Below are 57671 nucleotides of genomic sequence, written 5' to 3' on the forward strand. Positions count from 1 at the left end.
TCTTTATTCTTCATCTGATATTCTTCCAAGGAAGAATCCATCTATATCGCTTATCTTTCCGCGCCATAAAAGATCAGAATTAGCTGGCGTAGTTTTATTTTCTGCCATATATGTGGACATATTTTTTAAATGAATATATTCTGCATTACTTTGCTTGCTGTCAGCCGATTCCTCCGCCTGCTTCAAGGCTTCCTTCAATTGCTTAGCCACATCATTTTTTTCTGAAATGCTGTCTTTTAAATTGGAGAAATAAGATGCTGCTGAAATGATAGTCCCGGTGACCAGAGCACCTTTCACATGCAGTGTAATATCCGTGGAGAAATCATGATGATTAGCTGCTTGTACAAAGAATGACAAAATTTCATCTTTAGCCATTTTTAACCCTCCTAGTTACTTCGTTACGTCATCTTGTCGTACGATTGTTATTCCATTGCTGTTCGCAGCATCTTCCTCTTTTGACGTGTTGTCATTCATGAGCTGGTTCAATTTATTTTCCAATTCTTCGATTTTCTGTTTTAGATTCTCATTCTCATCTCGCAGGTTCTCATTAGCTTGATTGTTCTCGGTGCTTTGATCCTCTTGTTTATCCTGATTGTTGTTATCATTCTGATTGTCCTGGTTGTTGCTATCATCTTGCTTATCCTGATTGCTATTATCATTGTCCTGGTTGTTGTTATTATGCTGGTTACCAGAATTGTGGTTATCCTGTTGAATGTCTTGATTGTCCTTGTCATTCTGGTTAGTAACATTCTCGTTCTTTTCTTCCTGTTTTTCCGTGCTCTGTTCTTCGTCCGAACTCTTATCTTTTTTAAGTTTATCCTGCACCAAATTGATGGTCTGGTCTTTCATTTGCTTAGCTGATTCACCCAAGTCTTTTCCCTTCACTTTCGCTTTCGCTGATTGGAAGGTACCTGCGATTTTCTTCCCGATATTTGGACTAGTCAGTAGTCCGATTGAGGCTCCGGCTATACCGCCTGCAATTGTCCGATTCCAGGTATTATCTACCTTCCTTACTTTATCTGCTGCTTTAACTACTGCCTTATCTACAACTTTATCTTTCATGTCACTCATTTTCTATTCCTCCTTAGTTCGACATTTTTTGTTCTAATAGTTCCAGACGTTTCTGAAGCTGTTCGTTTTCCTCCTGCAGCCTTTTCGTATTGCTATCTGCTGCTTTTGAGGATAGATATGGATCTGATTCCCACCAGTCTAAGCCGATTTCTTTTGCTTTATCGACCGAAGCTACGATTAAACGTATCTTGATGGTAAGCAGTTCTACATCCGCTATCCCTACTGTGATGTCTCCGGCAATGACGACACCTTTATCCAGTACTTTTTCCAAAACATCGACCAAGTTACTAGTGTTGCTCTGAACGACCTGTTGATCTGCCATGATTTCACTTCTTTCCTGGTAAGAGATTTCCTAATGGGCCAAGGTCAATATTTAAATCTTCATCCTTCAAGTTAAAGATTAGTTTCAGTTCTTCCATCTTTAATTCCAAATTCATCAATGCCATGCCTAGATCCTCGATTTGCTGATCCGAAAGTGTTCCGCCTTCCACACGTCGGATAGCGTGGCGTTCAACGATCTGGCGAAGCAATTCAATCACTGTCATGACCAATTGCGCCAAACCATGCTCTGCATCATCAGGATCTAAATGGATTCGCCCGCTCTTCGGCTGCTGCACTTCCATATTCCAGCTCCTCCTTCTGTTTATCGAATGCTTCAGATGTCATGTCCATCCGTGTATTACCGGATTGATTTTGCACTAGCGTTTCAACAGAGGCAATCAGCACTCGCAAGTCCAAATAGACTAAGTCGACACCTGCAATTGAAATAATTAAATCTCCTTTTATCGCAACACCCTTATCGAGGATGACATCAAGTATATCTATTAAGGAAACATCCTTGTTTCTGTCAATCGTTTCACGTGTATTCATCTTGTGCCTCCATCTAATAGACGAAATGATAAGCTGGCCAAGGTCCAGTTGCTTCGAATTTCCATCCGGACGAAGCACTTTCTTCATTTTTCTGTTGAACAAGATTTAAGAATGCTTCTACTTGGTCCGCTTGGATAAGATAGACACTGTTCCAGCTCATTTCCAGATCACGACCTGTGACGTCCTTGCTCCAGGCGGTCTTTATTTTCTCTTCTGAAGCAACCTCAGTTAGTTCCGCATGTATCTGTTCACAGAATTGATTCTTCTCTTTTTCTAATTCACCCTCGACAAGCTGATCGATTTTCCGCTTTTCAAAGAACTTACGGCCGGGAGACAAACTCTCTAACTCCTGCATCTTTTCTTTAATACTGGGGCTGTGCTGCAGGACGTGCTCACGGAGGGGTTCATCATCACAGTAGATTTTCAGATTCCATTCCTCACTGCCCTTAATTCTGATAAATAGGCTTTGTATTGTATCTGCTTGTTCACGCAGCTTTTCTTCCAGACTGTCCTGAGTTAGGTAAATCGTACAGAACTTCATCGGAATCAGCGTATACTTCTTTTGTAGAGAAAGCAGCACTTCATGATGGTGCATCGCACTTTCCTGAAGCCATTCAAGATCGTCTTTCATTCTAGACTCCAATGCTTCCCCTTCATACGCTTCTGCATCCACTTCCGTATAAATAGCTGCAATGTCCCCGTATGTCGCAATCGCTGCATTATGTTCTTTATCAATGCCAGCAAAAGGAGAAAATGGCGTTTTATCCAGCTCATAAACAGGTACAATACCGTATAAATAAATATAACTTTCCTTCTGTCCCATGTTCCTTACTCCTTATCTTCTTCTTCAGCAAGCTTTTCCCACTCATCCAGTTCACGCTGCTTGGCAACTTCATAGCGCAGCAGAAGTTCCTGTTCCTTTTCTTTGTATGCCTCTTCCGAGATTTCCTCCAATTCATACAGCATCTGCAGCTGAATCAGTTTCTGCTGTATAGCAGAGATATCGAAGTACTCCTTGTCAGCTTCATCCTTGATCTTCTGCCCGATTTTTATCAGTAGTTTGATGGGTGCAGAGACCAGAAAAGGCATCATGACGTCTTTTCAACCTGTAAACGAATATTGATAAAATTATACGCTGGCCATGGGCCGGAATATTTGAAATCCACTTTTTCTTCCCATTTGTCATGGAGCTCGTTGACTGCTTCATCAAACTGGGATTCTTTTTCCTTGTCCAGTAAAAACGCACTGTTAAGCAGCATCTTCTCACTGATTGGCTCATTTGCTTTTGCTGCTGTAGCGAGCTTCTGAAGCGGCATTAGAATCTCTTCTTCGATTTGCCGGCGCTTGTCAGTAAAGAACTTCTGGGTTAGTTCACCAAGCTTCATTCGATCATAGTATCCAGCTTCCTTGGATTTCTTGCTTACGGCTTCTTTCAGTCTGACGATAGCAGAATCTTTATGAATTTCCTCCTCCAGCCATTCCTGTTTGCCGATCACTTTCAATCCTAGCTCGATTTTATTGCGTATCTCTGGAAATAGTTCTGTGAACTGAGGTTCGAGTTTCTTCAGTATCACCTTGGCATCTTCATCTGTTTTAAAAACATTGCCGAAACTGACCGGGATCATCTCTTCCTGTTTCTCCATGACGGAGGAAAGGATAGATTGGTGGGCCATTAGATTATCCTTAGTAGGATGATAAATCTTCTGCGGAACTCTAGCCGCTACAAATGCCATATCCCCATGAGTAATCATATATGTGCTTCCGGAAACCCCATCAAATTCCACATCTCCAAAGCTCGGCTGAACCGGTTTCTGCACCGCGCAAAATACATACGTTCCATCCATTGCTGCTGCCTCCTTTATTATTGATCCACTGCACTCCTGTAACGTGTACTTTGTCTTGAATAAGATTCAATTTCTGCATCTTTATTCAGTGTGACGCTATACACACCAAGCATCTCGTCCTTCGCATACTTCTTCATATAATCCCGCTCTTCAAATACTTCGATAATGACAGCCCATCCGTCTGCACTATCTTCACCCTGTCTCGGTTCCACTGCTGTAATCTTATGGGGCGGTGCGATATATTCTTCGAAGAAGCTGCTCACTTTTTTCATGATATCTGTAATGCTCATATTTCCCCTCCTTTCAGTAAATTATGAAAGAGGAAACAGGCTTAAAGCCTGCTCTCCTCATACACTGAATAAGGAATTGCTTCGTTCATTCTTTTGTTCCGGCAATCCTTCGTTCTGTACCTCATCACGTAAGAGGCCGACCGCTTCGGCATATCGCAACCATGTATCTACACTGGCGATTACGACTCTAGCCTCAATTGTTAAAATTTCAATTCCTACTACAGAGACCCGTACAAACGCGTCAATTACAATCCCTTTATCTAAAATGCGGTCAATTACGTCCGCTAAGCCGGAACTATCTGTACTTTTTTGAACTGCCATGTTAAACACTCCTTCTTATTTTTTCTTCACATCGCTCATCTTTTTAACTGATGCCGGTCCTTTCACATCTCGGTAGCTCTTTAATTCCTCAACATGTTTAATTTGTGAAATCGACTTAACTTGCGGGCCTTTGCTGTCAGAACTACGGTCACCCTCTACCTTGTCCTTCATCTGCGTTGCAGTGTCTTGGAGTTCATCCTTCCAACCAAGCAATTTCGTCCGCAGCTTATCAGCCGATTGCTGAGCTTTTTCGTGTACATTAGTACTTTTGTTTTCCTTGATATGTTCAAGGTTCGAAGCGGCAGTTTCCGCTTTTTCCCCTACCTTATTTGATAAAGATGCTTCTATCTGATCCTTTGCTATCTGCCCAACTTTTTTTTGAAGGTTTTTTTTCTTTTCCTTTGGAATAGCTTTTTTGAGGACACCGGTTACGAGCCTCGTTGCTGTTTTGGCTACTTTTGGTTTAACGATTGCTCACCTCCTGTGCGTCTAAAGGGTACATTCCCAGAAGTAATCCCTTTTATAGCAAAAAAATTGTGAATGAAGATATTGGCATCATTGGCAAGAAAAAATACAAAAACCGCGCTATCTGATGCGATAGCGCGGTTGCAGCATTTCTTATACTTAAAAATATTGTTAATCGTTGTTTCCTTATAAAATGGTATAGTTTTTAGTTGACTTTTTTATTTCTATAATGATTGCCTTACCTTATGTTCAGCACATAATCATGTGCAGTTATTCCATAAACACTTTTAAAATGCTTATTCAAATGAGCCAGGTCAACGAACCCGCAAGCAGCAACTGCTTCATATATATCTTTGTGTTTCTCTATTATTTGCTTTGCTTGCTGTACCTTGCTATTTAAGAAATACTGGTACGGTGAAATTCCCGTGTGATTGTTAAACAATCTAATAAATTTGTATTTTGAAAGCTGTAATTCATCACATATTTCATCCAGTTTAAGTACACCTTGTAAGTTGCTATGAATTATATCCTTGGCTTTCATAATTAATGTGTTGTCTTTCCTGCAGCTTGTATCCAGATCAGTCCGAGCAAGAGTATCTGTAAGCGAAACTGCCAGTTCACTGCAAAACGCTTCCTCTTTTTCATTTAATATGGCATGAGATAGGTTCAATACCTTCTGTTTAAGTCCAGCATTGTATACGATTGGATCTGCAAAACGAATCAAATCCTTTTGCCCTGTAATTTCCTGAAGCAACTCAGGCTCCAAGTACAGCATCACATATTCAAGGCCAGTCTCATCGTGTGCCATACCGTCATGTGTCTGTTCTTGGTTAAAGAGCATCACGCCATTTGGATAAGACAATTGCTTGTGACCATCCAAATTATATTGTTGTATACCGCGCAACGTGACACCCATTGCATACTCTCTATGCGCATGTTTCTTATATGTGAATTCTTTCATACTGGCCGACAATGCAGTGATACCCGCCGACTTCTTATAGATGAACTTTTCCATTTTCGTCACCTCTGGCTTTTTAAATCCATATCATGCAGGCTGCATAGAGCAAAAAAGCTGCCATAAGTATATTTACTACTTTAGTATGTTTCTGCAGGAATCCCTTAAAGATTGTTCCAAAAAGAACCCATCCAATGAAAGCCAGGAAACCAATGATCGTTATAACAGCAACAAAGATCAGTATCACTGTACTTTCCGTATAGTTTTTCATAACGAAACTCGGAATGACAGTTAGTGTAAAAATAATTACCTTCGGATTCAAAAACTGCATAAAGAAACCAGATAGGAATGTGCCATTCAGTTGACTGCTCTTTTTTGAACTGTCTGACTTATATATTTGATAAGCAAGGTATATCATGTACAGACTTCCGATTATTTGCAATATAACTAGTATTTTCGGTAACACAGTTACAAGCACTGCATTCAGTATAGCAGATAGAAATAATAGCAACCCAAACGCGAGAGTCGCTCCATACGTATAGTGCATCGCTTTTCTCGTACCGAATTGATTCACTGTTGATAAGATAACGATATTAGTAGGTCCGGGTGTGAATGTAACGATAAAGCAGTAAATCAGAAAAGAAGTGATATTCATGCTGACTCTCCTTTACAGTGGTCTTACATGAATATAAACCGAAGTAACTGCTGTTATATAGTACATTATTGCAAGTGTTGGAGCAGTACAAACGTAAAACCACTCAACTAAAGAAAAGTTAAGCAAGCAAAAAAGCCACCATAAAACTGGTGGCTTCAACCGTTTCAAGAAGGTATATTTGTATTCTTGGATTCTACGTAACGAGCAGCTGATGTACCGGCAGTTTTGCCAAATACTGCGCCGGACATGAGACCTGAACCTCCAGGATAATTTTCATAGAAAATGCCGCCTACCGTTTCTCCTGCAGCAAATAACCCTGAAATCGGTTCACTGTTCTCATTTAACACTTCACTGCTTGTGTTTACAAGCACGCCTCCGAACGAGAAGGTAATCCCGCATGTAACAGGAAAGGCATAGAAAGGTCTCTGTTCAATTGGTAATGCCCAGTTCGTTTTCGGCGGTGTAATGCCTTGTGTAGATTTGCCATCTTTAACAGTGGGGTTGTAATAGCCTTCTTCGACCGCATCGTTATACTCGGCTATTGTGTTTAAGAATGCTTCCTTATTCACCGGAAGCTTCTCGACTAATTCTTCAAGTGTGTCAGCTTTAAAATAACTGGCTTCTTCCAGGTTATACTCCTTGCGTAACATTGGACGGACTTGCTGGTCATAAATTTGATAAGCGACATGACCAGGCTGCTTCAGAATTTCCCGGCCATATTTAGCGTAAGTATAATTTCTGAAGTCAGCACCTTCATCGACAAATCGTTCTCCTTCTTTATTAAGCATGATGCTTAATGGATAGGAATGTTTTTTGAAGATATCACCTGGCTTTGTGAAATCCCCTACCTTTGGTGCGTTATAGTCTGTCCCGATGGAGTGGCAGCCAGACCATTCCCCGTACTTTTGAGCGCCTAGAGCTAATGCCATCGTCAATCCGTCACCTGTATTATATTCCGTGCCGCGTACAATCGCCGCTTCCCATTCTTCCCCTATCTGTTCAGAGCGCATTTCTTTATTGGCCTCAAAGCTTCCGCATGCCAATACAGCACTAGAGGCAGATACCTCAATCGTTTGATCGTTTTGCACCACTACAATAGAAGAGATCTTACCGTTCTCCGTTTTTAATTCAATTGCCCTCGAGCCGTACCAAATATCCACTCCCAGCTCTTCAGCTCTGGCAAACAACGTCATCATCAGCCCCATGCCAATGTTGTGTGTCTTAACAGGTAACCCGCCCCAGAAGTGGAATTGTCCCTCTTTTTCAAATGATTGATTACTATAATTCAATTCGAATTCCACACCGTTCTTTTTCATCCAAGAAATAGTCTGATAGGATTCGTTGACCAGGTGGTTCGCTAATGCTGGTGTGCTTTTTCCGCCAGTTACTCGCATGAGGTCTTCATAATAATCTTTTGTGCTGTATTCGGGCATGACAATCTTGTCAGCTTCTTCATCGGATAGGCGGGGGATGAGTTTTCTTATGTCATTGATATCGTTGTAAGCAAAACGGATTGCTCCATCCGTAAAGTATGAATTTCCGCCCCGCTTTTGTTCGGTTCCTCTCTCAAGAACCAATACTGTCATTCCTGCTTCACGTGCTGCGATGGCAGCACATAAAGCAGCGTTACCAGCACCGACAACAACTACATCGTAGCTTGATTGATTCGACATAACTTTTTCCTCCCTATTTCATATCATTAAGATGATTTGGAAATCCGGTCAGTTTTTTTAGCTTGATTCCTTCTTTTGAAAAATTTAAAGATTAGCGGGTACAGCAAAGACGCTACGGTGAGTGCGAATAAAACGATACTGACTCCAGAGGAGAAGAAAATATCTAAGCTGCCATCTGATGACAATAGGGCCTTCCGGAAGTTTTGCTCCATTTCTCCTCCTACAATCAAAGCAAGTACAAGCGGAGCCAATGGGAAGTCCATCACTTTCAGGAATAAACCAAAAAACCCAAAAATAAGCAATAAGAAAAAGTCGATTGTAGAGTAACTCAAAGTATAGGTCCCGATGAATGCCAGGAGCACAATGATTGGGTAAAGTACTTTGGCCGGGGTATCAAGAATCTTCACAAGCAAGCCGACCAAAAGAATATTGATGATGATTAGCGCAATATTACCGATAAACATACTATTGACCAAAGCCCAAGCTGTTTCCGGCTGTTGCTCAAATAACAGCGGGCCAGGTCTCAGTCCAAGCATAATAAGAGCTCCGAGCATAACAGCGGTCGTTCCTGATCCCGGGATACCCATGGTTAGGAGGGGAATCATTGCGCCCACTGAAGCAGCGTTATTAGCCGATTCTGGTGCAGCTAGACCTTCAGGTGCACCTTCCCCGAATTCTTCCGGTTTCTTGGAGATCTGCTTTTCGGTCGTGTAACTGATCATGGATGCAATCGATCCGCCAGCGCCAGGGAGAACGCCAATCAGGAAACCGATGGGACCGCTCCTCAGAATCGGCCATTTCGATCTCTTCCATTGCTCCTTTGTAAACCAGACCTTACCGACCTTTTTCTTTTCTTTTTTCTCTTGATCGATAGTCAGCAAATTATAAAGTACTTCACCAATGGCATATACCCCAATTATGACTATCAAGAAATCGATACCTTCACTTAAATGGGGGATATCCATCGTGAAACGATAAACACCTGTTTGCGTATCAATCCCTACAGTACTCAAAGTAAGACCAAGCATCATAGCGAGAAAGCCTTTGACCATTTTGCCAATGGATAACGCGACGATAGCTGACAGTGTCAACAGCATTAATAAGAAATATTCCGCCGGGCCAAACTCCAAGGCGAAGTTGGCCAAGGGTTCAGCCAGAAAGATGAATCCGACAACAGCAATAAGACCGCCTATGAACGACGCAACCGCTGATATGGCCAGTGCTTCGCCAGCTTGCCCTTTCTTAGCCATTGGGTAGCCATCGAATGTTGCAGCAATAGCGGAACCATCCCCTGGAGTATTAATAAGGATCGAACTTCGTGATCCACCATACATCGCTCCATAATAAATAGCAGCCATCAATATAATCGCACTGACCGGTTCCATTCCGAATGTAACGGGAATCAATACGGCAACTGCTGTCGCCGGACCAAGACCTGGCAGCATCCCGACAATCGTACCTAAGAAACCGCCTATGATAATCCATAAGATGTTCATTGGTTCCAAGGAAATAAAGAGTCCTTCCATAAAACTGCTTCCGTCCATCTCATCACCTCCTAAGGTAAACTGACTCCAAGTAAAACGCTGAATGCGTACCATGATAAAAAGGAAAAGGCAACAGTGACAATGATGTTAACAAGCCATTTTTTGATGCCGTTAATATAAAACAGAAGACCTCCTAAATAAAGGATGGTGGAATAAAGGAAACCGATGCGATCGAATACAAAGGCGTAAATGACTCCCAGCAAAATCGTAAAGCCTATCAACTTCGGTGTTCTTCCAGAAAGCATCTGTTTGATATATTTGTTTTCTTTATCAAGTTTCTTAAGCTCCTGGAACAGATAGATAATGCTGAAGATCAGCATTATGATGCTTAATCCTGCTGGAAAGTATATGGGCGCATTGGGATTTCCTAAGCTTGCCTTTGGTAAGTTAAAGGAAGCAATTAGAAATACAGCGCTAAATAGAATAAAGAAGATAGGAACACTTAATTTGATCGCTTTCATTTAAAAATCACCTCTTTTGTTCCTATTTAATCAAGCCAGAGTCTTCTATCAGCGTCTTATACAAGTTGTGCTGTTCATCCATAAAAGCTTTCGTCTCTTCACTATTTTTATAGAATCCTTCCCAATCATTATTTTCCAAGACCTCTTGCCATTCTTCGGTTTCAACCATTTCGCTTAGCTTTTCATCCCAATAAGCAATTTCTTCTTCCGTCATATCCGGAGGTCCCATGATTCCTCTCCAGTGAGGGAATACAAGGTCTATCCCTTGATCAGTCCAAGTTGGAACATCTTCAATTCCTTCCACCGGTTTATCAGAGGATACTGCCAGAATATTGAGTTTGTCAGCAAGATACTGATCCTTCACTTCAGATAACGATGTAGTGACTGCATCGACGTGACCGCCAAGCAGCGCAGTTACTACATCACCGCCGCCTTCATATACGAGGAAATTCAGCTGTGAAGGATCAATGCCAAATTCACTCGCTGCCTGCACAAGCGATAAATGGTCATCATTCCCTAGTCCCGGACCTACACCGATTTTGATGGAAGCAGGATCCTCTTTGATCGCCTCCAGCAATTCTTTAGAGGATTCATATTCAGAATCGGGAGGAACGGCGAGGGATTGCCATTCAGTTGCCAAGGTTGCAATTGGTGTGAAACCCTCATAAGTCATTTCACTTTGGCCAAGAAGATTGTTTGTCAGTACTAAGCTTGAGTTGATTGCCAGGGAATGAGAGTCTTTGGATTCTAAGTATTTCCACCCTACTTCTCCGCCTCCGCCTGGCTTATTTACCACATTGATATTTTCTTCAACCAGACTTTGTCCTGATAAGACATTTTCAACCGAACGTGCTGTTAAATCCCAACCACCACCTGGTGAAGCTGGCGCTACAATTTCAAGATTTTTAGAAGGATATTCATCACTTGAGGAAGCGCCGCTCGAACAGGCTGTCATAAAAAGAAGCAGAAACAAAATAGCAATCATGCCGAACTTTCTCATATAAGCACCCCTTATTATTTTTGTCCTACACCTTGGTTCCAAGATGAATGACTGAGTGAATTCATCTTAGCTCGTAGAATAATTAATGTAAACGTTTACAAAATTAAATGCTTTAAGTACATAAAGAACGTTTTGTTCATTAAGTTCACGGCATTTTCTTTACGAACGCCAGGTTTATTTTGAGTCTGACTGATCATCCAAGTAATATCGCCGTTCAGGCCGACCGACGATTCCGTATACTTGTTCAACTTTCACTTCATCAGTGCCGACCAAATATTCCAAGTATCTCCGTGCAGTTGTTCTTGAAGCGCCTATTTTTTCTCCTGCTTTTTCAGAAGTTATCCCATCATGCTCTTGCTCTAAAAGCTTTTTGATTTTCTCAAGTGTCCGAAAGTCAATTCCTGTGGGAAGAAGAGCGACGGATTGCTCAGGTTGATGTATTCCGAATACTTGCTCCAGGATCTCTTTATTAACCTCAGAAGTCGATTGAAGCATTTCCCTTTTCTTGAGATAGCGGGATAAGGAGTCTTTAAATTGTTCTATTGTGACCGGCTTGATTAGATAATCTTGGACCCCGTAGGCCAATGCTCCTTCTAGAAAGGCTTTATCAGTGGCTGCTGTAATAAGGATGATGTCCACACGAGGATGTAACTGCCTGATTTGGGGCAATAGTTCTGTGCCAAGCTGGTCAGGCATATAAACATCAAGCAGTAATAAATCGACAGCATGGGTTTTAAGCAGCTGTAAGGTCTCTTTTGCATTACCTGCTTTCCCTACTAACTTGAGGTTTTGCATTTTGGCTAAGAACTCTTCATGAATTTGCGCTACACGAAAATCGTCTTCTGCAATGATAACATGACACATTAACGACCCCTCCCAAATCTTTTATCCTTATCCTTAGGCAGAATAACGGTAAAAATTGTACCTTCATGCTCATAGCTATCCATCTCAATATTCCCTTGAAGCACTTCTACTTCTTCTGTGACATGGGCTAATCCGTAGCCCCGATTATTCCCTTTTAAGGAAAAGCCTTTTTGAAAGATTTGCTGCTCCGTACCTTTTTCAACACCATTTCCATTGTCTGCTATTTCAAAAACGATGTCCCGCCCTAAGTCGGTAACGAAAAATGAGACAATCTTTTCTTCTTTATCCATAACAGCATCAAATGCATTATTTATGAGGTTGCCTAAGATAATTATAAGTGGCGTCAGACGGATATGATCCGGTAATGGCTCGAGAGAACTGCCTTCTTCAATCTTAAAGTTAATTTTCTTCTCAGAGGCTTTCGCCAATTTACCTAGTATTATGGCTTGCACCTTCTCATCACGGATATTTCTAAAAAACATTTCTGTTACTTGTTGTTGAGCTTGTGTTTCTTCCTGAATCATTTTGATCGCTTCTTGAAGTTTCCCTAATTGAATCATCCCTAAAATGACATATAGTTTGCTTGTAAATTCATGAGCTTGAGCTCTAAGATCCTCCGTATACTGTCTAACTTCAGACAGGGCATCAATCATCTTCTTAATCTCGGTTTTGTCCCTAAAACTAATAACTGTACCGATTACGTTATCTTTCATGCGCATCGGCCTTGTGTTAACAATCAGATTCTTATCTTTCAATTGCAGCTCTTTATTTACAATTGTTTCTTTAGAAACGACCATTTCAAGGAATTGGGTAGAAGCTATGACTTCATATACCGTTTGACCTTCTGCATGATCAGGAAGGTCCAATAACTCTTGGGCTGAAACATTAATCATTGTTATGATTCCTTTTTGATCAATCGCAACAATTCCTTCTTTGACGGATTGGAGAACAGCATCTCTCTCTTGGTATAGGGTTGAAATTTCATACGGTTCAAGCCCTAATGTATCTTTGCGAATACTTCGGGCCAGAAAGAAGCTGCCTGCAATTCCTAAGACAAATACAGCACTTGAGGCCGCGATGATTTTCTTTATATCAGCTGTGATTTCATTATGTATGTCATTCATTTGGAACTCCGTTATAACTGCACCTTCCAATTTCTTGTAATTCCCATAGTCGACTAATATAGGTGAAATTCCTTTGAGGATCTCATCATTGCCTTCCCCCGTGTGAAGGATGTAGTTGCTGCCAAACACGACGGCTCGGTAGTAATCCGTTGGTGCTACAGGTGAGCCTGCGCCTGAAATCCCCATCGTTTCTCCGTTTCGGGACACTACTTTAATGGTGGAAGCACCTACTTCTTCTCGGATCTGTTCCGAAACATAATTAATATCTTGCGGGTCTCTATTCTGAATAAATGTTTCTTGGACTACCGGCATGTAAGAAACGGTTTTGGCCGTCTGCAATGCCATGTTCTCAGCTTTTTCCACATCTTCATTCGATTCCATATAGGCAACCATGAAAGTGACGAGGCTTAAAACGAGGAGCAAGAGAAAAATAACTAATCCTAAAATTTTCACCTGTAACGATACTCGCAGAAGATTTCTCATTGTTACCTCCATTGAATGTAATCGTATTACTCTCTTACATCGCGTTTTTTTGTAAGGGCTTTCAATCCTATATTAGCAACTTTACAAAAAATCAACAATTTAAACTTGACAATACAAAATTTGTTTAAGCTTATGTAAGTAAAATTCAAAAACATCCACTTAAAAAAGTATGAGTGATTGAAAGTTTTTTCCCTGTAAGACTATGGATTAACTGCTTTAAAGTGAGACAACCACACGAAGGCTGCGGCTTTGAGCGCAATTATATTCTCAATTTATCTAAGATAAAAAATCCGAACGGATGCAAATTTGCACCCGTTCGGATTTTTTGTTTAACTTAAACTCTCTGACCCAGCCGCCAACTATTTTCCAGCTAAACCATGATTTCTTCTCGTCGCCAAGCTCACCACAATCATGACTACACAATTAACAACCAAAGCAATGATCCCTGTGTTCACATCATTCCATGATTGAGATAGAGATGGGATTAAATCCACTAATGTAGTTTGACTTGTTGTGATATAAGCCACAACAGCTAGTCCGGCAATGATACCTGCTGCTGCTCCATACTTATTAATGAAGTTCCGCTTCCATAAGCTGGAGAATAGTGACGGAGCGAGCTGTGTCATTAGGCTATAACCCATCAATATGATATTTGATAAGGTTGCTCCACCATGCAGTGTGAAGTAGACTGCCAATAAAGAAACAACCGGAACAAACAGTCTCGCCAATTTTCCTATTGTTTTGTCACTTGTCTTAGGCGCAAACACTTGATAGATATTTTTCGCGAGTAGCGTAGCTGTGTTCATGATCAGTAAGGAACCTGGTACCAATGCTGTCAGCAAGCCCGCGCCACCGATGATGCCTATCACCCACGGGTCGAATGTCTCAATCGATAATCGTAACAAGGAGAGATCCACATCTTCTCCCTCCAGCCCGGGTACAGTCAAAATTGCAGCTGTTCCGACGAAAAAGACGAATAAGAGCATAAGCGTATAAAGCGGACTGATGATCGCATTTTTTCGGAAGACTTTTTCGTTTTTCGCAGTATATGTGGAACTGAACACTTGCGGCCACATATAGAAACCTAGCACAAGCAGCAAGACAGTAGATATGACCCAAGTCATACTGTAACCTTCATCCGGGAACTTGAGAAAATCAGGGTTTGCTGCATGGACTGCCTCGAACATAGGCTGGAATCCGCCATAATAATGTAAGGGCAGATATATTCCAAGGAAACAAATGACGACTACCATAACAATATCCTTGATCGCAGCTGTCCATGCAGATCCATGCACACCCGATAGCATTACATATATTGTTAAGCTGATGGCGCCAATCCAAACTGCAGTTTGCATAGAAATAGCGCCATATGATGCCTGTGAAACGATGATTCCCAAGCCTTTGAGCTGTACGACAATGACAGGTAGCATACCAATCACCCCGACTAGTGCAACAAGTACACCTAGATACGGGCTGTTGAATTTACTGACAAAGAAATCGGATTGTGACACAAGTTTGTGTTCCTTAGCGTATCGCCATATGATCGGCAAGAGCCAATAAGACACCACGTACGACAAGCCAATATACATGAGCACATATAATGCAGGTGCTCCTTTACCATAAGCCCAGCCGCTTCCGCCAAGGAAGGAGAATGTTGTATAAATTTCACCTGCCATAAGGAGGAAAACGAAGATACCGCTGAACCCTCTGCCTCCGACTGTCCATTGCTCCAGATCCATGTCTTTTCCTTTGGTGGATCTGATTCCTAAAAAGACTGCTAACAGCAAAAATACCGATATAATAATAAGTGCAATATTCATTTTTTCTCATCCTCTTTATTCCGTGGATCTAGTTTGTACATGATAGCCAAGGTTGCTGAAGTAAGAACAGTCCATAGAACCACCCAAAACATCACGAATGGCATGCCAAGTACAAAAGGTTCCACTCTATTTGCAAATGGGAGGAATCCTAGCATCCCGATGAAAGGAATGACAGTGAGAAAATATAAACGTTTCATTTTTGATTTCACCATCCAAATTTGTTTTGCATTACTTTTCTCCTGAAAAGCACATGATGATATCATAATCCTTCTTCTCTTGATAAGCAAAATTAATTTAGAAAAGACACAAGAGGATGAGACATAAATAAAATTTTAGTTCTTAAAACGAAAAATACTCTTGAGCGCCGCTCCGGCAGAATACTCCGCTTTCCGCGGGCACGGCCTCAGCCTCCTCTACATTGTCTAGCTACAAAGACCAGAAACTACGATATATGTAATAGCCCTGCAGGGTAACAAACACCCTTTCAGCCTCTTACATATCTCTACGTTTCTAAACGGTCTTCTCCGCTTTTCGTTTGAGAAACACCACGCTGCGGGGTCTTCAGCTCGCGCTGTTCCCGCTGGAGTCTACGTATTCCGCCTACGCTAATCCTTTATCCCAATCAAAGGTATGTCATAGCTAAAAAAACAAATAAAAAATCCGAACTTATGCAATTTCTATTAAGAGAAATTCGCATTACAGTTCGGATTTTTATTTAGCTGAAACACTTTTGCCCCAGCCTTATATAATCGAGATTCACTATATCAAACAAATATATCCATAATCAATACGCCGCCGAATGCAACAAACGATAGAATCGTTTCGAGGACGGTCCATGTTCGGAATGTTTCTTTGACGGTAAGTCCGAGGTATTCCTTGACCATCCAGAATCCTGCGTCATTCACGTGGGAGAACATGAGGGAACCGGCTCCTGTTGCGATAACAAGAAGCTCTAGATTTACGCCTGACATGTGCTCGATGATTGGAGATACAATTCCTGCTGCTGTTGTCAGTGCAACTGTAGCGGAACCTGTTGCAATTCGGATCAGGCCGGCAACGATGAATGCGAGTACGATTGGAGAAAGAGATAAATGCTCAGACATTTGTGCAATTGTATCACCAACCCCACTGTCGATAAGCACCTGCTTGAACCCTCCGCCAGCACCAATAATCAAAATAATGGAACCAACCGGAAGAATGCATTCCTCCGTCATTTTTTTCAAGCGATCCTTATTCATACCTTGACGGAAGCCAAGGAAGTAGTAAGCCGCAAATACAGCAATCAATAAGGCTACTAACGGACTTCCGATAAAGACAAGCAGTTTCTCTGCTAAACTAGGAAGCGACAGATATGGCCCAATTGCTGATAGAATCATTAATATAACTGGCAGCAGGATAACAAAGAAGCTAATACCTGTGCCTGGCTTGCTTTCCGGCTCGGTGATTTTAATGAGGTTAGGCTCACCTTGTGGAATAACACGCTTATGCACCCACTTGGCAAATACCGGTCCGCCAAGAATACCTGCTGGGATAGCGATAACAAGGGAGTACAACAATACCATCCCAAGATCTGCTTCGAAAATACTGATAGCCGCAAGAGCACCAGGATGCGGCGGCACAAGTCCGTGCACAATAGAAAGACCGGCGATGACCGGCAAAGCGATCAGCAAAATATTCTGCTTTGTCGTCTTATAGATACTGATAACAAGCGGAAGAACTATCAGAATACCTACCTCAAAAAATACTGGAATTCCGATAATGAAACCGGCTATAAACATTGCCCATGGCAATCTTTTCGGCCCAAATATCTTTACAAAGAAGTCTGCCACCTGATTACCAGCACCGGAATCTGCCATCATCTTACCGAGTATGGTACCCAGCGCCAAAATACCGACGAGATGCCCGAGCACGCCGCCGACACCCGTTTCATACGCTCCGACAATCTGATCAAATGACAAACCTGCTGTAATCGCAAGGAATAGACTGGCGACGGTCAAGCTGATAAAAGCATGCCACTTGAATAATGTGACACCAATAATGACGATTACAATCGATAACAACGTCATGAGTAAAAGATAGATCTCCATCTCTCGATTTCCCCTCTCTCTATTTAAGCGCTTTCAAACCTATAGGCGGAAGTTGCTGCGTTAGCGCAGCATCCTCCGCTGGAAATCAGCGATTCGTTCATATTCTGTCTGGAAGCTTCTTGATAGCTGAATATAGATACTCATGAGTTCCTGATACACTTCAACACATTCCGGGTCTGGAGTATGATGATGTGTCCTGCCAATCATGTCATTCACGACATCAAAGGAATCGATATCTCCTAAGCTGTATAATCCGAGAACAGCTGCACCTAAGCAGGAGCTTTCATAACTTTCCGGAATATGAACTTCCTGGTCGAAAATATCCGCCATCATTTGTCTCCACAATTCAGACCGCGCAAATCCACCTGTTGCTTGGATCCTTTTCGGTTTACCGGTCAATTCTGTTAAAGCAAGCAGTACAGAGTACAGATTTAAAAGTACACCTTCCAGCACTGCCCGGATCATATGCTCCTTTTTATGATGCAGACCAAGACCGAAGAATGAGCCGCGTGCATTGGCATCCCAAAGCGGAGCCCGCTCTCCAGCCAGATACGGATGGAATAGCAAGCCGTCTGATCCCGGTTTCACCGTAGAAGCGATTTTTGTCAGCACTTGGTATGGATCAATACCAAGTCTAGCCGCCGTTTCTGTCTCAGCAGCTCCGAGCTCATCCCGCACCCAGCGCAGCACGACGCCCCCGTTATTCACGGGACCGCCGATGACCCAATGATTCTCCGTCAAGGCATAACAGAAAATACGGCCCTTCGGATCAGTCGTTGGCTTGTCCGTTACAGCACGGATTGCACCGCTTGTTCCGATTGTGACAGCTACTACACCTTCATCGACTGCGCCTACACCTAAATTCGATAGGACACCATCACTGGCACCGATGATAAACGGTGTTTGCCGCAGTACTCCAAGCAGTTCAGCCATTTGCTCTGTGAGACCAATGAATTGATACGTCGTCGAAACAGGCTCAGATAACTTATCTTCCGTAACCCCAGCTACCTGCAATGCTTCCTTATCCCAAGCAAGCTCTTCTAAATTGAACATCCCAGTTGCAGATGCGATAGAATAATCGATCTTATAACTGCCGAACAGCTTGAAAAAGACATACTCTTTAATCGAAATGAATTTAGCCGCTTGTTCAAATGTAGCTGGATGTTCTTCCTTAAGCCAGCGTAATTTTGACAGAGGAGCCATCGGATGGATTGGTGTGCCGGTGCGCAAGTAGATGCTATGGCTATCCGTCTCTTCTTTGATCTTTTCCGTCCATTTCGTCGCTCGGTTATCTGCCCATGTAATGCATGCTGTCAACGGTTTATTGTCTGCATCCACTGCAATTACACTATGCATCGCCGAACTGAAGGAGATGCAGCGGATTGCTGCTTTGTCCACACCGCTAACTTGGATCGTATCCCGGATTGCTGTGACAACAGCTTGATAGATGACTTCCGGGTCTTGTTCTGCTGTTTCAGCTGTCGGCGAATGCAAAGGATATTCGATACCTTCCTTTGCAATCACCTCGCCTTTGGTCGTGAACAGGACTGCCTTCGTACTTGTGGTGCCCATGTCCACACCGATCATATAGGAAGCTGCCAACGTCTTCTCCTCCCTTTTCTTTAGCGTTTCACCACTGCATGTCCACCGAATTCATTTCGCAGTGCTGCGACTACTTTTCCAGAGAAAGTATCTTCGTCCAAAGAACGATAACGCATCATAAGTGACATTGCGATAACAGGTGTCGCTGCTTGTAACTCCAGTGCCGTCTCAACCGTCCATTTTCCTTCACCGGAAGAATGCATCACACCGCGAATCGCATCAAGTTTCGGATCCTTGCTGAAAGCAGATTCTACTAGTTCCATCAGCCAAGAACGGACAACAGATCCGTTGTTCCACATTTTCGCTACTTGTTCATAGTCGAAGTCGTAATCACTTTTCTCCAATACTTCAAAGCCTTCTGCAATTGCCTGCATCATGCCATATTCGATTCCATTGTGGACCATTTTCAGGAAGTGGCCGCTGCCGCTTTTACCAGCATAGTGATAGCCATTTTCTACACTAATCGCTTGGAAGATTGGCTCAATTGTTTTAAATACTTCTGCATCGCCGCCGATCATTGTGCACACGCCGTTACGAGCGCCGTCAGTTCCGCCGCTTGTGCCAACGTCGAAGAAATGAACGCCTGTTTCAGCGAAGATTTTGGATCGTTCCACGGATTGCTTGTAGTTGGAGTTACCGCCATCCATCAGGATGTCTCCCTCGGATAGGTAGCCTTTTAATTCCTCCAGCACTTTATCAGTAATCTCACCAGCCGGTACCATTGACCAGACGATTTTAGGGCTTGGCAGTTGTTCTACCAATTCTTTTATAGAACTAGCAGCTGATCCTTTAGATTCAGCAAATTTAGTACGTGCTTCTTCACTTACATCAAAAGCTACAACATCGAAGTTGTTATCTAATAAATTCAAACCAAGATTGAATCCCATTTTTCCAAGACCGATTAATCCAATATTCATGATAAGTTAGCTCCTTCAAAATAATTTTCTATTTATGATACCATAATACGAAAATAATTTTCATATAGCAACCGCTTTCAATGAATTTGTGCTATACTGCTTATACAATTAGGACGAAAGGCAGCTGATTTTCTTGGCACAACAAGGTTTAATGGGGATCCGCTCCCACTATCCACGGCTGAGTGAAAAAGAGAAAAAAATAGCAGATTTTATTTTGGAACACCCGGAAAAAATTGTTCACCAGACTATCAGCCAAGTAGCAGATCAGCTCGAAGTAGCGGATGCTACTGTATCTCGTTTTTGTAAACGAATCGGATATAAAGGCTTTCAAGCATTGAAAATTGCATTAGCACCAGAAATCATCGCTCCCAATAAGATGCTGCACGAAGACGTAAATGATACGGACGAAGCAAAAATGGTTGCAGAAAAGATTTTTCAATCCAATATTAGGACATTGGAAAATACATTGCAGGTTCTGGAAAAAACAGAGCTGGAGCAAGCTGTCACTTTGCTACTAGAGGCAAGAAGAGTGGAGTTTTATGGGTTTGGCGGATCAAATATGGTCGCAATGGATGCATACCATAAGTTTGTTCGTTCTGGTGTGCCGGCTTTTGCGTTTCCTGATGCCCATTTACAGCTCATGTCTGCCTCCCAACTGACAGATCAAGACGTCGCTTTTATCTTTTCCCATTCAGGCGCCAGCAAGGATGCGTATCAGCTGCTTCAAACCGTCAAGAAGACAAGGGCGAAAACGATCGCCATCACCGGTTTTCCAAAATCCCCTATCGGCCAGCAGGTGGACGTTGCCTTGCATACTAGCTCGGAGGAAACCGATTATCGTTCCGAAGCGCTTGCGTCGCGGATTGCACAGCTGAGTATTATTGATGCCCTTTATGTGACAGTCATTATGCGGCAGAAAGAAAAAGCCCAAACTTCCGTTGAAAAGGTACGGAATGCTATCGCCGCAACAAAAATGTGACCCGCCAGAAGCTGACGGGTCACTTAGCATTTATATTTACTGTTGTAATTTCGAACTTATCAAAACGATGTCTTGCAAAGGAATATTCGAAGGCAATACCGGTATTGAGATAAGCAACCTGCTCAATCACAAGTACAGGCTCATTTTCGGATAGTCCCAGTTCCTCCATGTCTTGCGCTGTTGCTTGCTCCGCTCTGATTCGTCGGCGCGATCCCGCTATTTTCAAGCCAAGTTCTTTTTCCATGTATGCATAAACCGAGTTATGCAAGATGGTCGGAGTAATACCTGGAATGAGCGGAGTCGGCATATACGTTTCCTCGATTACATGGGGATTATCATCGACACAGCGTACACGGATGTGATGATAGACAGGCGTATCTTCCGAAATGGCTAAATACGATGCCACTTCAGCTGTTGGGGCAATCATGTCAAACAATAGAAGTTTTGAGGTGACTTGCTTTTCCTTCATTAAGCTAGTGAAGCCGAGTGTTTCATTCGTCCCTACGTGAATATAGTCCGATTGGAAGGAAGACTGTACAATGAATGTTCCATGTCCGCGTTTTCTAAAAACGATTCCTTCCGATGCGAGTACATCAAGCGCACGCTTAATTGTCATCCTGCTGCAGGAAAATTCTTCGACAAGGCTATGCTCATCTGGTAACGGCTGGTCCAGAGGGTAGAATCCTGATTCGATACGATGTCTGATTTCTTCTGATATCACTTGATATTTCATAGTGTTCCTCCTCTGCTGCCGATCTGTTTGTTGTTAGCTTATCAAAATACTGGAATTGCAGCAATCTGCCAATGAAAAGGACGGCCATATTGGCCGCCACTATTAAAAACCGTGTCGCTGTACGACTTGTTTCATCCATTCGCCGCTTTTCTTAATAGTACGTTCCCCGTCCTTTTCCAGGTTAACCGACACGAAACCGTAGCGGTTTTTATAAGCATTCGTCCACGACCAATTATCCATGAATGTCCACAAATGATAACCCTTTACATTCGCACCTTCATTTAAGGCCTTGTGCACCCAGCGTAAATGATCCTTAATGAAATCGATTCGATAATCATCCTGAATGATTCCTTCAGCATCGCGAAACTTCTCTTCCCCTTCGACACCCATACCATTTTCAGATATGAAACAAGGGATGTTTCCATAGTTATCACGCAAGTTGACAAGTATATCGTATATTCCTTTTTCGTAGATTTCCCAGCCTCGATGCACATTCATCTTCCGGCCAGGCATCTCATAGGAATCAAAGAATCTATCAGGCATGAACGGTGCATCTGGGTGGACAGTATGTTCCTTTGCCTTCACACGCCGCGGCTGATAGTAGTTCACTCCGAGCAAATCGACCGTATTCTCACGAATGACCTTCAAATCGTCTTCCGTATAAACTGGCATATAGCCCTCATTTCGAAGTATGTCTACCAATTTATGCGGAAATTCACCTTTCACAGATGGATCTAGGAAGGAACGATTGAAGAAAGCATCTGCAATCCGGGAAGCTTCCACATCAGCTGGATCACTGCTTCGTGGATACGATGGTGTCAGGTTTAAAATGATACCAATCTCACCATCTTGTCCTTGTTCCCGATATGCCTGAATCGCAAGGGAACTTGAGAGCTGCGTATGATATCCAACTTGTACAGCACGCCTGAAATCTACGACATTTGGATAATGAAAGTCATACAAATAACCGCCTTCTACTGGCACGATCGGCTCGTTATGTGTGAACCACTTTTTCACTTTATCGCCGAACAGACGGAAGCATGCTGCCGCATAATCTCGATAGGCATCGACGACCTCCCTGCTTTCCCAGCCGCCTTTTTCCTGCATCACCATCGGCATATCAAAATGGAATAGATTTACGAATGGCTCGATATCGTTATCAAGTAATTCATCAATTACGTCCTGATAAAATGCTGCCGCTTTTTCATTGATTGCTCCTGTTCCTTCTGGAATCAGTCTTGACCAGGAAATCGAGAATCGAAAGGAGTTGTGGCCGACTTGCTTCATTAAAGCAATGTCTTCTTTGTAACGATAGTAGAATCCAGATGTATCGGCAGGACCGATACCGTTATGAAAACGGTTCGGTTCCTGCTCATACCAATAATCCCATATGTTCTGCGTCTTACCGTCTACATCCGCAGCACCTTCCATCTGGGGCGCCGATGAGGAAGAACCCCACCAGAAATTATCAGGAAATTGATAGTTACCTTGCTGTTGTTTTAGTTCTGTTACTTCCATATCAAATCTTCTCCTTTGGTACTTTTATGTCAGCTGCTGCATTTTTCTGCTCCGCTTCACGCTCCTGTTTGATATTCATTCTGTCGATGAATTTAAGGAATGGGAACCAAATGACGAATACGATCAAGACGTTAACAAGCTGCAGCAGTGAGCCGGCAATCGAGTTGGTTGCCAGGAATCCGCTTATGAAAATCGGAACGGTCCATGGAATTGTTACCCCAGTCGGCGGCGGCACAAGACCAATAGCCATTGCTACATAGCTGACGACTGTTACGACCATTGGCGCGATGATCCACGGCAGCAGAATCAGCGGGTTCATTACGATCGGCAGTCCGAAAATAACCGGCTCGTTAACGTTGAAGATACCTGGTCCGATTCCTAGCTTACCGACCTGTTTCATCTGCTTGCTCCGCATGAACAGAAGGATTGCCACCAGCACAGCCAGCGTCATACCCGTACCTCCAGCTCCAACAAGATAGACCTCGATAAACTGTTTATTGATGATATGCGGTAATTCTCCTGTAGTTGTATAAGCTTGCAGGTTTTCCAAAGACAATGTATTCCAGATTGGATCCATCACCGAGTTGATAATGATTTGTCCGTGAAGACCAAAGAACCAAAGGATTTGGATGAAGAATACGGCAATCAATGTAGCCGTAAGCCCTCCGCCAAGTCCGACAAGCGGCGCCTGCACTGTGTTGAAGATGACATCATGTAAATTTGTGTTGAAGCCTTGTGTCACAATGATATTAAGTATTAAGAATACGGTTAGCGTAACAACCGCCGGGATGAGGGCAGCGAATGATTTCGATACAGCTGGCGGTACACCTGCCGGCATCTTAATGACAATTTTCTTCTGTGTAATAAAACGATAAATCTCACCCGAAAGGAATGCGACAATCATACCGAGGAACATACCCTTTGCTCCAAGACGATCGACAGCAAGCACATTACTTACTACTTCACCGCTTTCCGTCGAAACGACATATGGTGTCAGCAGTAGAAATGCGGTCAATGCTACAGCTCCGCCGAAAATAGCTTCCACACCATAGCTTTTCGCCAAGTAGTACCCTATACCAAACACAACAAAGACAGACGCGATATTCATTGTGGCATTCGGCGCTGGTCCAAGCGATTCCTGGATTCCAGCTACCAGTGATTCACTCATCACATTGTCCAGGAAGGGCAAATTGGCCAATACGACCATGATCGAACCGAAAATCGTCAATGGGAACGCCAGCATGAAGGCGTCCCGCAGTACACCGAGATAGCGATTGTTATTCAGCTTACCGGCAATCGGAATCAAAAACTTACTAAACTTATCGAACATTGCCTGCTTCCTCCTTTAGCTCTTCAGCTCTTGGAAAATTGGTATCATTTCTTTGACCATTTCCTTCATCGTCAATGTAGACATAAAATGGTCCTCTGCATGAAGGAACAAAAGAGAAAGTTCCTGCTGCTGGCCTGCTGCTTCCTGCTGTACCAGCTGGAAATGGACCTTGTGCACAAGTGACAGATCCTCCTCAGCGTCTGTCAGCATTTCATTGACTTTCTCTATGTCACCCTCACGATAAAGCCGAAGCGCTTGCAGAACTTTACTTCTGGCATTACCGCTATGCAGGATCATCTGAAAACAAACCTGCTCCTCAGTCAGCTCTTCCAATTTCAGCTCGCTCATGATGTAGCTCCAATCAGTCCAAGCGCCTGTTTATACGCTTTCTCTCCGTCAGCCATACCATATGCCATCATGTCGATTACTTCGACCTTGATACCATATTTCTCCGCTTCAGCCGCAAGTTCTCCTTTGAGAAAGCTCATTTGCGGCCCGATTAATACAACATCAGCATCAGCCATATCTTTTTTTGCCTGATCCTGACCGACTGCCCAAATCTTTGCTTCTTCTCCAATCGAATCTGCAAACGCTTGCATTTTTGTGACTAAAAGACTCGTACTCATACCGGAACTGCATGCTAAAAGGATTCTGTTCATTGGATAACACTCCTTGATTTTATTAAAAGCGCTTTCATTTGTATTATATAACTTATTTTCCATTTGTCTAGACATTTAATTATAAATGTTTATACTTTTATCGAAATTAATCATCTATTTGTTTGGCAATAGGAATAGGCTTCTAATGCCTAAATATGTTAAACTAGCTTTATCTTTTTAGGGACGGTATAGCTGCTTTTGAATCAGATGAAAGTAGTTTTCTTATAATCGCAGTCTATTAACACCACCCCCTTAACCGTCCAGCATATTATGACTAATAGGAGTATTGGTATATGGCTGTTATTGAAAGCGCGGAACAATTTGTTACACATTTACACACATGGCATAAAACAATAAAAACACGCGACCGAGCTCAATCAGCTAAGCTGCGCGAGGAAGCATATGCCGCTTTGCATGCAGGTGAATTTATAGACGAGCTATGGGATCGTTTTTTGCTGCTAGATGCGCGGTTTGATTTTCTAAAGGGAGATATTGATCTTTGCGAGGAAAAGCTGCAAAGATTGAATCCGGATGAGCTGAATGATTACCAGTCTTTTTTCTATTACAGTTTTCTGGCAATCGTGAAGTACAGCAGAAAAGAATACTTTACGGCTATCAATCTATTGGAAAAAGCAGAATTACATATGCATGCAATTGAGGATGAAGAAGAGCATGCCGGCTTGCATTATAATAAAGCGATGCAATTCTATTATTTGGACATCAATGCCTTGTCCAGTTTTCATTTGGAACAGGCTATATCCATCTACGCGAAAAATCCACAATACGAATTAAAGGTAGCCAATTGCAAATCCCTCCAAGGATTAAACCAAATCGATCTGCGGGAATTCGATAAGGCAGAGAACAATCTCCTCGAAGCCCTCTCCATTGCTGAAAAACTCGGACAGGAAGATATGGTTGTTGCTTGCGGATTCAATATCGGTCTCATGTACCACAAACAGCAGGCCGATGAGAAAGGTATCCCATACCTGATGAAGACCGTTACCTATTCGGAACATCCCTTGTATGTACAAGCACTGTTCACGCTGACTCGTTCCCTCTATATCCTTGGAAAATCTGAACAAGCGCAAGCCTATTACAAAACTGGCATGCGTGTATGTGAAGAAAAGGGCAATCTAGAGTATCGCTGGCAGTTCGCCATTCTTTGGGCGAAATATGTCGATCGTGACACAATGGATTATGTATACGATTCAGCTATCACTTATTTCAAAGAGAACGGACTGTTCTACCTGATGCGCCGATATGCCCGCGATTATTCTCAATTCTTGTGGGAAGCCCAGCAAATCGAGAAATTCCATTACTATCATAAGTTGGCATTGTCGAATGACTTTCAATAGAAAAACAGCCCAAATAAAAATCCGAACGATGCAAAATCAAATGAGAAATTTGCATCGTTCGGATTTTTTATTCGAATTACGCGTAAGGATCCCGCTCCGGCAGAATACTTCGCTTTCCGCGGGCACAGCCTCAGCCTCCTCGCGGAAAACCACCGCTGTGGGGTCTTCGACTTGTGCTTTTCCCGCAGGAGTCTTCGCATTCTGCCTGCGCTGTTTAAGTCTCCCATATGAAAGAGATATTAGTAACTACTAAATAGCGATGGAAATACACGGAGACTCCTTAACATGCGATACGTAAAAAGTAGCACACATCAAAACCAGCAAAAAAATTATTTATCTTTAATCGCGAACTAGCTGATTATAACCAAGCCCCGCTTCTTTATTATTTCTATCAACCTTCCGCCAAAACAGCGTATCTAATCAATTCGCCATCCACTTCTGCCAGCAAGATAGATCCGTTCTCGTTTATAGAATAAATGGATGTCCCAACAGGTAAATGAGTGGCAGTTCCATCTTCAAAAGATATGCCATCAGTGGAAGACTTTTTGATCTGACCAACCTTTTCCTTCTTGGTGACGTCTTCCTCATCCAGCCAATCCATACCTGTTTGATAGACAGTTCCATTATGCTGAAGTATATCTGCATCCTCTTCCATTAAGAGAATTTCCTCAGCAGTTGGATTACCGATAGTAACAACTTCTTCTTCACTGCAAGCAAATAAGAATACCAGACAAAATAGCAATATCGTATAATGCATGATCTTCATCACTACATACTCCTCTGCTTAAGATGCCCAATGATATGGCTGTACCAGGTAGGAAGGCAACTTTGTTTGTTTATTTCCTTTTGCCGAATTAATCTGCATCTGCGTCAAGAACATACTAGTAGACAGATTTGCTCCTTCCAGATTCGCATCACGCAAATCTGCGCCGATAAAGTCGACAGCCCGTAAATCGGTATCTTTCAGGTCAGCTGCAATCAGATAGGCTCCTCTAAAATCTGCTGCCCTGAGGTCTTTCCCTTTTGCATTTTTTCCTATCCAATCTGCACCTCTATAGTCCAATACTCGGTTGCCAGGTATGGAGTTTGTTATAGAACTTCGGATGTGACTGCTCGTCTTGGAGAGCAGCTCATTCACAGGCATTCGGAGCTCCATTATATCCAAATCTAACAAGCTGCCAGCATCGAGATTTGTTAAACTTTCCAATTCCTTTAGCTGAAGTGTGAGTTCTTTATGCAGATCCTGCGGCACTTGGTAAGACAACGCCTCTGTAACATAGGCTAGCATCTCATACAGCTGGACCATCACTGGGAAGACAGAGAACATTTTTTCGGCGACTTGCTTGCTTTCTCTCCAATCCTGTCCATTGAACGTGGTTTGAGAGACTTGTTGACCGGCACCAAAGCAATCAAAAACAGTACATCCCTTATAGCCCTTCCCTCTCAGCTCACTATGGATCTGACAACGAAAATCAGACTCCAGGTTAGGACATGGAACACCTGCGGGTTTGTCTATAGCAAAGTCGCTGGATGCCACAATATGAAGTGCTGTACAGCATAAGCCAAAGCAGTTTGCACAATCTGCTTGCAAACCCTTTCTATACTCCCTGGCAGTAAGGATATCGATTTGAAAAGACATTAGCACTCTTCCTTTTCGTAAATTACTTTTCTTCTCTTCCCCTCGTCATCAAATCCAGCAGCAGCTGAAACCTCTGCAGCATATCCGTCAAATCAAGCTGCAATGCCTCATTGATCTGATTAATCCGATAATTTACCGTATTCGGATGAACAAAGAGTGCTGCTGCAGTAGGTTTGATCTTACAGTTATGAAGCAGATATATTTCAAGGGTTTTCAAGAGTTCCTTCTTATCGTTCGGATCAAGCTTTCGAATCTTTTTCAAATGTTCACTTTCATAGCCTAGCTCGTCATTTTTGTCAGCTATGGCCTGCAGATACCGGTATACATGCAATTCTTTGTAATAAAGAGAGACTGGACGATGGGTCAGCCTGCTGGCATGAATCACCTCTTTTGCTTGATTTGCGCTTTTCAGCAAGTCGAGAGGATTTTGATAGATACCGCCGACGCCGCACAGGACAGTTGTATCTCTATCCTTCACATAATCACGGATACGCTGGATGACTTCCCTAGCTAATGCTTCGATTGGTGCATCAGCTCGCTTTCCGCCGAGTACAATGAGCAGTATGTCGTCCTGTGTGAGCACATGGTGCAGTTTATCCTCAAGCTGTAAGGATGTCTGGGCAACCTGCTGGAGATCGTAAAGGAGCTTATCGTCCTTAGTTATCAGTTCAACAGCCGCAACAGCAAAATGTTCGGGTAGCTTCACGCAGAATTCCTTTGCTCCCCACTCCAAATCAGTAGCGGATTTATATAATTTATTAAAAATATTCTGATAAAGTTGATCCTCTTTTTCCTCTTGCTTCAGCTTCGACTTCTGAATGTCATAAATAAGTCTGCCAATGTGAAAGGAAATATCATATAGAAAACTAAATCCTTCAACAGGCAAAGGTTCCTCCATCTGCTGAATCCAAATGTAGCCCATGATGCGGCCCTCATGCTTTGCACTTACTACAATCCTTGTATTCAAGCCTATATCCGGCATTGCTTCTACTACAAAAGGACGCTCATATGTTTTCAGCTTGTTAACGACGCCTGCATCTATGAAAGTTTCATAAATCGGCAACGTCCACTTCTTCGTGAAAATCGTCTGCTGGTTCGCTTCATCAAAATGTTGGATGTAATGCGAATTATACGCAAGCAACGTATAGTCGGCACTCTCAACAATCACTGGCCGCTCCAGCTCGAAGCTAAGCAAATCGATAACAGCATCCAAGTCATTTATGGATAATACCCGATCGAATAACTCCATAGCTCATACCCCTAAGCATTTTCTTTTATCATAACCGAGTCAGAATAGATTGCCTAGTCGTGAATATGCATCCTTTCTCCCGTTTATTTAAGAGAGAAAGCGTTATCTTCCTACCTATCGGAAAATACCTACACAAATACCTACATAATTCTTTTTTCCTACCGATAAAAGACAAGAAAACAGAACTAGAATAGAGGGAATCAACTTTTTATGGAAGAAACTAAAAGAAGAGGTAATTTCTTCACACGCAAAATACTTCGAAAAATTCTTTATCCAATTATCACGATGTTCATACTTTCCGGTTTGATTACTGCCTACTTGAGCTATGAATTTAGTCGGGAGACAATGCTTGAGAGTCAGACAAATACAATGCGCGATCAGACCATACTACAGTTGGATAGTATCTATAACTTATTCCTAGATAACATTGAATCAACTGTAAATAGCGTTAGTGCAATGGATTCAATCAGAAACTATGATCCAGAGCGCCTTGAGCGTACATTAGAAAGTAGCACAAAACAAAATCCAAATGTAGAGAAGATTTTTTATCAGCCAATTAATGGAGACATGGTGCAATATCCGGATGCAGATTTAGGAAAGGATTTTGATCCTACTACACGCCTGTGGTACAAACTAGGTATGGAGCTGGAAGAAAACCCTGGATATACAGATCCGTATATCTCCAAAGGTTCCGGAGAACTTGTAGTCAACGCTGTAAAACCTGTTTTTGATACAGATAACCAACTAAAGGGTCTTGTCGTTGTTGAATTCAATCTCTCCAGACTTACTGACTTAACTAAAGATGTAAAAGTTGGTAAGACAGGATATGCAGTTGTGTTTGATAAAAATGGTCAATTTTTATCACACCCGGATAAAGAGCATCTTGCAACAGATGCTTCTAAAGAAGACTTCTGGAAAAAAATACAGAAGGCCGGCTCCTCAGGAATAGTAAATTATGAGTTCGAAAATGAAAATCGTGCTATGGCTTTTACAACAAATGATCGCACCGGCTGGACAATCTCCGCAATTGTTCCAACACAGGAATTTAGTGATGATGCAAAAGGGATAATTCCACCTTTACTAATTACTGTCTTAATTGTTTTGGCAGTCGCACTGCTGGTCACTTTCTTTGTTGTAAACTCCGTTATTAAACCTATCAAGACGCTTCGAGATAAAATGAAACAAGTCGAAGATGGCGATTTAACAGTTCAGATGAACAATAAATCCGCAGACGAGATGGGCGATCTATCAAGCAGCTTCAATAATATGATTGGTAACATTCATGGCATGATGCAGCATAACACTGCTATCTCATCTAATGTTCAGTCCGCATCGCAGGCACTGGCGGCGAATGCAGAAGAAAATGCAGCCACTTCCGCAGAAGTAGCGGCGACTATGGAAGAAATTTCTGCTGGTACGACGAGTCTGGCTGAAATCATGGAACGCAATACTGTTGCGACAGAAGCGTTATCTGAGAATATCAAACTTGTGAATGCGCACAACCAGCAAGTATATGAAGAAGCGCTGGAAATGACGGAATCGGCTAAAGTCGGTGGTTCACAGATGCAGCAATTGATTGAGCAATCAAAAGACGCCATCGAAGCAACGAGCAAGATAGAACAAGCTGTACAGAACCTGCAGCAAAAATCCGCTAATATCAGCGGTATCGTTAATACGATTACAGATATTGCCGGACAAACGAACCTGCTGGCTCTGAATGCTGCAATTGAAGCAGCACGTGCTGGGGAGAGCGGCAAAGGTTTTGCTGTTGTGGCAGATGAAGTTCGTAAGCTAGCAGAACAGACAGAACATGCACTTCGCGATATCGGTTCTATCGTACAGGAAATCCAATCTGAAACGGCTGAAACAGCGGCCTTCGCTACAAAGACTGGCGACGTTGTCCGCGGACAAGAAACAGCCGTAAATAATACAAAAGAAATCTTTATCCAAATCCAGCAGGCAATTGCATATAACATGGAATTGACTGCAAGGACGAAGGAAGAAATGAAACTCATGATGGAAAGAGAAGCTACTCTAGCGACCAATACGGGCGAAATTGCCGCAATAAGCCAGCAGACAGCAGCCGGTACAGAAGAAATTACGGCATCTGTAGCAGACCAAACCCATAGCATGGATCAATTGAAAGAGTTAGCTGAAAAGCTTGAGCAGGATGCCAATACATTACAAGAGCAACTGCAGCAATTTAAATTAGATTAACAAAAACCCGCTTTCCATTTGGAAAGCGGATTTTTTCTATACAAAGGCTGGCAACGGATCAGAAAATATGGCACTATCCTGCTTCATTTCCGCATCTGTTAGTAAGCACGCATCCAAACTCCTTGTTATTTCTTCTTTATCTAAACCAATACCAATAAAAACTAACTCCGTCATTCTATCTCCATACTCTGGGTGCCATCTAGCGGCTAGTTCCTCGTCCTCGGCTCGTATAGCTTCCTGTTCTTCCGGCGAATACGTGCTGATCCACGGTCCCGCAGCCTCGATTGCCAGCGATTGGCCAGCCTGCGATAATAAGCCGCTTGTATCCGGGCGAGATGCGAGCCAGAAAAAGCCTTTAGCCCGCACTACTTCACTTGGCCATTTCTCCAGCCACTTCATCCAACGCTCTGGATGGAACGGCCGTTGCCTTCGATAGGCAAAAGATGAAATTCCATACTCCTCAGTTTCCGGTATATGCTCACTGTTCAGCTCTTTGATCCAGCCGGCAGATTGGCTGGCTTTTTCAAAGGAGAATTTCTTCGTATCCAAGATACAACCTGGATCTGCTTTCCCATACTCCGTTTGATGGATGTCCGCTTCTGGGTTCAGTGTATGCATCAAGCTGTACAACCGCTGCAGTTCTTCCTGATCCAGCTGATCTGCTTTATTAAGCAAAATTACATCTGCAAATTCGATTTGGTCGAGCAGTAGATCAGAAATTTCCCGTTCGTCTTCTTCAACGGCCTGCTGCTGTCGATCCAATAATGACTCTCCTGATTGATAATCATGCCAAAAGCTCCCCGCATCTACAACCGTAACCATCGTATCCAGCCGGCATTTGGCAGACAAGTCAATTCCGAGTACATCCTCTTGATACGTAAAGCTTTGTGCTACCGGAATCGGCTCAGAAATCCCAGTGGACTCCACGATGATATAGTCGATATCCAAATCTGCCAGCTTGTCGATTTCAATGATTAAGTCTTCTCGGAGCGTACAGCAGATACACCCATTTTCTAGCTGGATTAGCTTCTCATCGGTGCGCTTCAACCCGTCCTGCTCGACCAAATCAGCATCTATATTAATTTCACTCATATCATTCACGAGCACGCCTATTTTCAGGTGCCGCGTATTAGCAAGCAAATGATTGAGAAGAGTAGTCTTGCCTGCTCCAAGGTAACCGCTCAAGACGGTTACCGGTATTCTTTGATCCACCGCTTACCAGCTCGCTTTCCGCACACCAGGCACTTGCCCTTTATGAGCATACTCACGGAATTTAATCCGGCTCATGCCGAATTGCCGCATATAGCCGCGCGGACGTCCGGTAATTTCACAGCGGTTTTTCAATCGTGTCGGAGAAGAATCACGAGGTAATTTCTGTAATGCTTCGTAATCTCCTTTTTCTTTCAATTCCCTGCGCAGTTCTGCGTATTTCATCACCATTTCCTGTCTTTTCTTCTCTTTAGCGATTTTCGATTTCTTTGCCATTATTTTTTCCTCCTACTTAGTGTGCTGTTTGGATATTCCAGCGAAAAGGATCTGCCAGCTGTGACCAATCTTCTGTCAGCTCTGATTCCGTCAGCAGGCAGCTGTCTAGTTCCTCAGTTATTGCTTGCTGATCTAAATCTGTTCCGATGAACACAAGCTGCGTTTTTCTGTCTCCATATTCGGGATGCCACTCTTGATTGATGGTTGGATTTTCCCTTCGGATGAACTCCTGCCGTTCTTCTTCCAAGGAAGCAACCCAATAAGATACTGGTTCGATATTCGCTGCTGGTCCAGCTTGTGAAAGCAGTAGAGCGAATTGATTACGCGTCGCACACCAAGTGATCCCTTTGGATCGAATGATGTTATCTGGCATCGTTTCTACGAATTGCATAAAGCGTTCTGAGTGAAAAGGATGCTGCCGGACATATGTGAATGATCCGATGCCATATTCTTCGGTTTCAGGCGTGTGCTGTTCAGGCCCATTCTCCAGTTCTTTCAGCCAGCCCGCAGACGAGCTCACTTTCTCAAAGTCAAACAACTGGGTAGACAATATTTCCTTAGGATTCACTTGTGTTGCTTCAATGATTTTTGCCTCCGGCTGTAACAAACGCAGCACATGCTTCAATTCACGCAAGGCCTTTTCTTCCACAAGATCACATTTATTCAGGATCAGCACATTACAAAATTCAATCTGATCAAGCAATAGGTCTGCAATTTCTCGTTCATCATTCTCAGCAACCTCCTGCTGTCTATCCAACAAACTCTCCCCGGAGCCGAAATCATGCCAAAACCGGTTCGCATCCACTACTGTCACCATCGTGTCCAAAGTCGTAAAGTCTGACAGATTAATATTCAACTGCTCATCGATATACGTAAATGTCTGCGCAACAGGTACAGGTTCGCTAATGCCGCTTGATTCAATGAGAATATAGTCAAAGCTGCCATTCTTCGCCAGCTTCTCTACTTCGACCAGTAAATCATCCCGCAGTGTGCAGCAAATACAGCCATTGGACATTTCAACCAACTGTTCATCTACTCGTGATAAAGTACCTTCGTTTTCTACCAATCCTGCATCGATATTAATTTCGCTCATGTCGTTGACAATGACCGCAACCTTCAAGCCTTCACGATTGTGCAGAATATGATTTAGCAGCGTTGTTTTCCCTGCTCCCAGGTACCCACTTAAAACTGTTACAGGTATTTTCTTGTTCATTTCATTCCTCCTAATTGTAATTGTTACGATTTGAAAATAACGAAATTTTTTTCGAACTTTACGCGCCCTTTGTAAGAAAATCGTCTATATCACCAAGACAATAAGCAAAACCAGTCCGCAGTTCTTCTTCATCCAGCTCTCTTCCTATAAAAACCAGTTCATTCTGCTTTTCTTCTCCTTGCTTCCACTCTCTGTCGGTTGTACTTGCAAACAGCATATGCACGCCTTGGAAAAGCACTCGTCTGCTCTGCCCTTTCACATGGAGAATACCTTTATAGCGGAATAAGCTTTCACCTTTCACTTGAACCAAATAAGAGAACCACATATCCAAACGCTTCGGGTCGATCTGCCGCTTATCCTTCAGCACGATTGCTTGAATGTCATCATGATGGTGGTGATGGTGATCCAGAATGTCAGGACGAACACTCAATTTTTGATCAAGCGAAAAACTGAATACATCAAGCAATTTAAATAATGGAACAGAACTGTTTTGTGTGAAGAAAACTTCCGCTTCTGGATTCATTCCCTGCATGCGTGTTGATAGTAGTTTCAGCTCTTCTTCTGAAACAAGATCTTGTTTATTTATGATAATTTTATCTGCAAAAGCAATCTGCTCCCGAGCAACTGCGTGAGCATTCAATTGTCTGTCGGTATGTAAAGCGTCCACGACTGTACACACACTATCCAGCTCAAACCAGTACCGCATAACATCGTCCATCAAGAAAGTCTGAATAACAGGCGCAGGATTTGCCAAGCCTGTCGTCTCAATGATCACGCGCTGAAGCTCGGTTCCATCTTTATGCGCACGAACGAGCATGTCTTTGAGTATTCTAATTAAATCACCACGTACATTGCAGCAAATGCAGCCATTATTTATTTCAACTATTTCTTCCTTCGTTTCCTCGACAAACTTTCCATCGATTCCTGTTTCACCAAATTCATTGATGATAACGGCCGTGTTACTACTTCGCACGTCACGAAGAATGCGGTTCAATAACGTTGTCTTCCCCGCTCCTAAAAATCCCGTCAAAATAGTGACTGGAATCTTATTTGTTCTATTAGACATTATTCACCTCTCAAACCTAATTCGTAATTGTTACGATTTAAATCATACATGATGAGGCACAGCTTGTAAAGTCTGTATCCTAAAAATTGTCTGGGAGATAACTTTACAAAGTGTTTGTTAGATTGATGAAGAGTCTGTAAAATTGGTTTCAATATATCCTGCATCGGGTATAATCTGGGTGAAACACCGAAAAGGAGAGATGTAACATGCGTAACAAACTAGAAGAGACACCAAAGGTAATTCATTGCAAAGATGATGCTGAGTTCAGAGACTGGCTGACAAGATTAAGTGACCCAGAGAACGAAGAAGAGTTAGACGGCTAACCCCTTCTCCTCTATCTTCCTTCTTTTTTTATTTCCCCATATATAAAAAGCGTGCCTGTGATGGCACGCTTTTCTTCGTTTTTGGACGAGTTTTGCTTGGTGGACTGTCTAGCTGCGAAAGCCAGGAACTGCGTCGGAAGCAATTAAACCCTGCGTAAGAAAAATCACCTTACTCCGGGCTTTTTCGCTTATCCTTACGTTTCTAAACGGTCTTTTACGCTTTTCGATGGTGTCTAGCTACGGAAATCAGAAACTGCGCTGTAAGCAATGAATCCCTGGGTGAGGAATTCACCCACTCCGGGCTCCCTTACTTATTCCTACGTTTCTAACCGGTCTTTTACGCTTTTCTGTGTTGTCTAGCTACGGAAACCAGAAACTGCGGCCTAAGCGATGAATCCTACGTAAGGAAAATACACCTTACTCCGGGCTCCCTCACTTATTCCTCCGTTTCTAAACGATTTCCTTCGCTTTTCGTTAATACATCTCACTAACAGTCTTCGCCAGCATATGAAGCTGCAAATAATCCGGGCCGCCGGCTTTGGAGTCGGTTCCTGACATTTTGAAGCCGCCGAATGGGTGGTAGCCTACGATGGCGCCGGTGCAGTTGCGGTTGAAGTACAGGTTGCCGACGTGGAATCGTGCTTTAGCATATTCGATGTGGGCTCTGTTTTTTGTAATGACTGCGCCAGTTAGGCCGTACTCGGTGTTATTGGCAACGTCGATTGCTTCCTCGAAGCTGGATACTTTAGAGAAGCCAAGGACTGGTCCGAAGATTTCTTCCTGCATGATGCGGGATGTCGGTGACAACTCAGAGAAGATGGTCGGCTGGATGAAGAAGCCTTTACTGTCATCACTGGAACCGCCGCTTACGAGCTTACCTTCCTGTTTGCCGACTTCGATATATTCGGTAATCTTATCAAACGAATCTTGATCAATGACTGGTCCCATGTACACATCTGCACTTTCTGGTGCTGCAGTAATACGGGATTCTGTAATTTCAATAACGCGCTGAAGCACAGCGTCGTATACCTTCTCATGAACAACAGCACGAGAGCCAGCCGAGCATTTTTGTCCGGCAAAGCCGAATGCGGAAACTGCGATTGCATCTGCTGCAAGTTCGATATCAGCATCTTCATCAACAACGATTGTATCCTTCCCGCCCATTTCTGCAATAACACGTTTTAGATGCTGCTGTCCTGGCTGTACCTTGGCTGCTTTTTCGAAAATACGTGTGCCGACATCACGTGAGCCTGTAAACGTAATGATGCTTGTTTTCGGATGCTCAACAAGATAATCGCCTACTTCGGCGCCGCTTCCTGGTACGAAGTTAATAACGCCTTTTGGAACTCCAGCTTCCTCTAGCACTTCAACGAACTGAGCAGCGATGACAGGTGTTGCACTTGCCGGCTTGAGAACAACCGTGTTACCTGTCACTAGCGGCGCAACAGTTGTACCAGCCATGATAGCAAACAAGAAGTTCCATGGTGAAATAACGACAGTTACGCCCGTTGCTGTGTAGATGTAGCGGTTTGCTTCACCTTCACGTGACATGACAGCTTTACCAGGGGCAAGCTCTATCATCTGACGTGCATAATATTCCATGAAATCAATTGCTTCTGCTGTATCCGCGTCTGCTTCCTTCCATGGCTTACCTGCTTCCTTAACGAGAAGCGCTGAGAAATAATGCTTTTTGCGACGAACTATCGCTGCTGCGCGCATCAGTATATGTGCACGTTCCTCAGGCTTCGTATAACGCCATGTTTCAAAAGCTGTTGCCGCTGCCTCGATGGCACGTTCCGCATGCTCCTGAGAAGCTTTGGAAACCTCGCCGACTACTTCTTCTTTGTTCGCTGGATTGATAGAGACGATTTTCTCATCGGTCGTCACTTTTTCACCGTCAATCACAAGCGGGTACGATTCTCCCATCACCTTCTGTACCTGCTCCAGCGCTTTATGAAAAGCCTGCTGCTCTTTTTCCTCTGTAAAATCGGTGAACGGTTCATGTTTATAAGGTGTCGTCATGATCAATCGCTCCTTTTCCTTTATTTTTGGGTCATACCTTTGAATGCGAATGCAATATTCGCCGGTCGCTCTGCCAGCCTGCGCATGAAATAGCCATACCAATCATCACCATAAGGCAAGTAAATCCTGACCTTATAGCCTTGCTTGACCAGCTCCTGCTGCAGCTGCTGACGCATGCCGTATAGCATTTGAAACTCAAATTTGTCTTTCCCTATCCCTTTTTCTAGAGCATAATGTTTAACAAAGGACACCATCCGATCATCATGCGTCGCAATCGCTGAATAGCTGCCGCTGTCCAGCTGCTTTGCAATCAGCTTACGATAATTCGCATCTACATCCCGTTTTTCTGGGAAAGCGACAGATTTCGGTTCTTTGTATGCCCCTTTGACTAAACGAATGAACGGCTGCAAATGTTGCAGTCTGTCAAGATCATCACTACTGCGGTAAAGATACGCCTGTATGACGGTACTAACATTCTGATAGTCTGCTTTCAGCTCATGGAACAAATCCAGTGTCTTTTGACAGCGTTCTGAATCCTCCATATCGATTGTCACCATCACATCCAGACGATCAGCAGCCGTCAGGATGCGACGAAGATTCAAACGGACAAGTTCTTCACTGATATCAAGTCCCAATGACGTCAATTTTAAGGATACTTGTGCATCCAGATTTGCAGACTTAATCAGCTCAAGAGCTTCAACTGCTTCACCAGCTCGTTTTACAGCTGTTTGCGGATCAGCAACGTATTCACCAAGATGATCGACTGTCACACTCATCCCTGTTTGATTCAATTGCTGGATAAACGGAACTGCTTGATCGAAGGACACACCTCCGACGATTTTTCCTTTGACCATTCGAATGCCATATAAATTAGCCAGTTTATTCAACGGCTGATTTTTTGATAAATACAAGAAAAAATTGCGAGATAAAGCTTCCAACTGTGACACCTCCCAATCCACTTGCACATGTGCTATACCTTTATTGTAGAAATCTATTGAAGGGCTTTCAATATGCAGAAAAGACAAACAATTTCAGAGTTTTTGTGTAAAATACACAAAAATAGTCATGTGAGGAAAGTTACATTTTAGGATGGGCTGGTTTACTAGAGGGTACTTTTGGAAAAAGGCACTTAATTGCCGATCCCATCCGATAATTACTATATAAATACTGGAGGGCTTCTTGTGAAAAAGCGTAAATGGATTTGGATCGGAGGAGCAATCCTCATTATCGGAATTGCCATAGGAGGATATCTAATGGAAAAACAGACGCTGCGCAAACTTGCCCAAGACGACAATCTGCTTATAGGCTCCTCGATTCGTTATGATCCGCTGCTGGAGGATGATACATATCAAAGACTTGCCACCACCGAATTCTCCAGCTGGACTATCGAGAACGAGATGAAGATGGATGCGATGCAGCCAGAGCAAGGAGCCTTCAATTTTGTAAAAGTAGATGAGATGGTGCAAATGGCAGAGGAGCATGACATCAAGCTCCGGGGACATGTGCTTGTTTGGGGAGAAGCACTCCCAGAATGGGTATCCCAACAGGTTGTAGATCGCGCCTCAGCAGAGCAAGTACTCAAAACCCATATTCAGGAGCTTGTTACGCACTACAAGGGCAGCATCGACACATTTGATGTTGTCAACGAAGCGTGGAATGATGATGGCACTTTACGGGATACGATTTGGCTCCGCACGATTGGACCTGATTATATCCCCCTCGCCTTCCAGTGGGCCCGCGAGGCCAATCCAGATGCCAAGCTCTATTACAATGACTATGGTAATGAAATGTCCAACGCCAAGTCAGAAGCAATGCTGGAAGCCTTGAGCAATTGGAAGAAAGACGGCATTCCAATTGACGGTATTGGCATGCAAACGCATGTAGATGCAGCTGACCCTCGCTTTTCAAAGAATCGCATACAGGAATGGTTTACCCGCATAGAAGATGCAGGCTTCGATATCGCCGTCACAGAAATGGATGTGAAGCTGCAGAATCTGAATAATGGGGATGCAAAAAATGTCCAAGCTGAACGATTCGGTGACGTGATGGAAGTTTGTCTGGATACTCCTGCCTGTGGAGAGTTCACCGTATGGGGCATATCCGATAATCACAGCTGGGTTACCGAGCAGGAATCCCCTAATGGCAAACCGCTACTTTTCGATGAAAACGGACAGCCGAAGAAGGCCTATAACACACTGAAACGAAAACTATTATTCTAAGCAAGGAAGTGATACATCTTGCAAACTTCAGAAATCATTTGGCTAATCGCTTCCACAGTCGTTTTGCTCGTTCTTTATGCTTTAGCACGAAAGCATTTAGCTGCTAAATATTTGCTGCTGGCAGCCTTTCTAGCTATTAACCTCGTTTACTTGATTTGGCGGACAGCATTCACCCTGCCGACGATAGGCATACTCAGTCTGATACTCGGTATTTTTCTGCTCGTGACCGAATGGGCTGGTTATTTACAATCCGTTGTCTTTACCATTCTCTCCTGGAAACCGTTCCAACGGAAAACAATTCCGCTTTCGGAATTCCAAGAGCTGCCGACTGTAGATGTGTATATTGCCACCTACAATGAACCTGCTGACCTCTTAAAGCGAACAATCGCTGCGAGTCAGATGATGACTTATCCTAAGGAAAAGCTCAAAATTTACGTCTGTGATGACGGCAGACGAGCAGAAATCCGCCAGCTGGCTGAATCAATGGACGCGTATTATATTGATCGTCCCGATAACAAACATCAGAAAGCCGGAAACTTGAACCACGCTATGACAAAAACAGACGGCGAAATCATCGTCACGATGGATGCAGACATGGTGCCACGCGCCAATTTCCTTGAGCGAACGCTTGGCTACTTTACCGACGAAAAAGTATCATTCATCCAGGCACCTCAAGTGTTTTACAATGCAGATGCGTTTCAGTACAATCTTTTCTTCGAGGATAATATTACGAATGAACAAGACTTCTTCATGCGCCGCTTGGAAGAAGGTAAGGATCGCTTCAATGCAACGATGTATGTCGGAAGTAATGCCTTGTTCCGCCGCAGTGCATTAGAGGAAATCGGCGGATTCGCAACAGGCGTCATTACCGAAGATATGGCAACAGGTATGCTTCTCCAGACAAATGGGCAAAAAACGGTCTTTGTTAATGAAACTTTAGCTGTTGGCTTGTCCCCTGAGACGTATGCCGATCTCTTGAAACAGCGTGACCGCTGGTGTCGCGGAAATATCCAAGTTATCCGGAAATGGAATCCGCTCACAATCAAAGGTCTTAGCTTCATGCAGCGTTTATTGTACATGGACGGTATTCATTACTGGTTCTTCGGTATCTATAAGATGGTTTATTTGCTGGCACCTTTGTTGTTCCTGCTATTCTCCATTTATAGTCTGCAAACTGATTTCTCGACTCTATTATTGTTCTGGCTGCCGGCGTTCCTATCATCACAGCTTGCTTTTCGCCGAATGGCAGATAATAAACGTACGACGATCTGGAGTCACATTTATGAAGTGGCACTTGCCCCATACATGGCTGTATCGGTACTTACGGAACTATTCTTCCGAAAATCGATTAAATTCAATGTCACCCGCAAAGGTATATTGAATAATCGCCGTCATTTCCTCTGGCGGACAAGCACACCATATGTCATTCTGCTCGCAATGAGCATCATCAGCATGATCATGATCGGAATCGACCTTTATACACCAATACAGCTTTACGATAGTGTCGATATGCTTTATATCAATATTTTCTGGGTGCTGTATAATGCTGTTGCACTCGTCATGGCTTTGATCATTTCGGTGGAACGACCACGATTTCGTGAAGCGGAACGCTTTGACGTGACACTTGACGCAGAACTACAAGACAGCGTGACTGACAGGACACACCCAGTGCGAATCATCGACTTAAGCGAATACGGCGCTCGTTTGGAACTGCTTGATACGAAAGCTGCTGACCTGCTGTCTGCTGGAAGTACACTGATACTATCGGCAGGTTCACTCCAAGGCTTGAAGCTCCACAAGCACTGGGTGTCCCAGCAAGGAAAGAGCTACTATGCCGGCGTATCCTTCGAGGATGTAACCAAAGAGCAGTACCGTGCCCTTGTTAAAATTCTATTCGTCGATGCACCTGACATCTATTCCAGCCGGGAGTATGTAAATTCAACATTATGGAATGCAACTTCCCGCTTCTTCCGCCAAACACGAGCTGAACCGAAACAATCCGAGCGGCAGAGCATCAGGGAAACTATCTCGGTACCAGGCGTCCTTTATTTTGCGGATAAAGGTAAAGTGGAAACCACTCTAGTCGATTACAGTCTGAGCGGCTGCCAAGTCGAATTGAGAAAACCAATTAAACCAGGTCAAGTTCTGCGTCTGCACGCTGATCATAACAGCTTCCGCGAAAGTGATGTCCGTGTCCAATGGGTGCAAAAGCGCGGACGCAAATATTTGGCAGGGTTGAGGTTCCTGACAGAGACAGCTGATTCAGATACTGCATGATTTTTTAAAAGATGGTTTTACTTGAATACAATAAGTGGATTAAAATACCCCCTCCAATAAGGAGGGGGTATTAACATTGTTTAATTATATGGTTGAGTTAGCGGGCTTTAAGATAGAAATCCTTCATTTCGTGTTGCTCTTGTCGATAACTTCTTACGTAGCCACATTTACAAGAATCTGTAATTGTGTCAATCTTATGCCGCCCTCGCATTTTGCATACGAGTTTGTAGAAAAACTTGATACTTACACCCGCTTTCTAGTATATGGTAATATTATACGCTTTTTGTCCTGATTTTCAAGTAAAATACTCCAACTTTAGTAATGGATTCTTTTGAAAGCCCTTTATTTAAGTGAATACGCGCTATATTACGTGACTTGCCGACTATAAAATATATTCGAAAAGAACATAACTTTTATGTATCTATTTCAATAATTTTTTTTGTGTTCAACGCTTACATTTAGTAATAACGTCATGCTTTTCCGTTTTCCCTTTCATTTATCTTAGAGAAAAAAGCAGAAGGATATACATATCCCTCTGCTTCTCTTATTATCCCTTTATATACGCATAGAGCTCCTGCGTTTCTGTTTCTGCTCCAAACGCACGTGTTGCACCCCATACCTTATCCACTTCTGCTCCATTGATCTCCGCATCTATATCATGGAAAATCCGATGTACATATCGGAGGCTGTTCAGATCTGCGCTGTCTGTTGCAATTCGCATGAATGCTTCTGCGTTCCACATGTCGTTAACAGCTTCCGATGGGGCGAAGCCTTCTGTTCGAAGCCTTTCGACATCCTCCTGCAGCTGCTGCCATTCCTCTGATTGAGCCAGGTAGCCGATATCTACATTATCGATATGCCCCCAGCCGGTCAGATCATTCAAATACGCATGCTGGTCACTAATAATTTGTTTGACTAGTTCTTCGTTCTGATAAGCTATTTGTTCATCATAGGGCTCGTATGTGAACGTAGAAAGGAAGTCCTTCGTAACGCCAGATAGTTCCTCCAGCTGAGAAGCTCCTTCTCCTTTTTCTACTGGTTTCAGTTCTTTGTCTTTCGCTTCAGTTGGCATTTGTGATTGAACCGGCGGTACTCTTTCTTCACTGTTTGCCGTATCGTTTTCTTCCTGAGATAGGAAGAAGTAGATGCCAGTACCGACTATCGCAAGTACACAAATACATATTAAAGTAATGAAAAATGCCTTCACTGCCTTCCACTCCTCTGCTAGAATGAATTTCCAGTTTAAGATTGCTAGAATCCATTATAGCAATAATTCCCAGCAGATTCTGTCGAAAGACAAAAAAAATAGGACGCTACTGCATCCTATTCTCATTCTTCGTCATCCATCACTTGATAGGCTTCATTAAATAGAATCAGCTGACTATCTACCAGCTCTTCCTGATCGCCACGCGTCACATAATGATAGACGCCGTTTTCATCCTGTTCTCTTGCTTTGCTATTATCTCGCAGCATGACATCGAGTATTCCGCGAATTCGTCGCTTGATAGGTCCGTCGAAAATCGGGAAAAGGATTTCCACCCGCTTCTCCATATTCCTCGTCATCATGTCAGCCGAGGAAAGCTGTATCTTTTCCTCTCCATTATGATGGAAATAATAGATTCGCGTATGCTCTAAATATCGCCCGACAATACTCCGTACACGTATATTTTCACTGACGCCCTTTATCCCAGGACGCAGGCAGCAGATACCACGGATAATTAAGTCTATCTGAATCCCGGCAATAGATGCTTCATATAATTTCTGAATAATAGGCTTATCCGTAATTGAGTTCATTTTCATAATGATTCGCCCGTTACCATGACGCTTATGTAAGCGAATTTCCTCATCAATCATTGAGATGATATCAGAACGGATATCAAATGGAGCTACCGAAAGATGATGGAAGGTTGGCTTCTCTGTGTAGCCGCTCAGATAATTGAAAAAATTCGTTGCATCGATTCCGAACTTTCGCTTGGAGGTGAACAGCCCCATATCTGTATACAGCTTGGCCGTCTGATCATTATAGTTCCCTGTTCCAAGATGAACAAAGCGCTCGATCCGGGTATGCTTCTTTCGCACAACAAGCGTGATTTTACTATGTGTCTTCAAATGGGTCATGCCATAAATAACATGACAGCCGGACTTTTCTAGTTCCTTTGCCCACTGCACATTATTCTCTTCGTCAAAGCGCGCTTTTAGCTCGAACAGAACGGTAACTTGCTTTCCTTTTTCCGCTGCCCGCTTTAATGCATCGATGATAGGGGAATCGCCGCTCACCCGGTAGAGCGTCTGCTTGATCGCCAGCACATCGGGATCATCTGCTGCTTTCGAAACGAAATCAACAATAGGCTCGAATGATTCATATGGATGGTGCAGGAAAATATCTCGATCATTGGTGGCATCGAATAAATTCTCATCTGTCCCAATTTCAGCAGGCGGCTGCGGGATGAGCGTCTCATAGACAAGGTGCTCCCGTTTTGCTGCAACAAGCTTGTAGAACTGCATCATTCTTGTCATATCAATCGGCCCATCGATCTCATAGACATCCTTCCGGTGAATATCCAATGTCTCTGTCAGGAAGGTGACCATCTTATAATCATATTCCTGTTTCGGAATTTCCAGCCGGATAGCTGCTCCCCATTTACGTTTCTTGAGTTCTTTCTCAATTTCTTTCAATAAATCACGTGCACCTTCTTCATGGATAGTCATGTCGGCATTACGTGTGATCCGGAAGACAGTGACAGACTTGATCTGATAGCCACGGAATAATTTATAACTATAGTGACTGATGATGTCTTCCAGCAAAACGAAATGGAGTTCATCTTCCTTTGTGTCCTCTAACTGGATAAAACGGTCCAGGACAGCTGGCACTTGTACGATCGCTGTCTTTTGCTGAGCGGATTCATCCAATTCATGCTCGTCCAACAAGGATACAGCCAGATTAAGACTTTTGTTCAAAAGCATCGGAAACGGACGATAAGCATCGACTGCCATCGGCGTAAGCACCGGGAATATCTCTTCTTCAAAATAAGTTTCCAACCGGAGCAGCTGGGCACTGGACAGCTGCTCCATATTCAATAGTTCTACTTTTTCTTCCTTCAATTCCGGAATGATGGCATCCTGGAACAAACTGTTCTGCATTTCTACTAGACGGTGTGCTTTTGCTCCGATTTTCTGGAGCTGCTGTTTCGGTGTCATACCAGCCTTGTTCTCCGGACGGTTAAAACCGGCTTTCACTTGATCCTTTAAACCAGCCACTCGCACCATGAAAAACTCATCCAAATTGGAACTGAAAATCGACAGGAACTTTAGCCTTTCCAACAAAGGGTTGCGCTCATCAAGCGCTTCCTCTAGCACTCGTTCATTAAAAGCAAGCCAGCTCAACTCTCGGTTATTGTAATTTTTCGGGCTGCTCAATTCCACCCGCAGCTGTTCCTCTGTTCTCAATTTCCATGCACCACTTTTCGACAGTATTCTTCACTTCTAGTATATCAGTCAGCAAAAAAAGTGATTATGAAGTTATTGTAAATTTTAACTGATATAGGAATGGGTATCTTCCCGGAAAAGGAGCTCTACATTCCTTCGCAGTTGCTTTTCCAAATGTTTTTTCTGTTTTTCTACTTGATACCATTCTGCACGCCAATCTTTATTGCATATTACGGTAAGCAGCAGATCGTCTCCGTCCTCCTGCAATTCAATGTCAGCTACAATATTCCGCTTTGTCGCATGCAAACTGTTTGCCAGTTTGATAATCGCTCCAAGCAACCGATAATGCGCCAGCTCCTCTTCCTTGAACCAGGATTGGAATACTTCTGCGTTGCGATTATAAAATGATTTATTCTTGAAGGATGAAAGCAGCGCCAGGATAATGCGATCTTTATGCAGCAAACCATCAATCGTCCGGTTTGCCAACAGGTAGAATGTGTGCTGATTTCCAGATTCGGTATCGATATAAGCTCCAACATTATAAACATATGCTGCGTATTTCAATAGGAACGTATCATGGTCATTCAATTCCACTAGACCTTTTTTCTCCACTAGCTTTGCTAGCAATACAGCTGTGTTCTGGCGCTGCAGTGCATGCGTTCGATCAATCTCGAAATCCTTTGCCAGCTCCTCGAAGCTGCGTTCCTGTACTTCGGTGAATAATGTCATCTCATTACGGCGATGTAGCACTTCATACAGCAATCCGTCCCGCAATCCTTTCCGGCTGAGGACAAAATCTGTTGTTCCTACAATATCAAGCAAACAGCGGAATACTTGTATCGCCGGCAGGATGATATCTGCTCTATCCTTCGAAAGACCGTCTACCTTCTGCAGCTCGGAAAAGCTAAGTGGAGCAAGCTCTGATTCCAGGTCTTCAATATCTTGCTTCTTCATCTTATATTGATGCAGTCCAGCTAATGGATAGCCGACTTTTTCTTGATGTATCTGGACGACATTCCGTGCGCTGCCGCCAATAGCGATGATCGGCAGCTGTTTGTCCGGCAGCCAATCCAATGTCTTTAGCTGTTCACATACAAACGTATTGATATGCTCCAGTTCTTCCTCAGTCGGCTTCTCTCCTGCAACAAATTGCCGCTTCAGCGATAGAGCTCCAAATGGGAAACTGTGATAGAATCGCAGCTTACGATTCTCAAAATACGTCACCTCGGTGCTGCCGCCTCCGATATCAACAGTGATTCCATCCTGGAACGGCGTGCTGTTGGCCACTGCTAAATAACCGAGATAGGCTTCCTCATAGTCTGATAGAACCCTGATAGTGAAGTCAGTTTCTTCGTCTACCAGCTCTAGTATTTCCTGCTGGTTCTTCGCGTGACGGATGGTTGCCGTTGCCACACATGTCGTTGATTCCAGCTCATAAAAACGCGTTACTTCTTGGAAACTGCGAAGTGTCTTAACCAATGTCTGGATTCCCTTTTCATCCAGGACACCCTCTGCAGTCAAATAATTGCGCAAACGCGCGACAACCTTCACATTCTCTTTTTCTTTAATTCTGCCGCTCTTGTCACGTAAATACACGACAAGGCGCATCGTATTTGACCCTATATCAATAATGGCATAATATTTTGTCTTCATAACAAATCCCCCCCGCGTCGAAAGCCTTTCTCTCCATATTACCCAAACTGAAGCTCTCGTAACATTGTCCCTAAAAGAAAAGCCGCACAATTGTGCGACTGTCCTACATTATTATGCTTCTTCGTTATTTCCGTCTTGCTCTTCACCATCAACAGGGTCATTGGATGGATCCGGCTGCTCTTCTGGTGGAGAATCTGACTCCTGTTTGTCTCCTGGTTCTTCTATTACAGGCGGCTTAGATTCTTCAACTGGTTTATCCGCTGGTTGTTCTTTTGAAGGAACAGATTCCTCAGCTGTAGGCTCCTCCGTTTTCTCTCCAGAAGAACCTTTGCCGCTCGAACTGCTTCCGCTGGATGAACTTCCACTGGATGAGCCCCTGTTAGAAGATCCTCCGCTATAACTGCTGGAGCTGCTGTTTCCACTGTAACTAGGTGAACTGCTTGCTGGTGCTGTATAGCTAGAGCTTGGTGCTTGATAAGCAGAATCAGAGCTAAAACCCGCCTCTGTGTCATCTTCTGCAACAACAGGTTCTTCAGTTGTCAGCACTTCTTCCTCCGTTTCAGGCTCTAATTCAACTTCTTCTTCATCCTCCACTGTGATCATTTCCTTTTGGAGGGCAAACTCACCATCTATATGCTCGATCTTCACTTCTTTTGGTTCTTCCGTTAGTTTCGCTTTAGCAGCATAAGACTGCTCTTTCTGTTCATTCGCTTTAAGAGAACTGCTCGTCACTGATTTGTTCTGCACATAGAAGAATGCTGAGACGGCAATGCCAAGGAAAAGGATGAATGTCCCGATCAGCAGCGTTTCCTTTTTCACTTCTTGGCGGCCTCCTCTTCATACAGTTCAATTGGTAATCCATCAGGATCCTGGAAGAAAGTAAATGCTTTTTCTGTGAAAGGATCAATCCGAACAGGTTCCGTCTTCACACCCATTGCTAGAAGTCGAGCTACTTCCTTTTCAACATCATCTACTGTAAAAGCAAGATGCCGAAGCCCAGATGCTTCCGGGTAACTAGGACGTGCCGGCGGATTTGGGAAGGAAAACAATTCAATTACATATGTATCCCCAAGGGCGAGATCCAACTTATAGGAATCCCGCTCCTCTCGGTATACTTCTCGTATAATTTGTAAGCCTAATATCTCTGTATAAAATCGCTTGGATTCTGTATAATCCGAACAAATAATTGCAATATGATGCACAGCCTGCAGCACAATGCCGCCTCCTTCCCGCATTTCCATTTCTTCCATTCTACTACAAATACTTCCACTATTCAGCACCATTCTGCAAAATCGATAGCTTCTTTACAATATGTCGGAAAAATCGAGACCAGCCGCCAATTCCTTCGCCTGCTTGCGGTTTTTCACACCAAGCTTTTCATAGATTCGGTGGAAATATACTTTTACCGTACCTAGTGATAGTTCCAGATCATCCGCGATCTCATTATTCCGTTTGCCAAGCTGAAGATGATAGACAAGCTGCAGCTCCCGAGTTGTCAGCTTGTTCTGCAGTTTCTGCTCTGTTGTTCCCTCTGACCAGTACGCCAGGATCTGTTCTACGTACTTCTGATGTTTCTTCGGTACTTCTGATGATTCCATCAGTTCATTCAAGATATCGCGTACTGTCTCACCGTTCTTCCAAAAGGTGCGCAAATATCTATGATCAGCGCTGAGGCGCAACGCATCTTTCATAGAGAGCAATGCTTGATCACGTTCATTTGGATACAGAAGCACCGCTTGGATGACGTACAATTCGATTTCAGCACTTATACGATGGCCGAATTTCACGAGCGGCAGCAGCTTCTTAATATAATGCTGCGCCATTTCTACTTCACCCAGTGCAGCATAAGCCCAAACGAGGGTTATGTATTCGAATAAACTTTTTTGCTGCATTGGCGGCTCCTGAAGGACGAATAGAGAAAGCCAATTTTGAATTCTCTTTGTATCTCCTTGATGAATCGCAATACGAGTTCTTGCTGCTTCTGCTTTCTTGAACCAATCTGCTGACGTATTGCTCCTTGTCAGCATATCCTTCAGCGCATGAAGCGTCGCTTTAGCTGTTTGAGCATCGCCCTGCTGCTCCATTTCATGCCGCGCCTTTAGAATATATGCCGGTACAAGCAGACCAGGCAGACCAAACAAATCAGCAATAGTTAATGCTTGTTCCAGATGATTTTTCACTTTGCTGGCCATGCCCCATTCATAGGCAAGCTCTGCCATGGTCAAATGATAATAGCCACTGAACATAGATTCATTTGTAACAGTATGAGCCAGAGCATCGTATACACGCTGAACCGCACGTAAGTCCCCGCCTCCACCCATAGGAGAATGAAGAATAGTGGCATCATGACGGTTATAGTCAACTGAATGAGAAAAGTATCTGCTGGAATTCTCATTGTATATCAATGCCTTGCTTGCATGATCCAGCGTACTCTTAGCATCATCTTCTAACAGGGAAATAAAACTTTTTAATGTATACAAATCGGCAAAATGCCTTTTTTCTTCTTCTTCAGAAAACTTCAGCTCCCGGCGCAGCAGCTGCTCTTCCATCATATAGGCATGACGCTGGGCAAGCTCCGGCTGAAAGCGAAGGCATTGCACCCAGCCATAAATGATACCTAGCTCCAATTGGTAAATAAACTTCCGTGGCAGTTTACCGATCCATTCCTGCAGCTGGTCAACACGTCCTTCATGCAGGAGACGAGGAGCTTCCTTAACTAGAAGCTGTTTCACTCTATCCAAGTCTCCGGCCTTCCAAGCATATTGGATAGCCATTAGCAGCATCTGCTCGTTTTCGTACCAAACGCTTGCACGGATATATAAATTGTTGATATCTGTGCTATGCATATCGAGCATTTCTTTCAAATATGTACGGAAGTGCTTATTATAAGTGAACCAGCCGGGCTCCTCTTGGTTCTCGATGAGCAATCCTTGGGTTTTTAGCCGTCTCATGATTACTCGGCCCCGTCTTGTGCCTACGATATAGTCACATAAGCGGACATGCATTGTATTCAATATAGACGTGCTAAGCAAATAGTTCCGCTCATTCTCAGGAAGGCTTTGGACAATCTCCTGAATCAGCTGCTTTGCAACTACAATATTTGAAAATTGAAGTTCGGAATAGTCCTCCTGGAATTGCTCATACATGTGGATAAGCTGAAGACCAGCAGCCCACCCTTGCGTCTGCTGTACAATATTTTGAACAACAGCCTCCGTCGGTTCCTTATGCAGATGTTTTCGGATGTACGACTCCATCTCTTCTTCTGTGAAGATAAGATCCCGCTTAGTGATCTGTAATACTTGGCGCTGCCGCAGCAGTCGTTTCATTGAAAGACCTGGAAATACTTGTCCCGATACAATGATGTGGAAAGTGTTTGGCATCTCTTCCAATAATGATGTCAATTCATGCAGTTCATTAGAATTCGTCATCAAATGAAAATCATCGATAATCAATGCACCAGCCACAGAATGCTCACGCAAATAAGCACACCATGTCGCAATAAAATGGGTCGGCGAATAGGAGGCAGACTGGATAATATCCAATAGTTTTTTCCGTTCCTCCAATGGTAAACCCGGCATATGTAAAATCGCCTTCTTCCAGAAAGCGACACGCTGGATGTCCTCTTCCTCGAGGCTCATCCACCCTACTTCCAAATCAGTCTGCGCTGCCCATTCCTGGAGCATTGTCGTTTTGCCATAGCCAGAGGGAGCTATCAATGTCGTCAGCTTACACGTTTCGATCTTTGTCCAGACACTGTCCGGCTTGATCCGTTCTATTCTCATTTGACCGACCTTCAAAGTAGACCCAGCCATTTCATTCCGACTAGCTTCGTGTTCCCGCATCGCAATCAACCTTTTTCATCTTAGTTGTTTTTAGTATAGCAAAATTTGTAGGATTTTGGTGGTACAATCTAGCACTATTGTATCTATAATGACAAATCATAGTAGTTCAATGGATACACACCCACAATAAACCAAAAAGACACCCGCTGACTTGCAGCAAGGTGTCTTTCCATCATAGTTCCTGTCCGTTTGTCTCAATTACACGCTGATACCAACCAAAACTCTTCTTCTTCGTTCTTTCCAATGTGCCATTGCCTTCGTTATCACGGTCTACATACACAAAGCCATATCGCTTCTTCAATTCCGCTGTAGAGGCGCTGACTAGGTCAATCGGTCCCCAAGTTGTATAGCCGATCAAGTCAACACCGTCAGCTACTGCTTCTCTCATCTGTTCAATATGAGCACGCAAGTAGTCGATACGGTAATCATCCTGAATACTGCCGTCTTCTTCTACTTTATCTACAGCACCCAAACCGTTTTCAACGATGAACAAAGGCTTCTGGTAGCGATCATAAAGAATATTGAGCGTTGTACGCAATCCCTTCGGATCAATCTGCCAGCCCCATTCAGAAGACTCGAGATATGGGTTTCTTACGCCCGTCATCAAGTTTCCTGCTGCTGCTTCTTTCAGCTTCTCTTCATCTGTTGTCGCAATGAAGCTCATATAATAGCTGAAACCGATATAGTCAACAGTGTGCTCGCGCATGACTTCCTCATCGCCAGCCGCAATCTCAAACTCTATGTCATTTTCTTTGAAGTAGCGTTTCATATAAGTAGGATAGTAGCCGCGTACTTGCACATCAGAGAATTGCAATGTTTTGCGATCCTGCTCCAAAGCTGCAAATACGTCATCCGGATTCGGAGTGAGCGGATACGTCGTCATAGACGCGATCATACAGCCGATTTGTGCTTCCGGATTGATTTCGTGAGATGCTTTTACTGCTAATGCGCTGGCAACGAATTGATGGTGAGCAGCCTGATACATAATGTTCAATTTGTTCTCGCCCTCTTCAAACACCAGACCGCCGCCAGTGAATGGGGCATGCAATACAACATTGATTTCGTTGAACGTCATCCAGTACTTCACTTTACCGTTATAGCGCTCCAGTACAGTTCTGGCGAATTTCTCATAGAAGCCAATCACTTCACGATTACGCCAGCCACCGTATTTTTTCACTAAATTCAAAGGCATCTCATAGTGAGAAATAGTAACGACAGGCTCCATGCCTTGCTTTCGCATTTCATCGAACAAGTCGTCATAGAATTTCAAGCCTGCTTCATTCGGCTCTGCATCATCACCATTCGGGAAAATTCGTGTCCACGCGATGCTCGTACGGAAGCATTTAAAGCCAAGCTCATTGAACAGTGCCAAATCTTCCTTGTAGCGATGATAAAAATCGATACCATCATGATACAGATTCAGTTTAGCCGGATCCTCAGATGTTGGATACATGATGCCGTCTGGCGAAACATCTGCCGTCGACAAGCCTTTGCCATCTTCTTGATACGCCCCTTCGAGCTGGTTAGCTGCAACAGCGCCGCCCCATAGGAAACCTTGTGGAAATTCTTTTTTCACTTCTGCCATGATTTAGTTCCTCCCTGTCTTTTCATGTTCCGTTAAATAATGATAAAGAGCTCCATATAAATTCGCGTCACTTTGATAATGACAGCTGACGATTGTTGGGTCAGCAGCATGGAATGGATTCGCTTGCTTTAACTCTTTTACACTTTGCTGAATCCGTTCTGTCACGATTGGCTGCGCACTGATGCCGCCGCCAATAGCAAACACTTCTGGATCAAAGATATATTGGAGATTCAAAATCTGCACAGCAATGCTCAGACAAAATTCATCAAAAATCTGATTCGCCACAGTATCACCAGCATTGATAAACTTGAATGCCTTTCTCCCATCTGTAACATCCGCAACTTCTTTTTCCTTGTTGATACGTTTTATCATGTTGACTGCTGAACCAGTTGACCCGAAAAATGTGGCTTTCTTTGATTCCGGGTCAACTGCATCCATCACATAACTCAGTTCGCCGGCCAACAGATTACGGCCATGATGCACCTTGCCATCTATGAGGATACCGCCACCCACTCCGCTGCCAAGCACTAAGACGATAGCATCACGCTTGTCCTTAAGGCTGCCAAGCCAAAGCTCTGCGAGAGCTGCACAGCGGCCGTCGTTTTCAATCTCAACCGCCACATCGTAGCGCTCCTTTAGCTTTGCTTTCATATTCACACGATGCTGGAACGGGAAAGACCCGCCATTATAAATAACACCAGTGTCGGTGTCGACAGCTCCTGGCGTGCTGACTGCGATGCCACGTACATCCTCGCTGTACATGTCATCGATGCTAGCAAACAATACTTTATCGAAAGCTTCGATATTTTCTTTGGAAGACGGTCGGCTGTCCTTCTTGATGATTTTGCCGCCTCTATCCATCAAAGCGGTCTTGACCAAGGTTCCGCCGATGTCGACTACAAGATACATGCTTGGCACCTCCTCCAGTTGTCCTATTACAAAACCCCTGCATGTTTATGATATAATGATAACGATTACATTTCTGGTATTAGTTTCGTTTTTTTGGTAGTTACGTTCTATTTTCTGCAATGGAGGTTCTGTATGCCGAACAAATGGTCCACCGTCACACGATTGCTTCATCAGACTTTTCCTATACCTGTTACATATCAATCAGAAGCCGCACTCTCCCATGCTCCATATCTTATGGAGGAGGCTACAGGGGTTTCTTTATACATACCATTTGAAGAGAACGGAGGTATGCTGCAGATTGGCCCAGCTCCAGAAGCAAGCTTATCAAGAGATAGATTGATTGATGTCGGCTCACTCGCTTATTACATGCTGTACCAGCGGGAACTCGATGCGACTGCACTGCAAAAAAATTCCTTTGCGCTGCCGATGATTCAGTCAGCTGAAAACAGACAGAATATCAGCTTCCACCATCACCCTTATTTGGAGGAAAAGCTTTTCGACTGTATTCGCGCCGGCAAGCCAGATCTCGTTAAAGAACAGCTGCAAAGCTTTCCAGATGAATTGAGCGGGACATTGGCGAAACAGAATGCTTTGCGAAATCGGAAGAATCTGGCTATAACAGCAATCACATTAGCAACACGGGCCGCGATTGATGGAGGGCTGGCACCAGAGCTTGCCTTTACGATGAGCGATCTGTATATCCAGCAGATCGAAGAGAAGACAAATCTAGCTGCACTTATACGGCTTCAAACCGAAGCTTTATGCGCATTTGCTGAAAAAGTAAGCGAAATAAAAGCGGGAACGTATTCGCGTAAAATCGCCCATTGTGTCCATTATATTTACCAGCACCTATACGAAGTTCTGACGCTGAAGCAGCTGGCCGATATGCTAAAAATGAATCCGACATACTTATCTGCTCGGTTCAAACAGGAAGTCGGCATGCCGATACGGGCCTATATCCAGCATTTGCGCATCGAGGAAGCTAAGCTCTTGCTGCGACTGACAGATCAATCACTTCTGCATATTTGTGCTTTGCTCCACTTCCATGACCAAAGCTATTTCACGAAAGTATTCAAAAAACATACCGGCCTCACACCCCGCCTATTCCGGGAGCAGGCATAGAAAAAGCCGACAGCAGAAGCTGTCGGCTTTGAATTAATTAGCTGGCTGATTCGATTTTTTCGCACGGATGACAGAAGGTCGTCCGATAGAATAGTAATCGATATTCGCTGTTTCTACATAGCTGAGCGGGTAGCAGTTACGGCCATCGATAACGATTGGCTGTTTCATCTCCTGTTCGAAAACAGTTAACGGTAGGTCCTTGAACTCATCCCACTCTGTCACGATGATCGCAACATCCGCATCGTGCAATGCTTCCTTTGTACTCGCTGCATAATGAACAGTCTCTGGAAGCAAACGCTTCGCATTGTCCATAGCGATTGGATCAAATGCTGAGATGTTCGCACCAAGATCAGTCAGTTTCTGTGCAAGAACAATACTTGCTGATTCACGCATATCATCGGTATTCGGCTTGAATGCAAGACCAAGCATTGCTACCTTCTTGCCTTGCAGTCCGCCGCGCAGGACCATTTGTGCGATATCAACTGGAATTTGCTGCTGCTTGTTATTCACATTAATAACGGATTCCAACAAGTCAAATGTATGATTTACGCCGCCAGCGATCTGAACAAGTGCTTTCGTATCTTTCGGGAAGCAAGAACCGCCATACCCGATACCGGCATTCAAGAACTTATCTCCAATGCGTTTGTCCATACCCATTCCTTGGGCAACATCCTCGATATTGGCACCAAGCTTACCGCAGATCGTACCAATCTCATTGATAAAGCTGATTTTCGCTGCCAGGAAGGCGTTGGACGCATATTTGATCATTTCGGCACTCTCGATATCTGTACGGAAAACCGGTACGCCGAATGGTTTATTAATTTCTTTAATTAGATTTGCTGCTTCTTCAGACTCTGAACCAATTACGATACGGTCACCATTGTATGTATCATGTACGGCAGAGCCTTCCCGAAGGAATTCTGGATTGGATACGACATCGATCTGCAAGTCGCGATCAAGTGCTTCTGTAATCCAATGCTTCACAAGCTTGTTCGTCCCTACAGGCACCGTACTCTTTGTGACAACAACCGCACCTTTGTCCGTTACATGAGCAGCGATATCCCTAGCCACTTGCTGTACAAAGTCAAGATTAGCAGAACCGTCCGCTCTCTCTGGGGTACCGACAGCAATATAGATGGCATCCGCATCATGGAAAGCGATGCTGTGGTCAGTCGTGAAATGAAGATTGCCTCTTTCGATATTTTTGGTCATTAATTCTGCTAGACCTGGCTCATAGATCGGAGACAAGCCCTGATTCATCTTGGCAACTTTCGTCTCATCAATATCCACGCATGTGACATCATGTCCGATATCTGAAAGTGCCACTCCCGTTACTAAGCCTACATATCCTGTTCCAACAATTGCAATTTTCTTCATTTTTACTATCCCTTCTTGTTTCGAGGTGTACAAACACTTCTACTAAGCTATGCTATATCCTAAGCCATTTATTTAATAAAATGATAATGTAAATAGTTTACTATAAAATATCCAATTTGCGGATATTATTTACTGTATTTTTTCATGAAATTTACAATTTTAATATATATGTAAAGGGTGCATGAAGATGCACCCCTACTTTTTCTTACTTCTTCCTGCATTCCTGAATAAATGCACTATCCCGAAGCTTACGTTTTACTTCTTTTCCCCAATTCTTTACGGCATCCTCTGTGGTACTTTCAATTGCGGCTATTTCCTTCACTGCATAACCATGGATTATGTACCAGTACACCCATTTCCATTGCTTATCAGTCAGTGTGTGTTTGACACGCTTCCAGAATTCTTGTTTTTCTATTAAGTCAATTTCTTGCTGGATTACTTCCTTTGTGTGGGCTTCATTGATGATGAGGTCTGTCTTTTCTTGTTCGCGGATGATTTTTCTGAGGTAGTCAATGAGTCGGTGACGGATCATGTGACTGGCGTAGGAATCAAAGGTGCCTTTTGATTCATCATATCCATTATAGGCAAAAAATAATGCCATCACGCCTTCTTGAAGAAACTCGTCATGGGTGTCCCGGATACCTAATCGGTGGATATGGTAATGAATCATATTCTTGTACTGCTCGAGAATTGTATGAAAATCAATATTGCGGATGTCCGACATCGGTATCTTCTCCCTTAGATTTTTATGGGCAGAACAGCTTATCAACCTCTATCCTCCTTTAAAAAAAATTAGGACTTTTTGTTCACCCCTCGCTATTCTGTCTTATAATCGTATGTTTTGCAAGAAAAGGGTTAATTTACCATATTCGACATCTTGAAGCAGAAAACGCCCATTTTAACAGATTTTACAGTTGCTTAACTGCAAGATCTGTCGTAATAGCTAGAATCAAAACGAAAACACGCATTTCCTATTAAGAAATGCGTGTTTCAGCTAGTGTATTAATAATTTGTAAAATAAAAAGATGGACTACCCTCCCATTGCTCTGAATAGGCTGTACAAGTCAGCCAAAAGGAGGCCAAGCATGGGTAGTATACTCAATTATATATTATTAGGAGTAAGTCTCTCTGCACCAGTCGGTCCAGTCAACGCCGCTCAAATGGAAAAAGGAATCCGCGGCGGGTTCCTGCAAAGTTTATCCGTAGGGGTCGGAGCCATGCTGGCGGATATCCTGTATATGCTGCTTGTGTATCTTGGATTTTATCATGTGATCATGATTCCGGTAGTTCAGTCTTTTCTTTACTTCTTCGGCAGCTTTGTTTTTCTTTATCTAGGCATAGAGAGTGTACTGAAGACACGAACATTGACTCGCGCCAGTATGACGACAGTTGCTCCGCTGCAGGGACTGCGTTACGGATTCTTCCTT

General features: G+C 43.4%; 55 protein-coding genes (1 of these 55 running past the window's edge). 7 read left to right on the plus strand and 48 right to left on the minus strand.

Translation table 11 applies throughout. From position 1 onward, the window contains the following. Positions 1–3: 3 nt before the first annotated feature. The 24 genes from gvpU to gnd all read right to left on the minus strand — a co-directional run bounded on the left by gvpU (position 4) and on the right by gnd (position 20046). Positions 4–375: a gas vesicle accessory protein GvpU gene (gvpU, locus tag CHH48_RS07950; protein WP_095218612.1), complete on the minus strand. Its 372-nt coding sequence runs from the start codon at positions 373–375 to the stop codon at positions 4–6. A gap of 15 nt (positions 376–390) precedes the next feature. Next, a complete protein-coding gene (locus CHH48_RS07955) occupies positions 391–1071 on the minus strand; it encodes a YtxH domain-containing protein (protein ID WP_095218613.1) in 681 nt (226 codons plus the stop codon). Between the two features lie 13 nt (positions 1072–1084). After that, positions 1085–1393: a gas vesicle protein gene (locus tag CHH48_RS07960; RefSeq protein WP_095218614.1), complete on the minus strand. Its 309-nt coding sequence runs from the start codon at positions 1391–1393 to the stop codon at positions 1085–1087. 4 nt (positions 1394–1397) lie between these two features. After that, on the minus strand, positions 1398–1694 hold the full coding sequence (locus CHH48_RS07965; RefSeq protein WP_038564390.1) for a gas vesicle protein K: 297 nt from the start codon (positions 1692–1694) through the stop codon (positions 1398–1400). Beyond that, positions 1648–1941: a gas vesicle protein gene (locus CHH48_RS07970; RefSeq protein WP_095218615.1), complete on the minus strand. Its 294-nt coding sequence runs from the start codon at positions 1939–1941 to the stop codon at positions 1648–1650. The genes CHH48_RS07965 and CHH48_RS07970 overlap by 47 nt, the downstream gene beginning before the upstream one ends. A gap of 13 nt (positions 1942–1954) precedes the next feature. Then, positions 1955–2764 carry a GvpL/GvpF family gas vesicle protein gene (locus tag CHH48_RS07975; RefSeq protein WP_095218616.1) on the minus strand — a complete coding sequence of 270 codons (810 nt, stop codon included), beginning with the start codon at positions 2762–2764 and terminating at the stop codon, positions 1955–1957. 5 nt (positions 2765–2769) lie between these two features. Further along, positions 2770–3033 (minus strand): gas vesicle protein GvpG, encoded by a 264-nt coding sequence (locus CHH48_RS07980; protein WP_095218617.1) that lies wholly within the window; start codon positions 3031–3033, stop codon positions 2770–2772. Further along, the gene (locus tag CHH48_RS07985; RefSeq protein WP_095218618.1) at positions 3030–3785 is read right to left on the minus strand and encodes a GvpL/GvpF family gas vesicle protein; all 756 of its coding nucleotides are present in this window, start codon (positions 3783–3785) and stop codon (positions 3030–3032) included. Before CHH48_RS07985 ends, CHH48_RS07980 begins: the two co-directional genes overlap by 4 nt. A gap of 17 nt (positions 3786–3802) precedes the next feature. Further along, positions 3803–4075: a gas vesicle protein GvpO gene (gvpO, locus tag CHH48_RS07990; protein ID WP_095218619.1), complete on the minus strand. Its 273-nt coding sequence runs from the start codon at positions 4073–4075 to the stop codon at positions 3803–3805. A gap of 57 nt (positions 4076–4132) precedes the next feature. Then, positions 4133–4396, minus strand: coding sequence for a gas vesicle protein GvpJ (gene gvpJ / locus CHH48_RS07995; RefSeq protein WP_095218620.1), 264 nt, complete (start codon positions 4394–4396; stop codon positions 4133–4135). 15 nt (positions 4397–4411) lie between these two features. Beyond that, the gene (locus CHH48_RS08000) at positions 4412–4609 is read right to left on the minus strand and encodes a hypothetical protein (protein WP_095218621.1); all 198 of its coding nucleotides are present in this window, start codon (positions 4607–4609) and stop codon (positions 4412–4414) included. Between the two features lie 490 nt (positions 4610–5099). Continuing rightward, the gene (locus CHH48_RS08005; protein ID WP_095218622.1) at positions 5100–5876 is read right to left on the minus strand and encodes a helix-turn-helix domain-containing protein; all 777 of its coding nucleotides are present in this window, start codon (positions 5874–5876) and stop codon (positions 5100–5102) included. 19 nt (positions 5877–5895) lie between these two features. Then, positions 5896–6471 carry a LysE family translocator gene (locus CHH48_RS08010; protein ID WP_095218623.1) on the minus strand — a complete coding sequence of 192 codons (576 nt, stop codon included), beginning with the start codon at positions 6469–6471 and terminating at the stop codon, positions 5896–5898. A gap of 164 nt (positions 6472–6635) precedes the next feature. Then, the gene (tcuA, locus tag CHH48_RS08015) at positions 6636–8144 is read right to left on the minus strand and encodes an FAD-dependent tricarballylate dehydrogenase TcuA (RefSeq protein WP_095218624.1); all 1509 of its coding nucleotides are present in this window, start codon (positions 8142–8144) and stop codon (positions 6636–6638) included. A gap of 26 nt (positions 8145–8170) precedes the next feature. Further along, positions 8171–9688, minus strand: a complete 1518-nt coding sequence (locus CHH48_RS08020) for a tripartite tricarboxylate transporter permease (RefSeq protein ID WP_095218625.1) — start codon at positions 9686–9688, stop codon at positions 8171–8173. 11 nt (positions 9689–9699) lie between these two features. Next, positions 9700–10149 (minus strand): tripartite tricarboxylate transporter TctB family protein, encoded by a 450-nt coding sequence (locus tag CHH48_RS08025; protein WP_095218626.1) that lies wholly within the window; start codon positions 10147–10149, stop codon positions 9700–9702. Between the two features lie 22 nt (positions 10150–10171). Beyond that, positions 10172–11149: a tripartite tricarboxylate transporter substrate binding protein gene (locus CHH48_RS08030; RefSeq protein WP_095218627.1), complete on the minus strand. Its 978-nt coding sequence runs from the start codon at positions 11147–11149 to the stop codon at positions 10172–10174. A gap of 174 nt (positions 11150–11323) precedes the next feature. After that, complete coding sequence (locus CHH48_RS08035; RefSeq protein ID WP_095218628.1) at positions 11324–12013, minus strand: response regulator; 690 nt, start codon at positions 12011–12013, stop codon at positions 11324–11326. Continuing rightward, positions 12013–13620 (minus strand): sensor histidine kinase, encoded by a 1608-nt coding sequence (locus tag CHH48_RS08040; RefSeq protein ID WP_095218629.1) that lies wholly within the window; start codon positions 13618–13620, stop codon positions 12013–12015. Before CHH48_RS08040 ends, CHH48_RS08035 begins: the two co-directional genes overlap by 1 nt. Positions 13621–13979: 359 nt before the next feature. After that, the gene (locus CHH48_RS08045) at positions 13980–15440 is read right to left on the minus strand and encodes a sodium:solute symporter family protein (RefSeq protein WP_095218630.1); all 1461 of its coding nucleotides are present in this window, start codon (positions 15438–15440) and stop codon (positions 13980–13982) included. Beyond that, entirely contained in the window at positions 15437–15637 is a 201-nt protein-coding gene (locus CHH48_RS08050) for a DUF3311 domain-containing protein (RefSeq protein ID WP_095218661.1), read from the minus strand. The genes CHH48_RS08045 and CHH48_RS08050 overlap by 4 nt, the downstream gene beginning before the upstream one ends. A 567-nt stretch (positions 15638–16204) precedes the next feature. Continuing rightward, a complete protein-coding gene (locus CHH48_RS08055; RefSeq protein WP_095218631.1) occupies positions 16205–17527 on the minus strand; it encodes a GntP family permease in 1323 nt (440 codons plus the stop codon). Between the two features lie 60 nt (positions 17528–17587). Continuing rightward, positions 17588–19114: a gluconokinase gene (gntK, locus tag CHH48_RS08060; RefSeq protein ID WP_095218662.1), complete on the minus strand. Its 1527-nt coding sequence runs from the start codon at positions 19112–19114 to the stop codon at positions 17588–17590. A 35-nt stretch (positions 19115–19149) separates the two neighbouring features. Then, positions 19150–20046, minus strand: coding sequence for a phosphogluconate dehydrogenase (NAD(+)-dependent, decarboxylating) (gnd, locus tag CHH48_RS08065; RefSeq protein ID WP_095218632.1), 897 nt, complete (start codon positions 20044–20046; stop codon positions 19150–19152). Positions 20047–20179: 133 nt separating this feature from the next. Between gnd and CHH48_RS08070 the strand changes: the two genes are divergently transcribed. Then, positions 20180–21025: a MurR/RpiR family transcriptional regulator gene (locus CHH48_RS08070; protein ID WP_428848877.1), complete on the plus strand. Its 846-nt coding sequence runs from the start codon at positions 20180–20182 to the stop codon at positions 21023–21025. A gap of 19 nt (positions 21026–21044) precedes the next feature. On the opposite strand, the gene CHH48_RS08075 is transcribed toward CHH48_RS08070, so the two are convergent. The 5 genes from CHH48_RS08075 to CHH48_RS08095 form a co-directional block, all read right to left on the minus strand. Then, positions 21045–21758, minus strand: a complete 714-nt coding sequence (locus CHH48_RS08075) for a GntR family transcriptional regulator (RefSeq protein ID WP_095218633.1) — start codon at positions 21756–21758, stop codon at positions 21045–21047. Between the two features lie 102 nt (positions 21759–21860). After that, on the minus strand, positions 21861–23276 hold the full coding sequence (locus tag CHH48_RS08080; RefSeq protein WP_095218634.1) for a glycoside hydrolase family 1 protein: 1416 nt from the start codon (positions 23274–23276) through the stop codon (positions 21861–21863). Position 23277: 1 nt separating this feature from the next. After that, positions 23278–24606, minus strand: coding sequence for a PTS cellobiose transporter subunit IIC (celB, locus tag CHH48_RS08085; protein WP_095218635.1), 1329 nt, complete (start codon positions 24604–24606; stop codon positions 23278–23280). Positions 24607–24621: 15 nt separating this feature from the next. Further along, positions 24622–24954: a PTS lactose/cellobiose transporter subunit IIA gene (locus tag CHH48_RS08090; protein ID WP_095218636.1), complete on the minus strand. Its 333-nt coding sequence runs from the start codon at positions 24952–24954 to the stop codon at positions 24622–24624. Further along, the gene (locus CHH48_RS08095; protein WP_095218637.1) at positions 24951–25265 is read right to left on the minus strand and encodes a PTS sugar transporter subunit IIB; all 315 of its coding nucleotides are present in this window, start codon (positions 25263–25265) and stop codon (positions 24951–24953) included. The genes CHH48_RS08090 and CHH48_RS08095 overlap by 4 nt, the downstream gene beginning before the upstream one ends. A 293-nt stretch (positions 25266–25558) precedes the next feature. On the opposite strand from CHH48_RS08095, the gene CHH48_RS08100 reads away from it, so the two are divergent. Continuing rightward, a complete protein-coding gene (locus tag CHH48_RS08100) occupies positions 25559–26620 on the plus strand; it encodes a hypothetical protein (protein ID WP_095218638.1) in 1062 nt (353 codons plus the stop codon). A gap of 391 nt (positions 26621–27011) precedes the next feature. On the opposite strand, the gene CHH48_RS08105 is transcribed toward CHH48_RS08100, so the two are convergent. From CHH48_RS08105 to CHH48_RS08115, 3 genes are read right to left on the minus strand one after another with little or no spacing between them, the layout of a single operon-like run. Then, positions 27012–27386 carry a hypothetical protein gene (locus CHH48_RS08105; protein WP_095218639.1) on the minus strand — a complete coding sequence of 125 codons (375 nt, stop codon included), beginning with the start codon at positions 27384–27386 and terminating at the stop codon, positions 27012–27014. A gap of 18 nt (positions 27387–27404) precedes the next feature. After that, positions 27405–28259, minus strand: a complete 855-nt coding sequence (locus tag CHH48_RS08110) for a pentapeptide repeat-containing protein (RefSeq protein WP_095218640.1) — start codon at positions 28257–28259, stop codon at positions 27405–27407. A gap of 22 nt (positions 28260–28281) precedes the next feature. Then, a complete protein-coding gene (locus CHH48_RS08115) occupies positions 28282–29508 on the minus strand; it encodes a PucR family transcriptional regulator (protein WP_095218641.1) in 1227 nt (408 codons plus the stop codon). A gap of 210 nt (positions 29509–29718) precedes the next feature. On the opposite strand from CHH48_RS08115, the gene CHH48_RS08120 reads away from it, so the two are divergent. Then, positions 29719–31725, plus strand: a complete 2007-nt coding sequence (locus CHH48_RS08120; RefSeq protein ID WP_095218642.1) for a methyl-accepting chemotaxis protein — start codon at positions 29719–29721, stop codon at positions 31723–31725. Positions 31726–31761: 36 nt separating this feature from the next. On the opposite strand, the gene CHH48_RS08125 is transcribed toward CHH48_RS08120, so the two are convergent. The 6 genes from CHH48_RS08125 to CHH48_RS08150 form a co-directional block, all read right to left on the minus strand. Then, complete coding sequence (locus CHH48_RS08125) at positions 31762–32937, minus strand: GTP-binding protein (protein WP_095218643.1); 1176 nt, start codon at positions 32935–32937, stop codon at positions 31762–31764. Positions 32938–32940: 3 nt separating this feature from the next. After that, entirely contained in the window at positions 32941–33210 is a 270-nt protein-coding gene (gene rpsN, locus CHH48_RS08130; RefSeq protein ID WP_095218644.1) for a 30S ribosomal protein S14, read from the minus strand. 16 nt (positions 33211–33226) lie between these two features. Beyond that, positions 33227–34423 carry a GTP-binding protein gene (locus CHH48_RS08135; protein WP_095218645.1) on the minus strand — a complete coding sequence of 399 codons (1197 nt, stop codon included), beginning with the start codon at positions 34421–34423 and terminating at the stop codon, positions 33227–33229. A gap of 58 nt (positions 34424–34481) precedes the next feature. Continuing rightward, complete coding sequence (locus CHH48_RS08140; RefSeq protein WP_095218646.1) at positions 34482–35489, minus strand: CobW family GTP-binding protein; 1008 nt, start codon at positions 35487–35489, stop codon at positions 34482–34484. A 797-nt stretch (positions 35490–36286) separates the two neighbouring features. Continuing rightward, positions 36287–37834, minus strand: a complete 1548-nt coding sequence (gene pruA / locus CHH48_RS08145) for an L-glutamate gamma-semialdehyde dehydrogenase (protein ID WP_095218647.1) — start codon at positions 37832–37834, stop codon at positions 36287–36289. Positions 37835–37854: 20 nt separating this feature from the next. Beyond that, positions 37855–38772: a proline dehydrogenase family protein gene (locus CHH48_RS08150; RefSeq protein WP_095218648.1), complete on the minus strand. Its 918-nt coding sequence runs from the start codon at positions 38770–38772 to the stop codon at positions 37855–37857. Between the two features lie 243 nt (positions 38773–39015). On the opposite strand from CHH48_RS08150, the gene CHH48_RS08155 reads away from it, so the two are divergent. Both CHH48_RS08155 and CHH48_RS08160 read left to right on the plus strand, forming a co-directional pair. Then, positions 39016–40053, plus strand: coding sequence for an endo-1,4-beta-xylanase (locus CHH48_RS08155; protein ID WP_095218649.1), 1038 nt, complete (start codon positions 39016–39018; stop codon positions 40051–40053). Positions 40054–40071: 18 nt separating this feature from the next. Beyond that, entirely contained in the window at positions 40072–42330 is a 2259-nt protein-coding gene (locus CHH48_RS08160) for a glycosyltransferase family 2 protein (RefSeq protein ID WP_095218650.1), read from the plus strand. Positions 42331–42877: 547 nt separating this feature from the next. Here CHH48_RS08160 and CHH48_RS08170 read toward each other — a convergent pair. From CHH48_RS08170 to CHH48_RS08205, 8 genes are all read right to left on the minus strand, one after another. Continuing rightward, positions 42878–43537, minus strand: a complete 660-nt coding sequence (locus CHH48_RS08170; protein ID WP_095218652.1) for a hypothetical protein — start codon at positions 43535–43537, stop codon at positions 42878–42880. Between the two features lie 122 nt (positions 43538–43659). Further along, positions 43660–45777, minus strand: a complete 2118-nt coding sequence (locus CHH48_RS08175; RefSeq protein ID WP_245840322.1) for an RNA degradosome polyphosphate kinase — start codon at positions 45775–45777, stop codon at positions 43660–43662. A gap of 84 nt (positions 45778–45861) precedes the next feature. Then, positions 45862–47409, minus strand: a complete 1548-nt coding sequence (ppx, locus tag CHH48_RS08180; protein ID WP_095218653.1) for an exopolyphosphatase — start codon at positions 47407–47409, stop codon at positions 45862–45864. Positions 47410–47520: 111 nt separating this feature from the next. Then, positions 47521–48228, minus strand: a complete 708-nt coding sequence (locus CHH48_RS19475; protein WP_176466374.1) for a hypothetical protein — start codon at positions 48226–48228, stop codon at positions 47521–47523. Further along, on the minus strand, positions 48225–48650 hold the full coding sequence (gene gloA2 / locus CHH48_RS08190) for an SMU1112c/YaeR family gloxylase I-like metalloprotein (RefSeq protein ID WP_245840321.1): 426 nt from the start codon (positions 48648–48650) through the stop codon (positions 48225–48227). The genes CHH48_RS19475 and gloA2 overlap by 4 nt, the downstream gene beginning before the upstream one ends. 63 nt (positions 48651–48713) lie before the next feature. Then, positions 48714–51251 carry a LuxR C-terminal-related transcriptional regulator gene (locus CHH48_RS08195; protein WP_095218654.1) on the minus strand — a complete coding sequence of 846 codons (2538 nt, stop codon included), beginning with the start codon at positions 51249–51251 and terminating at the stop codon, positions 48714–48716. A gap of 172 nt (positions 51252–51423) precedes the next feature. Then, positions 51424–52836, minus strand: a complete 1413-nt coding sequence (locus CHH48_RS08200; protein WP_095218655.1) for a 6-phospho-beta-glucosidase — start codon at positions 52834–52836, stop codon at positions 51424–51426. A 3-nt stretch (positions 52837–52839) separates the two neighbouring features. Then, positions 52840–53745, minus strand: a complete 906-nt coding sequence (locus tag CHH48_RS08205) for an ROK family protein (RefSeq protein ID WP_095218656.1) — start codon at positions 53743–53745, stop codon at positions 52840–52842. A 132-nt stretch (positions 53746–53877) separates the two neighbouring features. Here CHH48_RS08205 and CHH48_RS08210 point away from each other — a divergent pair, with 132 nt between their 5' ends. Continuing rightward, positions 53878–54867: a helix-turn-helix domain-containing protein gene (locus CHH48_RS08210; protein ID WP_095218657.1), complete on the plus strand. Its 990-nt coding sequence runs from the start codon at positions 53878–53880 to the stop codon at positions 54865–54867. Between the two features lie 33 nt (positions 54868–54900). Here the strand turns inward: CHH48_RS08210 and CHH48_RS08215 are convergent, their stop codons facing one another. Together CHH48_RS08215 and CHH48_RS08220 are read right to left on the minus strand one after the other, a co-directional pair. Next, a complete protein-coding gene (locus tag CHH48_RS08215) occupies positions 54901–56244 on the minus strand; it encodes a UDP-glucose dehydrogenase family protein (RefSeq protein ID WP_095218658.1) in 1344 nt (447 codons plus the stop codon). A 205-nt stretch (positions 56245–56449) separates the two neighbouring features. Beyond that, positions 56450–56968 carry a sigma-70 family RNA polymerase sigma factor gene (locus tag CHH48_RS08220; RefSeq protein ID WP_095218659.1) on the minus strand — a complete coding sequence of 173 codons (519 nt, stop codon included), beginning with the start codon at positions 56966–56968 and terminating at the stop codon, positions 56450–56452. 361 nt (positions 56969–57329) lie between these two features. On the opposite strand from CHH48_RS08220, the gene CHH48_RS08225 reads away from it, so the two are divergent. Then, positions 57330–57671: the 5' portion of a LysE family translocator gene (locus tag CHH48_RS08225; RefSeq protein WP_095218660.1), read on the plus strand. 279 nt of this gene lie beyond the right edge of the window; 342 of the gene's 621 nt are visible here — the first part of the coding sequence; it begins with the start codon at positions 57330–57332; its stop codon lies beyond the right edge, outside the window.

It is taken from the genome of Terribacillus saccharophilus, assembly GCF_002272075.1.
GTDB classification, from domain to species: Bacteria; Bacillota; Bacilli; order Bacillales; family Amphibacillaceae; genus Terribacillus; species Terribacillus saccharophilus_A.

What these genes read in the sequence shown, in the direction of transcription:
- pruA (WP_095218647.1), bottom strand. Translation starts at nt 37,834, where the DNA reads ATGACGACACCTTATAAACATGAACCGTTCACCGATTTTACAGAGGAA.
- CHH48_RS08090 (WP_095218636.1), bottom strand. Translation starts at nt 24,954, where the DNA reads ATGAGCGAGCTGAAATTGGAAGAGCTGACTGAGGAGCAGGTTTGTTTT.
- CHH48_RS08105 (WP_095218639.1), bottom strand. Translation starts at nt 27,386, where the DNA reads ATGAAGATCATGCATTATACGATATTGCTATTTTGTCTGGTATTCTTA.
- CHH48_RS08210 (WP_095218657.1), top strand. Translation starts at nt 53,878, where the DNA reads ATGCCGAACAAATGGTCCACCGTCACACGATTGCTTCATCAGACTTTT.
- CHH48_RS08030 (WP_095218627.1), bottom strand. Translation starts at nt 11,149, where the DNA reads ATGAGAAAGTTCGGCATGATTGCTATTTTGTTTCTGCTTCTTTTTATG.
- CHH48_RS08050 (WP_095218661.1), bottom strand. Translation starts at nt 15,637, where the DNA reads ATGAAACGTTTATATTTTCTCACTGTCATTCCTTTCATCGGGATGCTA.
- rpsN (WP_095218644.1), bottom strand. Translation starts at nt 33,210, where the DNA reads ATGGCAAAGAAATCGAAAATCGCTAAAGAGAAGAAAAGACAGGAAATG.
- tcuA (WP_095218624.1), bottom strand. Translation starts at nt 8,144, where the DNA reads ATGTCGAATCAATCAAGCTACGATGTAGTTGTTGTCGGTGCTGGTAAC.
- CHH48_RS08195 (WP_095218654.1), bottom strand. Translation starts at nt 51,251, where the DNA reads ATGCGGGAACACGAAGCTAGTCGGAATGAAATGGCTGGGTCTACTTTG.
- CHH48_RS08100 (WP_095218638.1), top strand. Translation starts at nt 25,559, where the DNA reads ATGGCTGTTATTGAAAGCGCGGAACAATTTGTTACACATTTACACACA.
- CHH48_RS08080 (WP_095218634.1), bottom strand. Translation starts at nt 23,276, where the DNA reads ATGGAAGTAACAGAACTAAAACAACAGCAAGGTAACTATCAATTTCCT.
- CHH48_RS08055 (WP_095218631.1), bottom strand. Translation starts at nt 17,527, where the DNA reads ATGGAGATCTATCTTTTACTCATGACGTTGTTATCGATTGTAATCGTC.
- CHH48_RS08010 (WP_095218623.1), bottom strand. Translation starts at nt 6,471, where the DNA reads ATGAATATCACTTCTTTTCTGATTTACTGCTTTATCGTTACATTCACA.
- CHH48_RS08005 (WP_095218622.1), bottom strand. Translation starts at nt 5,876, where the DNA reads ATGGAAAAGTTCATCTATAAGAAGTCGGCGGGTATCACTGCATTGTCG.
- gvpU (WP_095218612.1), bottom strand. Translation starts at nt 375, where the DNA reads ATGGCTAAAGATGAAATTTTGTCATTCTTTGTACAAGCAGCTAATCAT.
- gloA2 (WP_245840321.1), bottom strand. Translation starts at nt 48,650, where the DNA reads ATGGAAATGCGGGAAGGAGGCGGCATTGTGCTGCAGGCTGTGCATCAT.
- CHH48_RS08140 (WP_095218646.1), bottom strand. Translation starts at nt 35,489, where the DNA reads ATGTCTAATAGAACAAATAAGATTCCAGTCACTATTTTGACGGGATTT.
- CHH48_RS07970 (WP_095218615.1), bottom strand. Translation starts at nt 1,941, where the DNA reads ATGAATACACGTGAAACGATTGACAGAAACAAGGATGTTTCCTTAATA.
- gntK (WP_095218662.1), bottom strand. Translation starts at nt 19,114, where the DNA reads ATGATCGGTGTGGACATGGGCACCACAAGTACGAAGGCAGTCCTGTTC.
- CHH48_RS08035 (WP_095218628.1), bottom strand. Translation starts at nt 12,013, where the DNA reads ATGTGTCATGTTATCATTGCAGAAGACGATTTTCGTGTAGCGCAAATT.
- CHH48_RS08220 (WP_095218659.1), bottom strand. Translation starts at nt 56,968, where the DNA reads ATGTCGGACATCCGCAATATTGATTTTCATACAATTCTCGAGCAGTAC.
- CHH48_RS08025 (WP_095218626.1), bottom strand. Translation starts at nt 10,149, where the DNA reads ATGAAAGCGATCAAATTAAGTGTTCCTATCTTCTTTATTCTATTTAGC.
- celB (WP_095218635.1), bottom strand. Translation starts at nt 24,606, where the DNA reads ATGTTCGATAAGTTTAGTAAGTTTTTGATTCCGATTGCCGGTAAGCTG.
- ppx (WP_095218653.1), bottom strand. Translation starts at nt 47,409, where the DNA reads ATGAAGACAAAATATTATGCCATTATTGATATAGGGTCAAATACGATG.
- CHH48_RS08095 (WP_095218637.1), bottom strand. Translation starts at nt 25,265, where the DNA reads ATGAACAGAATCCTTTTAGCATGCAGTTCCGGTATGAGTACGAGTCTT.
- CHH48_RS08120 (WP_095218642.1), top strand. Translation starts at nt 29,719, where the DNA reads ATGGAAGAAACTAAAAGAAGAGGTAATTTCTTCACACGCAAAATACTT.
- CHH48_RS08020 (WP_095218625.1), bottom strand. Translation starts at nt 9,688, where the DNA reads ATGGACGGAAGCAGTTTTATGGAAGGACTCTTTATTTCCTTGGAACCA.
- CHH48_RS07975 (WP_095218616.1), bottom strand. Translation starts at nt 2,764, where the DNA reads ATGGGACAGAAGGAAAGTTATATTTATTTATACGGTATTGTACCTGTT.
- CHH48_RS08075 (WP_095218633.1), bottom strand. Translation starts at nt 21,758, where the DNA reads ATGAAATATCAAGTGATATCAGAAGAAATCAGACATCGTATCGAATCA.
- CHH48_RS08200 (WP_095218655.1), bottom strand. Translation starts at nt 52,836, where the DNA reads ATGGCAGAAGTGAAAAAAGAATTTCCACAAGGTTTCCTATGGGGCGGC.
- CHH48_RS07955 (WP_095218613.1), bottom strand. Translation starts at nt 1,071, where the DNA reads ATGAGTGACATGAAAGATAAAGTTGTAGATAAGGCAGTAGTTAAAGCA.
- gvpJ (WP_095218620.1), bottom strand. Translation starts at nt 4,396, where the DNA reads ATGGCAGTTCAAAAAAGTACAGATAGTTCCGGCTTAGCGGACGTAATT.
- CHH48_RS07965 (WP_038564390.1), bottom strand. Translation starts at nt 1,694, where the DNA reads ATGGAAGTGCAGCAGCCGAAGAGCGGGCGAATCCATTTAGATCCTGAT.
- CHH48_RS07960 (WP_095218614.1), bottom strand. Translation starts at nt 1,393, where the DNA reads ATGGCAGATCAACAGGTCGTTCAGAGCAACACTAGTAACTTGGTCGAT.
- CHH48_RS08135 (WP_095218645.1), bottom strand. Translation starts at nt 34,423, where the DNA reads ATGAACAAGAAAATACCTGTAACAGTTTTAAGTGGGTACCTGGGAGCA.
- CHH48_RS07980 (WP_095218617.1), bottom strand. Translation starts at nt 3,033, where the DNA reads ATGATGCCTTTTCTGGTCTCTGCACCCATCAAACTACTGATAAAAATC.
- CHH48_RS08045 (WP_095218630.1), bottom strand. Translation starts at nt 15,440, where the DNA reads ATGAATATTGCACTTATTATTATATCGGTATTTTTGCTGTTAGCAGTC.
- gnd (WP_095218632.1), bottom strand. Translation starts at nt 20,046, where the DNA reads ATGAATATTGGATTAATCGGTCTTGGAAAAATGGGATTCAATCTTGGT.
- CHH48_RS08205 (WP_095218656.1), bottom strand. Translation starts at nt 53,745, where the DNA reads ATGTATCTTGTAGTCGACATCGGCGGAACCTTGGTCAAGACCGCTTTG.
- CHH48_RS08115 (WP_095218641.1), bottom strand. Translation starts at nt 29,508, where the DNA reads ATGGAGTTATTCGATCGGGTATTATCCATAAATGACTTGGATGCTGTT.
- CHH48_RS08215 (WP_095218658.1), bottom strand. Translation starts at nt 56,244, where the DNA reads ATGAAGAAAATTGCAATTGTTGGAACAGGATATGTAGGCTTAGTAACG.
- gvpO (WP_095218619.1), bottom strand. Translation starts at nt 4,075, where the DNA reads ATGAGCATTACAGATATCATGAAAAAAGTGAGCAGCTTCTTCGAAGAA.
- CHH48_RS08110 (WP_095218640.1), bottom strand. Translation starts at nt 28,259, where the DNA reads ATGTCTTTTCAAATCGATATCCTTACTGCCAGGGAGTATAGAAAGGGT.
- CHH48_RS07985 (WP_095218618.1), bottom strand. Translation starts at nt 3,785, where the DNA reads ATGGATGGAACGTATGTATTTTGCGCGGTGCAGAAACCGGTTCAGCCG.
- CHH48_RS08040 (WP_095218629.1), bottom strand. Translation starts at nt 13,620, where the DNA reads ATGAGAAATCTTCTGCGAGTATCGTTACAGGTGAAAATTTTAGGATTA.